This window comes from Amorphoplanes friuliensis DSM 7358, assembly GCF_000494755.1.
Taxonomy (GTDB): Bacteria; Actinomycetota; Actinomycetes; order Mycobacteriales; family Micromonosporaceae; genus Actinoplanes; species Actinoplanes friuliensis.
Genome location: NC_022657.1, coordinates 9,038,421 through 9,096,091, shown reverse-complemented (window position 1 = coordinate 9,096,091; position 57,671 = coordinate 9,038,421). Strand labels below are relative to the sequence as shown.

Sequence of the window (57,671 nt, the reverse complement as noted above, 5' to 3'; positions counted from 1 at the left end):
CCGGCGCGGCCTTCGCGGCGGTGCTCTTCGGTGCGGCTGGTTCGGCGGCGGCGGCTTCGCCCAGCGAGTCCGCTGCGCCGTCCCCGTTGACCGCCGCGGCGATCACGCCACCGACGCAGCAGAGCCCGAGAAGACCGCCGACGATGCCGATGATCAGCTTGCCTTTGCCCTTCTTTGCCGCGGCCACCGGCGGCTGCGCCGGATATCCGGGCGGCGGCGGCCCGTAGCCGGGTGCGGCGGGCGGCTGGTAAGGCTGCTGCGGCTGGTGCGGATCCTGGGGCGGGTACGACATTCGTGCTCCTGTGGACCGGCTCGGGGGTGGTTTGCGGCCGGTGCCCGGTCCCTGAACCCCGCCGCAAGGAGCACCCTCGACGCCGGACACGCCGGAACCGCGCAGGCGCGACGAGGACTCCGCCGAGCGCGGACCGGGTCGAACCGAACGTCGCCGGTTGGTCACTCAAACAGACGGCATGATCCGTCCCGCCCGCCAACCAAGATCATCCAACCGGCGGAAGGCGCGACGGAGACCCGGCGGATGGCGTGGCGGAGACCGGGCGGATGGCGTGGCGGAGACCGGGCGGATGGCGTGGCGGAGACCGGGCGGATGGCGTGGCGGAGACCCGGCGGAAGGCGCGGCAGAGACCAGGCGGAAGGCGCGGCAGAGACCAGGCGGATGGCGTTGCCGAGGACGCGGTGGAGACGCGGTGGAGACCCGGCGGAAGATGCTGCCGAAGACGCGGTGGAGACGCGGTGGAGACGCTGCCGAAGTCGCCGGGGGAAAGCGGTGGGCAGTAAAGCGGCGCGCCAGAAAGAGACGTGCAGGAAGCAGAAAAGCAGCGGACAGAAGAGCGGCGCGGCACCCACCCGGGTACCGCGCCGAAAAGCCTGAAGATCAGCGAACGCTGACCTCGGAAGCCGAGCGCGCCACCTCGTCGGCGGCGGTGGTGACCAGGCCACGTGTCTGGGCGGCCAGCGTGACCTGCTCACCCATGACGGCCGACGCCAGGCGCTGCGCGTCGGCGACCGAGCTGAGCCGGCTGGTCATGCCCGAGACCGCCGCGCCGACCGCGGCCGCACCGGTGGTGACCTCGTTGACCGTGGCTTCGATCCGGGCGGTAGCAGTGGCGGTCTGACCGGCGAGCTGCTTGACCTCGCCGGCGACGACCGCGAAGCCCTTGCCGACCTCGCCGGCGCGGGCCGCTTCGATGGTCGCGTTCAGGGCCAGGAGGTTGGTCTGGTCGGCGACGGCCTGGATCAGGTTGGCGATCGTGGCGATGTCGGCCACCGACGTGCGGAGTTCCTCGAGTGATTTCAGGGCCACGTCGGCGTCGGTCAGGGTGGTGCCGACCTGGTCGCTGGCGTGCTCGACGGTACGCGCGACGTCGGACAGGGCGGATTCGAAGCCGCTCAGCGCCTCGTCGGCGTCGGTGCGCAGGCGGGCGCCGGTGTCGCTGGTGCGCTGGAGGACGTGCTCGAGGCGTACGGCCATCTGCTCGGCGCGTTCGAGCTGGGAGGTGGCCTCGGCGCGGGCCGTTTCCTCGCGGCGCTCGGCCTCCATGGCCGCGGCGCGCAGCTGTCCGGCGCTCTCCTCGGCCTGGTCTGCCTGCCGGCGCTCGTTTTCGCGCCGGGCGGCCGCGTCGAAGTGCCAGTACGTGATCTGTGCGGCGGCCATCGCCAGCACGAAGAAGGTGTGCAGTACGGCGCGGCCCAGGATGCTGCCGGTGGTGTGCTGGGTGTGGGCGAAGACCAGCTCGGGTGCGAGGAGGCCGATGCCGAGGTGGTGGACGGCGACCAGGAACACGGCGAACGCGAAGGCGATCCATTCCTGGTAGAGGCCGATCAGTGCGATCACCACGAAGAAGTGGAAGTGCAGGTCGATCATGCCGCCGCCGGCGTGGACGACGGCGTCGGTCGCCAGCATGAAGCCCACGCTGGTGGCGATGGCTTGGCCGCGCTGGGTGCCCGCGGTTCCGGAGATGACACCGCAGATCAGGACCCCTCCGAGTACGCCGAGCAGCAGAGTCGCGTGATGCCCGGGGCTGAGCTCTCCGGTGAAGAAGCCGAGCACCAGGATCACGGGCACGTGCAGCCAGAGCAGCAGCCGCAACACGCGGTGGCGGGCGGCGAAGGCCTGCTCCGACAGGGTCACGTCGGGGACGAGGCGGCCGAGCTGGGTCATCTGTGCACCTTTCATGGCGGGGTCCTCGATCAGGATGGCCGTCCGCCGGTGCCGCCGCCGGTGTTCGGCGGTAGCGCCCTGGTTGCCGCGTGAGATTAATCCTTGAAGTTTCTTTACAGAAGCCGTTTTGTCGACTAGACATCTAGTTGAGTCGATATCACTCGCCTCATCCCCCTCGCGCCAGTGCGCATCCCCCGACGCACGAAAGGTGAGCCATGTCCAAAAAACGGCTCCTGTCGATCGTGGCCACAGTCAGCGTTGCGCTGGCCGGCGCCGCAGCGGCGCTGCTCCCCATGACGGCATCGAACGCGGCCGAGGCCTGCGTCGCCGCCTACAACAACTCCGCCGTCTACACCGGCACCCAGCGCGCCTCCTACAACGGCCACAACTGGACCGCCAAGTGGTGGACCCAGGGCGAGACCCCGAGCACCGGTGGCTCCGGAGTGTGGGCCGACAACGGCGCCTGCGGCGGTGGTGGCGGCGGCACGACACCGCCTCCCCCCGGCGGAAACTGCAACTACCCGAACTGGGCCGCGGGACAGTTCTACGCGGCCGGCTCGATCGTGAAGTACACGAACGGCAACTACTACCGGGCCAAGTACGAGAACCCCGGTTACGACCCGGTCATCAGCACCTGGTTCTGGGAGGTCTTCAACTGCAGCGGCGGTGGCAACCCCACCACTCCGCCGCCGGGCAACGGCTCGGGTAACTTCCCGGTCAGCGAGGCCCAGTTCAACCAGATGTTCCCGAACCGCATCGGCTTCTACTCTTACTCGGGCCTGATCGACGCGATCAAGAAGTTCCCGTCGTTCACCACCACGGGCAGCGACACGGTGAAGAAGCAGGAGGCCGCGGCCTTCCTGGCGAACATCAACCACGAGTCCGGCGGTCTGGTCTACGTCGAGGAGATCAACCAGGCGAACTGGCCGCTGTACTGCGACCGTTCGCAGTCCTACGGCTGCCCGGCCGGCCAGTCGGCGTACCACGGCCGTGGCCCGATCCAGCTGAGCTGGAACTTCAACTACAAGGCCGCGGGTGACGCGCTCGGCATCGACCTGCTGAACAACCCCGACCGCGTCAAGAACGAGTCGTCCGTGGCCTACCAGACCGCTGTCTGGTACTGGATGACCCAGCGCGGACCGGGCTCGATGACCCCGCACGACGCCATGGTCAACAGCCGCGGTTTCGGCGAGACGATCCGCAGCATCAACGGCTCGCTCGAGTGCAACGGTGGTAACCCCGCGCAGGTGCAGAGCCGCGTGGACGCGTACAACCGGTTCACGAGCATCCTGGGTGTCAGCCCCGGTGGCAACCTGTACTGCTGAAACAGCAAAAACGGGGGTACGGCCGTGTGGCCGTACCCCCGTTTTTTGTGCTTTAAAGAGCGAGTTGGGGACGGGCCGGGACCCCCACGACGGCCGGGCTGACCGACCGGGCGGGCAGTTGCTGGGGCACGGGGCTGGGCACCAGCATGGATTCGAGCGCGGGGGCGATGGGCCGGCGCTCGTTGATCTGGATCAGGCGGGCGGCGCGGGCCAGCGAACCGGTTTCGCCGTCGCGGAATCCCTCGCGATAGCCCTTTTCATAACGTTCGCCGCGGCCGAGGGCGCGACCGATGGCAAAACAGGACGAGCCGGCGAGGGCGAGTAAGAACAGCAGCGCGAAGGGTGTCACGACAAGCCTTTCAGCGGATTAATGTCCTATAGCCCGCAAAATAGCCGAAACGGGACAGCCTTAAAGCTACTGCAGTGATCAAGTACGCGTAAGGGTGATTTTGTCTCAGGCCAGCGGCGCGACCGGACCGCCCGCCAGAATCTTCGGCAGATCGGCCGGGTCCGAGGGCCGGCAGAGGTGATAACCCTGCCCGTACGAGCAGCCCAGCCGGCGTAGCGCCTCGAGTTGCGCCGCGTTCTCGATGCCCTCGGCGACCACCCGCAGCCCGAGGATGTGCCCGAGCTCGACGATCGTCCGGACCAGCGCCAGGTCCTCGCTGGTCAGCTCCGCCCGGGCGATGAACGCGCGGTCGATCTTCAGCTCGTCGACGGGGAGTTCCCGCAGGTAGGCCAGCGACGAATACCCGGTGCCGAAGTCGTCGATGGACAGCTGCACGCCGAGCTCCCGCAGGCTCGCCAGCGAGGCGACGGCCGCGTCCGGATCGCTCATCAGCACCGACTCGGTCAGCTCGAGCGTCACCGCGCTCGACGGCAGCCCGGCGACCGCCAGCGCCCGCGTCACGTTCGCGGCGAACCGCGGATGCACCAGCTGATGCCCCGAGACGTTGACGTTGAGGGTGAGATCCGGGCTGTTCCGGCGCCAGGCCGCCACCTGCGCGGCACTCGACTCCAGCACCCACTGGCCGATGTCCACGATCAGCCCCGACTCCTCGGCGATCGGGATGAAGTCGGCCGGCGAGACCAGGCCGCGCGTGGGGCTGTGCCAGCGGATCAGCGCCTCGACACCGGCGATGTCACCCGAGTCCAGGCGTACCAGGGGCTGGTACTGCAGGCGGAACTCGTTCTCGGCGAGCGCGCGTTGCAGGTCGCCGCGCAGGCTCAGGTAGTTGAGCGCCTCGGTGTGCATGTGCGGCTCGTAGACGACCACCTTGCCCGGGCCGTCCTTCTTGGCGCGGTACATCGCCACGTCGGCCTTGTTGAGCAGGCCGTTCGAGTCCGCCGTCGGTTCCCGGCTGATCGCCACGCCGACACTCGCGCCGATGAAGATGTCCCGCCCGGAGATCCGGAACGCCTCCTTGATCGCGGAGATGACCCGTTCACCGACCGCGGTCGCGGCCTCGACCGGCGAGTTGTGCAGCAGGACGGCAAACTCGTCGCCGCCCAGCCGGGCCGTGGTGTCACTTGCCCGGACACAGCCGCGGATCCGGCCGGCCACCGCGGCCAGCAGCTGGTCACCGGCCTCGTGACCCAGGCTGTCGTTGACCGCCTTGAACCGGTCGAGGTCGATGAACAGCACGCTGGTCGGCTCGGTCGCCGCCGCGCGCGACGCCAGCACGCGGTTGAAGATCTTCAGGAACAGACCGCGGTTGGGCAGGCCGGTCACCGCGTCGTGGTGCGCCTCGCGGACCGCTTCCACCGTACGGGCGTCGGTCAGCGCCAGACTCACCTGCTGCGCGAACGCGGCCAGTTGATCACGCTGCTCCGCGTACCGGTCGGCGGCACCCGGAAGCTGGGCGACCAGGCTGCCGGCCATCTCACCGGTGACGCGTACGGGCGCGGCGATGACCGTGCCCCACTCCGGGTCCTCGGGATCCGCCGGCTGCATGATCACCGCGCCGGTCGCCATCGCCTCACGGGCCTCGGTGTGCGAACCCTCCGGGTCGGCGAAGTCGTACCCGCCGGCACCCGACGTCGACGCGATGCTCAGCCGCCGCGCCCGTCCGGCCTCGGCCAGAATCAGAGCCACCGGGGCTCCGCCCAACAGTGCGGCGGTGCCGCTGGTGACGGCGTCCAGGATCTCCGGCAGCGGCTTGCGGTTGGAGATCTCGCGCTGGATGGTCAGCAGCGTCTCGACCAGCAGCCGCCGGGTCTGCGCCTGCTCGAGCAGCACGAGCCGCTCGGCGGCCTCCCGCTCCCGCTCGGCGCGCAGGGTCCGCTCGGCGCGCAGCACCCGGATGCTGCGCAGGGCCAGACCGAGCACCTGGGCCATGCCCTGGAGCATCTGGCGTTCCTCGGGAGTGAACGGGTCGTCCAGCCGAGCCACGATCAGCGCGCCGCGCAGGTGGGAGCCGAGGGCGCTCGGGACCGCGTACAGGTCGCCGACGCCCGGCACCGGGATCGTGCCCGGCGTCTGAACGGTGGCGAGCAGGCCCTTGACCGGCACCTCGGGCCCGAAGCCCCAAGCGCTGTGGATCTCTTCGTCGAGCACCACGGCACCGGCCTCGGCCTCGACCATTTCGGCGGCTCGTTCCACCGCGACGGCGGTGGCCGCGTTCTCGTCGGCGGAGGCGGTGACGGCCGTGAAGAACTCGGTGAGCTGATGAGTCGACCAGGTGAACATGATCAGGCCACAGCCAGCGTGACGAGGGTCAGGGCGTGGGTGCCGAGCGAGCCGCGTACGCGGGCGATCTCGCCCATCGTGTAGAAGCCGCCGAACGGTACGTCCCCGAGCACGGCCCGCATGCCGGCGACCTCCTCCTGGACGCCGTCGTCACCGAGCGCACCCCACCGGCCCGCGCAGTTGAAGGTGAAAACTCCGAGCGGCTCGGCGTCTCCCAGCATCTCGACCGCCTCGGCGCAGGACCGCTCGGCCCCCTCGATCAGCGACTGACGTTCGCTGTCCATCAGCCAGCACAGCGCACCCTGCGGCACGGTCGCGCCGCTGACCACGGACCGGTCCTTCTCGTCGTATCCGTGCACGACCCGGATGTCCACACCGCTGCGCCGCGACAACCCCAGCGACTGCAGGTCGGTGGGGCCCAGGTTGATGCTGTCCAGCCCTCGCTTGCGCAGCAGCACGTCGAGGGCGGGCTCGCCGTCCAGCTCGTAGATGCGGCCGCCGTCACTGCGGGTCACGACCATCGGCGGCTCGACGCGGTGCCACCCGTGCGCGATCCCGACACCCAGCGGCGCGTCCGAACCGATCGCGACCCCGACCACCGTGCCGGTCAGCGCCCGGTCCTGATGGAACTGGAAGCTGCGCCGGGTGCCCCGGTCGTCACCCGCAAAACCGCCGACCAGCGGCACACCCGCACCGACCACGGAGTAGGCGCCCCGGACGATCTCGTGCGGGTCGCCGGAAAAGCCGTCGCAGAGCAACATCAGCACGCTGTGCGGCCGGTCCATTCCGGCCATGGCGGCGGCTACGTCCGCACCCGCTTCCCGATGACCCGTCCCACCGATGTGCGCAACGCGCGTCCGGACCGTGAACCCGTCACCGCCGAGCGCCGTGACAGCCACCGAACCCCGTGCGGGCCCACCACCGGAGGACAGCTCGCCCAGCGTTGTGGCTCCGACCACCGCGGCGTCCGGCCCGGCCTCGGCCCGGACCCCGGCCAGCAGCGCGTCCAGGTCATGCCCGGCCGAGCAGAACACAAAAACAGCCTTCGGCGTACGCCCGGCCAGCGCCGCACCCGCAGCCTCAGCACCGGCCTTCCCGGAATCCGGAGCGGTGCTGTGTCCGGTGCCGAACCAGCGTCCCGTGGCACTCTGCATGATGATCACATCGGCAGGTCCGCCGAAGACCTGAGTGGGTCGCCTTCACGCGTCCCGCCCCGGCCTGACAGGCTGTTCCCTTGTGACTGACTCTGACCTTGCGCGGCAGGTCCGCGACGTGAGCCGACTGACCGGTGAGTTCGTTCTGCGCTCCGGCCGGACCGCCACCGAGTATTTCGACAAGTACCAGTTCGAGGCCGACCCTGTCCTCCTGGACCAGCTCGCCGAGCAGATGGCCGTCCTCATCCCCGAAGGCACCGAAGTCCTCGCCGGCCTCGAAATGGGCGGCATCGCCGTGGTGACCGCCCTCGGCCGCCACGCCAAACTCCCGTGCGCCTTCGTCCGCAAGGAAGCCAAGAAGTACGGCACCGCCCGCCTCTCCGAAGGCGCCGAGGTAGCCGGCCGCCGCGTGCTGGTGGTCGAGGATGTCGTCACCTCCGGCGGCCAGGTCGTCATCTCCACCGGCGAACTCCGCAAACTCGGCGCCCACGTCGACCACGCCCTCTGCGTCATCGACCGTCAGGAAGGCGGCGCCCAGGCCCTCGCCGACGCCGGCATCACCCTGCGGGCGCTGCTGACCCGCGCCGATCTGTCCTAGCCGGATCAGCCCGACCAGCGAGGCCCGCGTCCGAGGCGACGCGGGCTTTTGCTTCGAAAGCTTGAGAAGAAATCTTTGCATAGGTATCTTCTCATCATGACCGGATCACGCACGCTCGGGATCGACGCGCTCAAGGCCCTCGCCCACCCCCTGCGTCAGCAGCTCGTGACGTGGCTTCAGAGGCACGGATCCGCCACGTCGGCCGACCTGGCCGTGGAGTTCGACGCGGACCGTGGCGCGACCAGTTACCACCTGCGGCAGCTGGCCCGGTTCGGGTTCGTCGAGGAGGACACCGAGCGTTCCGCCGGCCGCCGGCGTTACTGGCGCGCGATCCCGCAGGACGTCCGTCTGCCGCGTGGCCCGGCCGACCCGGAACTCGCGCTGGTCGCCGACGAGCTCGGCCGGCAGTGGATGGAGCGCGCGGACCGGGACCTGACGGCCTATCTGTCCCACCGCGACGACTTCGGCGAGTTCGCTGTTGCCGCCCAGCACTCGTTCGGTGGCACGACACTCACAGCCGAGGAGCTGGCCCAGTTCAGCGAGGAGTACATCGCCTTCGCCAGCCGCTGGCACCGCGAACCGAGTCAGGCCGCCCCGGGCAGCCGGCACATCTCTGTCGTCTTCCACGCCTTCCCCACCCCGTGAGCCTCTGGCGCAACCGCGACTTCACCGCGCTGTGGGGCGGTCAGGTCGTCTCCAACCTGGGCGCCTCGATCAGCGGCACAGCGATGCCGCTGCTCGTCCTCACCACCACCGGCTCACCCGCCGACGCCGGACTCGTCGGGGCGGCGGGCACGCTGCCCTACCTCGTCGTCAACCTGCCGGCCGGCCCGCTCGTCGACCGATGGAACCGTCGCAGGATCCTCCTGGTCAGCGAAGTTGTCGCCGGCCTGGCCCTGCTCACGGTCCCGCTGGCGATGTGGTCGGGCGTTCTCACCATCACGCAGCTGGCCGTGGTCGCCTTCGTGCAGGGCGTGTGTTTTGTCTTCTTCGGCCTGACCGAACGCGCCGCCCTCCCGAAAATCGTCCCGGTCGCCCTGCTGCCCACGGCGATCGCCCAGAACGAGGCCAGGAGCCGCGGCGCCGCGCTGGCCGGCCCACCGCTGGGCGGCCTGCTCTTCGGCGCCGGCGCGGCCCTGCCCTTTCTGGTCAACGCCATCTCGTACGTCGCTGCCTCCGCGGCCCTGCTGCTCATCCGCGGCGACCTCCAGAACACCACAACCGCACCCGCCGAACCCCTCTGGCGGGCCACCACCACCGGCCTGCGCTGGATCTGGCGTCACCCCCTGATCCGCGCCGCGATCCTGCTGCTGGCGGCCAGCAACCTGATCTTCCAGGCCCTGGTCCTGGTCATCGTCGTCCTCGCCCAGCACCAGGGCGCCACCCCGGCAACCATCGGCCTGATGCTCGGCATCTACAGCGGCGGAGGACTGGCGGGCGCGCTGGCAGCAAGCAGACTCCACCGCCACGTCACCCCGCGAGCAGTGATCATCGGGATCAACTGGATCTGGGTCGCCCTCCTGCCCCTGCTCGCCCTCACCACCCACCCGATGCAGATCGCCGCCATCGGCGCGGCCTGCGCCTTCATCGGTCCCCTGTGGAACGTCGTGATCACCACCTACGCGAGCGTCCTGGTCCCCAACGAGCTGCTCGGCCGCGTCACCAGCGCCGCCATGACCCTCTCCTGGGGCGTCATGCCGCTCGCCTCCCTCGCCGCCGGCTTCCTGCTCACCACCCTCGGCCCGACCCCCTCCGTGTACGCCCTCAGCACCGCAATGCTCGCCGTAGCCGTGGTGTCCTCCCTGAGCCCGGCCGTCCGCCGCGCACCGGCCCTGACCTGACTCCTACGCTGTCGCCCATGATCGAACGACCCACAGTGAGCTGGCGGCAGTCCCTGGCCGAGGAAGAAACAGCACTCCACTTCGGGCCCCCGGCTTTCATCACCGCGGTGGATTCGGCGCTGGAGGCGTACGAAAAAAGGGTCGAGGGTTTTGAGAACCTCGACGACGAGGAGATCTGGACCGCGGTGGAGAAGGTCGTGCGCGCGCTGAATGCCGCGGACGAAAAGCACGGCGTCATCGAAACCACCATCCGCGAAGACCTCTGCGAATACATCGACGCCGTCCTCACCGACGCCGACATCAACGTCGAAGCCCTGACCACCCGCCGCGGCATCGACCCCTCAGCCCTGACCGACAAATGGCGCGACTGGTAGCAGCGCTGTCATCCGACAGAGTGATGGAGGTCGATCGGCAGGCGGGATACGCTGCGAGGGCTCCGCTCGGAGCACGGAACGAACGAAGCTCGACCTACACAGTCGGCGCGGGACTTACACAAGGACCAGCAGAATTGCCGGTCGGGTGGAGCCCTGTGCGCCTCTCGGCCGGCAGAGCCGAGAGGTAGGGCATGTTCGACCTGGAGTTCCTGAAAGCCAACCTGTGGGCCATCGCCATTCTGCTGGGCCTCTGCGCCCGGCCGGCCGCCGACGTAACCACCTTCTTCTGCGCCATGGTGTTCGTCGAGAAGTCCCAACGCCTGGAAGCCATCAAGGCAATCCGCGCCGGACAAGCGCCAAGAACCGACACACCCCCAACCCCCGAATCCCCGCCGTGGGCGTCAGCCTGACCTGCGCTTCGTGCTTGAACGCCATGGAGCTTCGGCCTCGTCACAACGAGCGGTACAAGGAGGCGAAACCATGGCGGCCATGAAGACCAATTCCGAGAACGCAGCCGAAGCTGACCCCAGGAGAAAGACTGGTACCGAGGCGACCCGTGATGGAGCGCTGCGCACCAAGAATTGCGTTCTCCTCAGTTCGGAGGCGGAGGCTGCGTTGCTCGCCGAGGCCGAAGCCGGCTACGACCCGGAAGGGCTTGTTCCGCGCAGGGCCACGGGTGGGCCGTCGCCCGAGCGAGCTGGCTCGTGAGGTTCTCCGCAAGCCCTGAGGGCTGCGCCGGATAGAGGCAAGAAACAGGTCAGGGCTGGTTCTCCGCGTGGAGAACCAGCCCTGAGCTGGTGTTTCTCTTGGTCGGGGTAGCCGGATTTGAACCGACGGCCTCTTCGTCCCGAACGAAGCGCGCTACCAAGCTGCGCCATACCCCGAGCGTGCTCAGCAATACTAGCCGACGCTGAGGCGGTCGCGAAATCGGTATCCCCTGGTGGTGTTTTGGCTGGTCAGCGGGGGATCAGGGTGAGGATCGTGGCTTCTGGGCGGCAGGCGAAGCGGATCGGGGCGGTCGGGTGGGTGCCCAGGCCGGCCGAGACGTGGAGCCAGGATTCGGAGGCCGGCCAGCGGTGGAGGCCTTTGGCCATGCTGTGGGGGAGGTCGCAGTTGGTGGTCAGGGCGCCGTAGCCCGGGACGCAGACCTGGCCGCCGTGGGTGTGGCCGGCGAGGAGGAGGGTGAAGCCGTCGGCTGCCATGGCGTCGAGGACGCGGGAGGCCGGGGTGTGGGTGACGCCGATGTGCAGGTCGGCGCCGGGGGTGATGGGGCCGGCCACTGACGGGTAGTCGTCCTGGTCGATGTGGGGGTCGTCGACGCCGGCCAGCTCGATGGAGCGGCCGCCGGCCTTCACCACGGTGCGGGCGTTGTTGAGGTCGGACCAGCCGGCGTCGACGAAGGCGGCGCGGAGGTCGTCGGCGGGGAGGTCGACGCCTTGGACGTATTCGCGGTCGGGGAGGAGGTACTGGAGGGGGTTCTTCCAGACCGGGCCGCGGTAGTCGTTGGAGCCGAAGACGAAGGCGCCGGGGACGCCGAGGAGGGGGTCCAACGCTCGGAGGACGCCGGGGACGGCGTTCGGGGAGGCCATGTTGTCGCCGGTGACCACGACCAGGTCGGGGTCGGTGCCGCCGAGGGCGGCGACCCAGGCCTGCTTGCGGCGCTGGTCCGGCATCATGTGGAGGTCGGAGATGTGCAGGATGCGCATCGGCTCGGCGTCGGGTTCCAGGACCGGTACGTCGAAGCGGCGCAGCGTGAACAGGTTGCGTTCGATCAGCGACGCGTAGGCGAAGGTGGCGCCGCCGAGGGCGGTCACGCCGGCGGTCAGGGAGATAAGGGAGCGCTTGCGCATGGCAGCCAGAGTAGTTTGACCGTCCATGGGAACGCTGAAAGACCGCCTGAACGATGACCTGCACTCCGCCATGAAGGGCCGCGACGAGTTGACCACGTCGACGCTGCGGATGGCGTTGACCGCCGTGCGTAACGCCGAGACGTCCGGGACGGCCGCGAAGGTCCTCACCGACGAGGAGGTGCTCGCCGTGCTGACCAAGGAGGCGAAGAAGCGGCGTGAGGCCGCGAACGCTTTTGCCGGGGCCGGTCGCACCGATCAGGCCGCCAAGGAGAACGCCGAGGGCGAGATCCTGGACCGGTACCTGCCCGCGCAGCTCAGCGACGCCGAGATCGACGGCCTGGTCGCGGACGCGCTGCAGGCGGGCGGCTTCACCAGCAAGTGCCAGATGGGCCCGGCCATGAAGGCGGCCCAGGCAGCGGTGGCCGGCCGGGCCGAGGGTGGCCGGGTGGCCGCCTCGGTACGCAAGCAGCTGAGCTGACAAAAAAGCGGGCGGGCCACCCGTGAAAGGTGACCCGCCCGCTCAGCTCATCGCCTGCCTGGTGGTTTCGGCTTGTTCGGATCGTCCGGGCCGGCGGGGTCCTTGCCGGGGCCCTTGCTGATCTCGATGCCGACGTAGCCGTTCTTGATGGTGCGTCCGCTCGGGTTGGTGCCGGCGGCCGTACCCTTCGGGCACTTCGACTCGACTTCCTGGCCGACCGAGGCGCTGAAGCCGGCGCCCTCGATGCGGGACTTGGCACCCGCGAGGGTGGCGCAGGTGACGTCGGGGATCGACCGCTGGTCACCGATCGAGATCTTGGAGCTGCCGGGCTTCTTGAACTGGACCCGGGGTTTGCCCTTGAGGAAGTCGTCCATCGTGTCCCAGACGGCGGGGTTGACGATGTCGTGCGACATCCGGTCCTTGTGGTCCTGGTAGTCCGGGTTGACGAGGTAGCCGGCGATCGTCAGAGAGCTGCTGCCGACGATCAGCGCGGCGGTCTTGTCGTTGTCGGTGGTGCCGGACTTGCCGTAGATCGGGTGCCGGATCGTCTGGTACGCCCGGGCCGCCGTCCGGCTGCTGCCACAGCTGCCGAGCTGGGCGTTGTCGCCGACGGGGCACCGGGCCGCGTCGAGCGCCGCGCGGGCCACGTCGGGTGAGGTCGCCCGGGTGCAGTGCGGCTTGCCGACGTCGATCTTCTCGCCGCTCTTGGACGTGATCTGCTGGACCGGAGTCGGTGCGCAGTACATGCCGTCACCGGCGAGGGTGGCGTACGCGTTGGCCATCTCGAGTGGTGTCGAGGACGAGACGCCCAGCGTGAACGCACCCCACTGGTGGGCCGAGGCCTTGTTGGACGCGAAGTCGGCGTCGTTCTTGGCCCGGAACTGCACACCGAAGCGCTGCGCCACGTCGACGACCTTCTCGGCGCCGACCCGTTCCTGCAGCGGTACGAAGAAGGTGTTGATCGATCGGCTGAAGCCCGTCCACATGTTCGTGATGCCGCCGGCCTTGCCACCGGAGTTGCTCGGGCAGTAGTAGATGCCGTTGCAGGTCGACCGGCCGGGGGCGATGCGGTATTTCGTGACGGCCTTGGCGGGGGCGTTGATGGAGTAGGCGAGGGGATAGCCGTTCTCCAGCGCCGCGACCATCGTGAACATCTTGAACACCGAACCGGCCTGGTAACCGGTGATGTCGCCACCACCGCTGAGCAGCGGGTTCGTCGTGTTCGGGTACGTGCCGCGGATCTTCTTCTTGGCCTTCTTGGGGTCCGAGGAGATCTTGTTCACCGGCTTGTCGGGGTTGTCCAGTTTGAACTTGCGGTTCGCGGCCAGGGCCCGGACGCGGCCGGTGCCCGGCTGGATGCCGGCGAGCAGCAGAGCGTTCTGGTTCTTCTCGGAGATGTGGTCGCCGATGTTCTCGCGGGCGGCCTGCTGCGCCTTGATGTCCATGGACGTCTGGATGCGGTAGCCGCCGCTCTTCAGGCGCCGCTCACGGTCGTACGTGGTCGCGCCGAAGGCGTCCTGGCTCAGCCACCAGCGGTAGAAGTAGTCGCAGAAGAAGCCCCAGTTGTTCTTGGCGACCGAAACGCAGCCGTTGCCGGGGCGCTTCACCGTGCGCTTGATCTTGGTCGCGACGGCCTTCTTGGCGTCGGCCTCGGTGACGAAGCCGAGCTCCTGCATGTCGCTGATGACGTAGTTGCGGCGGTCGAGCGCCTGCGGGTAGCCGCTGGCAGTCGTGGGGTTGAACGCGGTGGGCGCCTTCACCATGCTGGCCAGCAGGGCGGACTCGGCGACCGTCAGATCCTTGGGCTTCTTGCTGAAGTACACCTGGCTGGCGGCGTAGACGCCGTAGGCGCCGTTGCCGAAGGGTGCAGCGTTCAGGTAGCCCTCGAGGATCTTCTCCTTGCTCAGCTCCTTCTCGATCTGCATCGCGTACTTCATCTCGGTGATCTTGCGCTTGGGGGTGTCCTTGGTGGCGTCGACGACCTCCTGAGGACTGGTCGCCGAGTAGGCCAGGGTCATCCGGACCAGCTGCATCGTCAGCGTCGAGGCGCCCTGCTGGGACTTGCCGCTCTTGTTGCTGACGATGGCGCGGGCGACACCCTTCAGGTCGACGCCGTTGTGCTGGTAGAACTCGTGGTCCTCCGCCGAGATGATGGCGTTCTGCATGTTCTTGGAGATGTCCTTGAGCGGGACATCGCTGCGGAACTCGTCGTAGAAGACAGACAGCTGCGTCTTGTTGTCCGACGCGAAGGCTCGCGTGATCTGCGGCGCGGTGGCCCGCCGGAGCTCGCTGGGGAGGCTGGCGAACGTCTCTCCGCCGGCCTTGGCCGCGAGTCCGGACATGGCGACGGCGGGAAAGGCAGCCGCCGCGACGACAACGCCGGCGAGCAGGCCACAGATCAGCAGCGAGGTCGCGTTGGCGAAGATGTTGTGATCGCGTCTGCGCATCCAGGAGGTCACGTGAGCAGGGTACGCGAAAAACGCACGTGACCACGTGTCGAGAAGGTCACGGTTCGCCCAGAATGATTCTGCCTTTTCTGGGGGCTGAGCGTGGTGTTTTCCGCGAAATTCCTCGAACTTCTCACTGTCCGGTCAGCCCGGGATGCCCGGAACTACCGAGGTATACGTTTTTGAGGGACAACGTTGCGTAATCGCCTGACTACAGAGCATGATGATCCGGCGAGCTATCGCACGACGTCAGCGGGACTCGGGGGACATGAGTCCGCAGACGTCAGGGGAAGCAAGGGGGGACGTGAACAGATGGGAATGATCAGCGACTGGCCCAGCATGGCGGCGTGTCAGAGTGGCGACCCTGACGCATTGTTCGTGCAGGGCGCCGAGCAGAACGTGGCGAAGAGGATCTGCCGCAGCTGCCCGGTCCGCTACGAGTGCCTTGCCGATGCACTGGACAACCGGATCGAGTTCGGGGTCTGGGGAGGCATGACCGAGCGGGAGCGCCGCGCACTGCTGCGCCGGCACCCGCACGTGGCGAGCTGGCGGAAGATGTTCGAAGCCGCGCTGCGGGAGAAGGGCGCCGACAAGGTGCTCGTCTCCACCCGCTGATCCTTTGTCAGGAGAGCGCTGCACCGATTGTCCGCAGCCCGTCGACGTCGTGAACGTCGGCGGGCTGCGCTGTCACCGCGACCGTGGGAACCTGCGGGAACGCGTCCGTGAACTGGGCGGCCACCCGCACCTCCCGCTCGATCTGCCGCAGCAGCGCGCTGTGGATCCGCAACGCGTCCGCGGTCGTCTGCTGATCACCCTCGGCATCCAGCGCGATCGCCGCGGCCTCGGCCTCCTCCCGCGGGAGGGTGTCGATCGCTGTCTGATGCGTGCGGTTGAGGACCAGGCCCGCGAGCGGCATGCGCTCCGCGACCAGCCGCTCCGCAAAATACGCGGCCTCGCGGACGGCGTCGCGCTCCGGCGCGGCGACCAGCAGGAAAGCGGTCTGCGGATCCTGGAGGATCCTGTACGTCTCGTCGGCGCGCTGCCGGAACCCGCCGAACATCGAGTCCAGGGCGGACACGAAGCCCGACAGGTCGGTCAGCAGCTGGGCGCCCAGAATCTTCTGCACGGCCCGCGAGAAGATCCCGAACGAGGCCGTGACCAGGCTGAACATGCTGCGACCGCCGCGTGCCGGCGCCATCAGCATGCGCAGCATCCGGCCGTCGAGGAAGCGTGAGAGGCGGGCCGGGGCGTCGAGGAAGTCCAGCGCCGACCGCGACGGCGGGGTGTCGACGACGATCAGGTCCCACTCGTCACCCGAGCGCAGCTGACCCAGCTTCTCCATGGCCATGTATTCCTGCGTGCCCGAGAACGTCGAGCTCATGGCCTGGTAGAACGGGTTCGCGAAGATCTCCGCGGCGCGCTGCGGCGAGGTGTGCTCCTGCACGACCTCGTCGAACGTCCGTTTCATGTCGAGCATCATGGCGTGCAGCTCGCCGCCGGTGGCCTCGGTGTCGATGCCCTTGACCTGACGCGGGGTGTTGTCCAGCTCGGTCAGGCCCATCGACTGGGCGAGCCGGCGGGCCGGGTCGATGGTCAGCACCACCGTGCGGCGTCCGTGCTGCTCGGCGGCCCGCAGGCCGAGGGCCGCGGCGGTGGTCGTCTTGCCCACCCCGCCGGCCCCGCAGCAGACCACGATTTTGGTGGACGGGTCGGCCAGCAGAGCGTCGACGTCCAGGCGAGGGGTGGTCTGTTCAGCTGCCACGTTTCGAGCGTACTGACTAGTGGCCCCTGACGTGGTGCAGAGCGCTGCCGTGTGTGGCCGGTCAGACACTCATGAGGAGACCGGCCAGCTCGTGCAAGCCGTCGCGGTCGACACCACCGGCGAGCAGCGGCAGCTCGATCATCGGCCGGCCCAGCTCGACGAGCTCGCTGCGCAGCGACTCCTCCAGCTCCCGCCGGGTGAGGTGGGCCTTGGCCTCGGCGTGCAGGCCGTTGACCGTGGCCGCGTCCGTGGGCAGCCCGGCGGCGGCCAGACCCCGCTTGAGCTCGACCTTCGTGACCTTGCCGGAGGCGAGCAGCGCCGGGCGGGCGGCGTTCACGATGATCCGGCCGACCGGGATGTTCAGCGCGGTCAGCTCGGCGATGGCGTCCAGGCTCTCCTGGACCGGCATCTCCTCCAGCAGCGTCACCACGTGCACCGAGGTCATGGGTGAGCGCAGCAGGGAGGCGACCCCGTCGCTCTGCGTCTTGATCGGGCCCATCTTCGCCAGGCGCGCGGTCTCGGCGGTGACGTTGAGGAAGCGCCCGATGCGGCCGGTCGGCGGCGCGTCCAGCACCACGGCGTCGTAGGCGCGCTTGCCGTCGGACGACCGGGTGGTGGCCTCCTTCACCTTGCCCGTGAGCAGGACGTCGCGCAGGCCGGGGGCGATCGTGGTGGCGAAGTCGATCGCACCGATCTTGCGCAGGGCCCGCCCGGCCGCGCCGAGCTTGTAGAACATGTCGAGATATTCGAGCAGGGCTTCCTCGGGATCCACGGCCAGCGCGCGGACCTCACCGTCACCCCGGGCCGGCGTCGCGATGCGCTTCTCGGCGTACGGGAGGGGGTCGATGCCGAAGAGCTGGGCGATGCCCTGACGGCCCTCGACCTCGACGAGCAGCGTGCGGTGCCCGCCCGCGGCCAGGCCGAGCGCCAGCGCCGCGGCCACCGTGGTCTTGCCTGTCCCGCCCTTGCCGGTCACGACGTGCAGGCGTGCCGGCCACTCGTTGCTAGCCACGTCTTCGAGCGTACGGCCTGCGGTCAGCTGCTCACGTCGCACACGAGCCAGCCGGTCTTGTGCACCACCGTGAACGTGAGCTGCTGCTGCGCCGTCTTCTCGTCGTCGGTGGTCATCGTGAGCTGCACGGCGACCGTGGCACGCTCCTCCGTCTGCGCCGAGACGGCCGGGTCGTTCCAGCGAAAGGAGGGCGCGTCGTACTCGTTCGCGTACCCCTTGATCTGGTTGATGCGGTCCTCGAGCTTGTCCTCGTCGCGCGCCTCGCGGCAGACGGTGTCACCGGCGGAGGCCGGGTCCTGCTGGGTGTAGACCGCGGTCATGAAGCGGTTGACCGCGCCGGCCGGGTCGGGTGCGCCCTTGCCGCTGTCGGCGTCGCGCAGCAGCATGATCGCCGACAGCGTGCCGCCACCGAAGATCAACAAAGTCAGGACCAGGGCCAGCGACACCCACAAGCCGGTACGCCGTTGCCGCGCCGGCGCCTCGAGCACGGTCGTCTCGGTCGAATGCGGATCGAACGGGACCTGCCACGGCTGCGGCAGCATGCCGAGCGGGATCGCCTCGGTCTGCAGATCGTGCTGCGGGCCCGGCTCGACCTCGGCAGGCGGCGAGTGCTCCCACGCGAGGTGCTCGGGCGGCTCGGTGCGCCACTCGCCCGGTTTTTCGTGGCGGGCGTGGAACGGCTCGGTCGGCGGCGGCTGGTGCCAGACCAGATCACCCTCGAGGACCTGCTCCTCGGTGACCGTCGGCGTGAAGGGCGCATGACCGGGTTCGCCCGGGTAGGCACCGACGGGCGGCCATTCGGGCAGTTCAGCAGGCGGGGGCGCGTCGAAGAAGTCCGGCTCGGGTCCGTCCGCGGCGGCGATCGAGGACGTACGCGGAGCCTCGCCCTGCGGTTGCGTCATCGTGCCCCCTCGGCCGGCGGAGTCGGGGCCGCGTCGCCCCGTGCTCAGCGTAACGAAATCCGGACAGCCGCGAGGCAGCTCCGGCCGCCTGGCTAGGCTGTCGCCGAAGTCGACGGGCGCGGGCCCGGGGCCGAGTGACAGGGAGCTGGACGAGCAATGCAGAAGTGGGAGTACGTGACCGTGCCGCTGCTGGTCCACGCGACCAAGCAGATCCTCGACAACTGGGGCGAGGACGGGTGGGAACTGGTGCAGGTCGTGCCCGGCCCCAACACCGACCAGCTGGTGGCGTACATGAAGCGGGCCAAGGCGTGACCGCCCCGACCCCGGTGAGCGGCGAGGGTGGTGTGGACATCTACGCGCGCCTGGCCGAGCTGGGGTTGACGCTGCCGTCGGTCGTGCCGCCGCTGGCGTCCTACGTGCCGGCCGTGCAGTCCGGCAACCATGTCTACGTCTCCGGTCAGCTGCCCATGGTCGACGGCAAGCTGCCGTACGTCGGCAAGGTCGGCGCCGAGGTCACGCCCGAGCAGGGCACCGAGCTGGCCCGGTACTGCGCGCTGAACGCCCTCGCGGCGATCGACGCGCTGGTCGGCCTCGGGCGCGTCGTCAAGATCGTGAAGCTGACCGGCTTCGTCGCCTCGGCGGAGGGCTTCACCGGCCAGCCCGCCGTGGTCAACGGTGCCTCCAACCTCTTCGGCGACGTGCTCGGCGAGCAGGGCCGGCACGCCCGCAGCGCCGTCGGCGTGTCCGAGCTGCCGCTGGGTGCCCCCGTCGAGGTGGAAGTCATCGCGGAGATCGCCTGACCCGCGCCGGTACGTGTGGATTTTCCGTTGTGACGTGACCGCCGGTGACCGGATCGCACATCCGGTCCCCGGTCGGTCAGCGCAGAGCGACGTACGATTCCCTGCATGGGGGCCGCCGAGGTCGAGGAGTTACCGGGCTGGGTGACGCTGCTGCGCGCCCCGAATCCGGGTCCGATGACGCTCGACGGCACCAACACCTGGGTGCTGCGCGCGCCGGGGGCCGAACACGCGGTGGTCATCGACCCCGGCCCGCTGGACGAGGACCATCTCGCGCGGATCGCCGGCCACGGACCGTACCTCTTCATTCTGGTCACCCACGGTCACCACGATCACGTCGAGGGCGCCGCCCGGCTCTCCGAGATCCTGGGCGGTGTCCACGTGCTCACCGCGGACCCGCAGCACAGTGTCGGTGCCGGGGTGCTGGCCCGCGACGAGTCGTTCGGCGGTGACGGTCTCGAGATCCGTGTGCTGGACACGCCCGGTCACACCGCCGACTCCGTCTGCTTCCTGGTCGAGTGCGGCGACGAGCGTGTCGTGTTCACGGGCGACACCATCCTGGGCCGCGGTACGACCGTGGTGGCCTGGCCCGACGGCGACCTGGGCGACTACCTGACCAGCCTCGAGGCTCTCACGGCGTACGAGAAGGTGGTGATGTTGCCCGGCCACGGCCCGGCGCTGGACGACTGCGGCGCGGTTGCCCGTGCCTATCTGGCCCACCGCCGTGACCGGCTCGCACAGGTGAGGGCCGCGGTCGCCGCTGGTGCCGACTCCCCGGAGACCGTGGTCGACGTCGTGTACCCCGATATCGCACCCGGAGTCCGATTCGCGGCCGAGTGGTCCGCGCGTGCCCAACTCGAATACCTGAGGCGGGAATCACAGCGGACCCCCGAACAGTTGGACCCGCTGTGACCTGTCCCGTGTGTGGAACCGTCGCCGTTCCCGGTGCCCGTTTCTGCCACAACTGTGGTGCCGCCCTGCCGGCTGCCGCCACTCTGCCCGCGGCGGAGCGGCGGATCGTCACCGTGCTCTTCGGCGACCTCTCCGACTTCACGTCGTGGTCCGAGGATCTCGACCCCGAACGGGTCGGCGCGGTGACCGACCGGGTGCTCGCCGCGCTGGCCGGGGCGGTCAAGACCTTCGGCGGTCACGTCGACAAGCTCACTGGTGACGGCATCATGGCTGTCTTCGGTGCGCCCGTCGCGCACGAGGACGACGCCGAACGTGCCGTCCGGGCCGCTCTCAGCATGCAGCGCGCCGTGCGCCGGGTGCTCGACGACGAGCGTGGTGGCGGTGCGCCGCTGGGCCTGCGGGTCGGGCTGAACACCGGCGAGGTCGTCGCGGGCATCCAGGCCTCGATCGAATACACGGTCATCGGCGACACCGTGAACACCGCGGCCCGGCTGGCCGACGCGGCCGCCGTCGGTGCGGTCTACGCGGGGTCGCGCACCTCGGCCGGCACCCGGCACGTCGCCTCCTGGCGGCAGCTGCGGGCGTTGCGGCTCAAGGGGAAGCGGGAGCCCGTCCCGGCTTACGAGCTGCTGGGACTGCACGACGCACCCGGCACCCGATCGGGCCTGGGCGACGAGGCGCCGTTTGTCGGTCGTGAGACCGAGCTGGGCCGGGTCTCCGGCCGGCTCGCCGAGGTCATCGACTCCGGCACACCGCGCGTGATGGTGATGACCGCCGAGGCCGGCATCGGCAAGACGCGCTTCGCGGGTGAGGTCAAGCGCTTCGCGGCCGGGTACGACGTCGGTGCCGGGCGGTTCGCCACCCACACCGGCGCGCGGGTGCTGCGGGCGCGGTGCCGGGCGTTCGGTGAGCGCCGGCGGTTCGCTCCGCTGGCCGACCTGGTCCGCAAGTCCGTCGGCCTGCCCAAGGACGTCGCCGCCACGATCACCCGGCCGGTCGTCGAGGAGCGCCTGCGCAAGCTCGTGACCCGGCTGACCCGCGACGGTGAGGCGCCCGAGGTCGACATCGACCGGCTGCTCGCCCTGCTCGGTTACGGCGACGCGCCCGCCAACCCGGTCGGTCCGGCGGCGGTCGCGGAATATCAGCCGACCGGTGGCACCCGTGCGGAGACCGAGACCATCCCGGTGGCCGTGGCGGGGCTGCTCAGTGCCCTGGCCCGCGAGACGCCGCTGGTGGTCATCGTCGACGACCTGCACGACGCGACCGCCGAGACGATCGACGCGCTGGGTGCGGTGCTCTCCCGCCTGGACGGCCCGGTGGTCCTGCTGCTGCTCGGCCGGCCAGAGCTCGTCCGGACCGCGGGCGCCCTGACCCGCCTCGCCGACGCCGAGATCCACACGCTGCCGCCGCTGCGGGGTGCGGACGCCTCCCGGCTGCTCACGTCCTATCTCAACGGCGGCAAGCTGCCGCAGGCCGACGCCGACCGGCTGCTCGCCACCGCGCAGGGCAACCCGTTCTACCTGGCCGAGCTGGTGACGCTGCTGATGGAACGCGGCGCGCTGATGCCGGCCGTCGGCGCCAACGCCGCCGGCAAGTGGCAGCTCGCGGCCGGATCGATGGGCAGCCAACTGCTCTCCCGCGACCTCGCCGCTGTGCTCGCCGCCCGCATCGACGCCCTGCCGACCGAGCCCCGCTCGGTGCTGCGGGACGCCGCGGTCGTCGGCGACACCGTGCCGACCGGAGTCATCGAGGCCCTCCGCGAACGCCGGGCGCCCAGTGACGCCCGGCCGGGGGCGGTCGCCGCCGTCGAGCTCGAACGGGCCGTCGACGAGCTGCTCCAGCGCCGCATGCTGCACCGGGTCCGCGGCGGTTACGCGTTCAGCACGCCGCTGATGCGTGAGGCCGCGTACGCCGGGCTGGGCAAGGCCGACCTGGCCGACCGGCACGCGTACCTCGCCCGCTGGGCCGCGCCGGAGACGGTCGCGGCGCTGGGCTACGACAGCGCGAGCCGCCTCAGCCTGGGTGAGAACGAGCGTGACGCGTTCGTGGCGACCCACGCCGAGTGTGCGGTCGAGCTGGCCGACGCCGTCCGGTTGCGACCCGACGCCACCGCCCGCGAGGTGACCCCGCTCGGTGTTTCGGCGCTCGGCCGGATGGCCCGCCGGGCGCTGGCCAACATCGAACCGGCGGCCTCCATCCAGTACGCCGAACGCGCCGCCGGCATCGCCAAGGACAGCCTGCCGCTCTCCGACCAGCTCGTGCACGCCCGTGCGCTGCTGCGCCTGGGCCGGGCGTCGGAGGCCCTCACCTACGGCGAGAAGATCGCCGAGAGCGCCAACGAGGAGCCGGTGTGCCGCGCCGAGGCCCTGCTGGTCGTCGGCCGGGCCCAGGAAGCTCTCGGAGACAGCCAGCGTGCCGTTGCGGCCTGGCAGCAGGCGCTGGAGGTCGCCACCGAGGCCGAGCTGGCCCCGGAACGCGCCAACGCCATGCGGCGGCTCGGCATGGCCGACTTCCTCTCGGGCAAGCTCAGTCAGGCGAGCAGTCGTTTTGCCGCGGCGTACCAGGTGACGCTCTCCGCGGGTGACCGGCACGGTCAGGCCTGGGCCCTGCAAAACCTGGCCTGGGTGACGACCACCCGGGGCGACTTCGCCGGTACGGACGCAGTGCTCGGCCGCGCGGCCCGCCTCTTCGCCGAGCTGGGCGATCCCGTCGGACGCTCGTGGCTGCGCGGCACGACAGCGTTCGCGCGCCTGCTGGCCGGACGGCTGCACGAGTCGCGGCGGCTGGCCCGGATCTTCCTGCCGTTCGGGGACCGGGTCGGCGAGGGCTGGGCGGTCGGCACGCTGCGGGCCGTCGAGGCGTACGCCGCAGCCGAGCTGGGTGACCTGGCCGAGGCGGACGGCGAGGCGCGCCGGGCGTACCGGGAGTTTGCGGCCGTGTCCGACGACTGGGGCCGCGGGCTGGCGCTGGTCGTCCGCGGCGCGATCGCCCGTGGCCTGAACGAGCCCGAGCACGCCGAGGACCTGCTGACCGACGCCCTGGGTTATGCCGACCGCACCGGGCACCCGCTGCTGCTCGGCATGGCCGGCACGCTGCGCGGCTTCGTGGCGTTGCAGCGCGGCGACGTCGAGGCGGCCGAGGCCGACGCCCGCCGGGTGATGACGGCCGTGGAGCCGCACAATCCGCTGGCTCCCGCACAGGTCGGACCCCGGGTGCTGCTGGCCGAGGCGCGCCTTCGTGCGGGTGACGCCGCCACGGCGGTCGGGCTGCTCGCGCCGATAGCCAGTGACACCGGCGGTTCGCTCATCTTCTCGCGGCGGCACGCGCTGGCGTCGTACGCGTCGGCCCTGCTCGCCGACGGTCGCGTCGACACGGCAGCGGCCTGGGTGCGACGCGCCCGGGAAGTTCCCGCCGAAGATGTTCGCAGTGGTGTCGTGACCGCCATGGTCCTCGCCCGGGTGAATGCCGCGGCCGGCGCGATGGACGAAGCCCGGGACGCCGCGGAGGAGGCTGTGCTGCTCGCATACTCGACCGAGCAGGCGAGTGAGCGGCTCTCCGCGGAGGAACTCCGGGACGCTCTGACCCACTCCACGGTGGAACCGCCCGAATCTGTCGCGTACGCGTCTGACGTGCCGGGATGAAGCTGACCACCGGTCGCGTATTTTCTAAGCCGTGACCGACACCCCGCCTGGCCGTCTGCCCGTGCCCTACGTGCCTGGCATGTCCGGCTTGTCGGTCATGGCCAGGGGTGGGTATGCCACCGTCTACCGCGCCACCCAGGATTCCGTCGGCCGTGACGTCGCCATCAAGGTCGAGAACAGGACCCTGGACAACGCCCGTGACCAGGCGCGATTCCTGCGGGAGGCCAAGGCCGCGGGCCGCATGTCGTCGCACCCGCACGTTGTCGACCTCTTCGACGTCGGTGTGACCGTCGACCAGCACCCGTACCTGATCATGGAGTTGTGTGACGGGTCCTACCTCGACCGGATGCGGATCTCGCCGCTCTCCGCCGCCGAGGCCCGCGATCTCGGCGTCAAGATCGCCGACGCGCTCGTGCACTCGCACGCCGCCGGAGTGCTGCATCGCGACGTCAAGCCCGCGAACATCCTGTATTCGCACTTCAACCCGGCCGTGCTCGCCGACTTCGGGCTGGCCGTGCTGGGCGAGATGCGTGATTCCTCGGTGACGCTCGAGGTGCTGACCCCCGCGTACGCGCCGCCGGAGATGTTCTCGCACGCCGAGCCGTCCGGTGCGGTCGACGTCTACGCCCTCAGTGCGACTCTCTACGCCGTCATGCGCGGGCGGCCGCCGCGCTGGGAGTCCGACCGCAGTCCCAGCCTGATCACCCTGATGGACCTCTTCAACCACCCGATCCCGGAGCTGCCCGGCGTCCCGCGCGCGCTCATCGAGATCCTCCGGTACGGCATGGCGAACGACCCCCGCGCCCGGCCGACGGCTGAGCAGCTGCGCGAGATGCTCGCCGGACTGCACCTCGGCCCGGGCGGCCAGCAGCCCCCGCCGACCGTCTACCGCTCGTCGACGTTCCAGCCGCCGGAACCCCGCCCGATGCCGCCGGACCCGCGGCCGCGCCCGCCGGTCTCGCCGACGCGTGAGGTGCACCCCGACGAGACGCCGACCGTCCACACGGAAGGCCGCAAGCGCAACAAGCGGAAGTGGCTCTTCGGCGGCTTCGGCGTGTTCCTGCTGCTGGCGGCCTCGGTCGGCGGAGCGATGCTCGCGTCGTCGCAGGGCCCGAAGGTGCGCTCGCTGGCCAACCGGTTCGTCGCGCCCGCCACCTCGACCGTGCCGGTGGCCCTCTCACGGCTGCCCGGCTGCACGTCCGGCAAGGCGTACTGCCCCGACCAGCTCGAGTGCTACACGCGGCGTGCGGACAGCGGTCACCTGGCGCGCAAGGTCTCGTGCGCGCGGCCGCACAGCTGGGAGGTGTTCGCGGTCGGCGAGCTGCCGTCCGGTGTGGAGCCGCACGACCGGGACGCCGTCACCACCGACCCGATCGTGCGCGCGGTGTGCAGCACCAAGACTTTCCGCCGGACGACCACCCGCACCGACAGCCGCGAATGGGCGCTGTCGGTGCTGCCGCCGACCACCGCGGACCGGGTGTTCCGGTGCCTGGCGGGTCAGGGTGTCAACCAGCTCCGCGGGCCGGTGCTGGCCCGCGGCTGATCACTCCGGGTCCAACACAGCCAGGAGTTCGCCCGTGTCGACTTCCGCGCCCGGGTGCACCGGCAGCGACGCGACAACGCCGGCGGACGGCGCGTGGACGGGGTGCTCGAGCTTCATCGCCTCGAGTGTGAGCAGCAGTTCTCCGGCGCGTACCCGCTGACCCGGCACCACCAGCACCCGGCGTACGGCCCCGGGGAGCGGGGCGATCAGCGAGCCCTCGGTGGCCTCCGGCGCCGGCAGCGGGAAGCGGGACAGCTCACGCAAAGTGACCGAGCCCTCGGGGCTGTCCACGTAGGAGATGTCGCCGACGCGGTGCACCTTGAGGCTGAGCCGGATGCCGTTCACGTCCAGGTCGACCCGGCCGCCGTCGGCGTGCACGACCACCGTGGGCGGGTGGTCGTCCAGCGTCGGAGCCTGCCCGAGACCGGCCAGGTCCAGCTCCTCGGGATCCACGGACCGGACCCACCAGCCGGCGAGCTCGCCGTGGCGGTTCATCCGGTAGCCGACCTCGACCGGGCCGGCCGGGCCGTCGTAGACCGCGGTCTGCGAGCCGGACGGGACGTTGCGCCAGCCCGAGGGCAGCGACGCGAGCACGGGTGCGGTCGCCCGCCGGGCGGCGGCACCGGCCAGGGCCGCGGCCAGGCACGAGATGCGGACCGCGTCGACGGACGACAGCAGCGGCGCGAAGACCTCGGGATGCCGGTCCAGGAAGCCGGTGTCCACATCGCCCGCCCGGAACGCCTGGTGGCGCAGCACGCGGACGAGCAGGTCACGGTTGGCCACCACACCGTGCAGCTGGGCCCGGGTCAGCGCCGAGGCGAGCATCCGGGCCGCCTCCTGCCGGGTCGGCGCCCAGGCCACCAGCTTGGCCAGCATCGAGTCGCCCTGCAGACCCACGACCGAGCCGTCCACCACACCGGCGTCGAGGCGCAGACCCGGCTGGGGCAGGGGCCGGAACGAACCCGCCACATCCGGTACGGCGAAGCGGTGCAGGGTGCCGGACGCGGGCAGCCACGCGTACGCGGGGTCCTCGGCGCAGATCCGCACCTCGATGGCGTGACCGCGGATCGGCGGCGGCCCCGGCATCGGCAGGTGGCCACCCTCCGAGACCAGCAGCTGCAGCCGCACCAGGTCGTACCCGGAGACGCACTCGGTGACCGCGTGCTCGACCTGCAGACTCGGGGTGAGCTCGAGGAACCAGAAGTCGCCCTGCTCGTCGAGAAGGAACTCGACGGCGCCGGCACCGACGTACCCGATGGCGCGGACGGCGATGATCGCGGCCCGGCACAGCTCCTCCCGCAGTGCGGGGTCGACGGCCGGTGACGGCGTCTCTTCGATGATCTTCTGGTAGCGGCGCTGGACCGAGCACTCGCGCTCACCGAACGGCACCACGGCGCCGTGCGCGTCCGCGATGATCGGCACCTCGATGTGCCGCACGTTCTCCACGTACGGCTCACAGAAGACCTGGTCGCCGGTCTCCTGCCGCGTCGACGCCATCGCCTCGGCGAGGGTGACGGGATCCCGCACGACCCGCATGCCCTGGCCGCCCTGCCCACCCGACGGCTTGATCAGCACCGGGAAGTCGGTGATGGTCTCCGGGTCGGTCATCGTCGGCAGGACCGGGACACCGGCCTCCGCGACGACGGCCTTCGTCTCGATCTTGCTGTGCAGCAGGCCGAGGGTCTTCGCCGGCGGGCCGACCCAGATCATCCCGGCGTCCGCGACCTCGGCGGCAAAATCGGGGTCCTCGGCGAGCAGCCCGTCACCGGGATGGATCGCGTTCACACCGGCCCGCTTGGCCGCGGCGATGATCAGGTCACCGCGCAGATAGGTCGAGGCCGCCGTGCCCCCGGAGAGGTGCACGGCGTAGTCCGCCTCCGTGACGTGCGGCGCATCGGAATCGGCATCGGAGTAGACGGCGACCGTCTCGATGCCGACCAGGCGGCAGGTGGCGAACACCCGGCGGGCGATCTCGCCGCGGTTGGCCACCAGAAGACGTCGGATCACTGGTCTACCTTTCAGGGACTTCAGGGTCGGAAGACGCCGACGTGCTCGGCACCCTCGACAGCCGCGCTGTGCACGGCGGACAGGCAGAGACCGAGGACCGTACGGGTGTCGCGGGGATCGATGACGCCGTCGTCCGGCAGCTTGCCGCGGGGGCTCGAACCCTCCGCGGGTCGCTCCACCGGCCAGCTGAACAGGAACCGCGGCTCGTAGGCGCGGCCGTAGATGCCACCCGCCTCCTCGGCAGGAGTGCCGCCGATCATGAGGGTCAGGTGCGGCACGGTCGACTTCGCGACGGCGTGCACCAGCGGGGCGCCGTGCCGGACGTCCGCGGCCTCGTGGGCCTCGGCCGCCGCCGCGCCCGTGTACTGCACGAACAGCAGTGAGGTCGCTGTTGCGTTGGCGAGCTGGATGAAGTGGACGGCCTTCTGGGTCTCCGCCGGTGAGAACGCGCCGCCGAGGTTCGCGAGCACGCCGATCGGGTAGCCGTGCAGCTCACCCCAGCCGGTCACGAGCGCGGTGCCCTGCGACGGCTTGAACTCGTCGAAGTCGCTGCCGTCGAGAATCCGGGCCAGCACCTCGTGCGGCTCGAACACCGTCGACGGGTCGGCGCCGGCCAGCGTGAGCAGATCCTCGGCGTCGTACTTCGGGGGGATCGGCGGCCAGGCCCGGGGCGCGGGACCGCGTTTGCGCCAGTTGAACCGGCGTACGCATTGGCGGGCCAGGCGCAGGCCGTCACGCTCGTCCTCGGCCAGCTGATCGGCCGGGCCGGTCACCCCGGCGGGGACGGTCGGCGCACTGCGTACCTCGGGGGCGGGCCGGCCGTTCGCGCCGGCCGCGCGGACCGGCTGCGGGTGGATCGTCAGCATCTTCGCGTGCCCACGGACCATGATCGTGTAATCCGAGAGCGCCGGCAGGTAGGCCGCGTCGCCGGTCGTCGCGCCGAAGACCACGCAGACGGTCGGCACCCGGTCGGCCGTCAGCTGACTCAGGTCACGGGCGATGGCACCGCCCGGCGGCGGCCCCGACGGCGCCGCCGCGCCGGTCGACTCGACCAGATTCACCAGCGGCAACCGGTTCATCGAGGCGATCCGCGCAGCCCTACGGATCTTCTCCACCGTGTACGGGTTGACGGCCCCACCGTCCACCGTCGGATCGTTGGCGATGACCACACACTCGACGCCCTCGACAACGCCGATGCCGGTCACCACACTCGCCCCGACGGGAAAGTCCGAGCCCCACGCCGCGACCGGTGACAGCTCGAGGAACGGGCTGTCCTGGTCCAGCAGCATCTCGACGCGTTCCCGGGGCAGCAGCTTGCCCCGGGCGTGGTGCCTGGTCACCCACTTCTCGCCGCCACCCGCGCGCGCCGCCTCCAGCGCTGCCTCGAGCTCGGCCAGCCGCTCCAGCATCGCGCTGCGGCTCTCCAGATAGGCCGGGGTACGCGGGTCGATAGAGGTGTCGAGCACGGTCACGTCGTCACCCCGCTGCGCTCCACGCCCGCCACCATGTTCAAAGCCGCGCCCTCTCACCCGTGTAGTGCCTCTCGACCACCTCCGTAACGAGCGGCTGACCGGGTGCGACACGGATCATGAGGCGGCGGCTTTGTCCCCTGATCAGGTGGGCGCGCACGCGTTGTAGGGGCCGCCCCGGAGGACGGCCCCTATCGTGTTACGGCGGATCGGCTGGGTCAGACCCGCGCGCGGCGGGCCAGCCTCTCCGGGTCGAGGATGATGACGCTCTTGCCGTCGAGTCGCAGCCAGGCGCGGGACGCGAAGTCCGCGAGCGCCTTGTTGACCGTCTCCCGGGAAGCGCCGACGAGCTGCGCCAGCTCCTCCTGGGTCAGGTCGTGCGTGACCCGCAGGACGCCACCGTCCCGGGTGCCGAAGCGGCCTGCCATCTGCAGCAGGTTCTTGGCCACCCGGCCGGGCACGTCCGTGAAGATCAGGTCCGCGAGGGCATCGTTCGTCCGGCGCAGCCTGCGGGCCAGGACCCGCAACAGCTGCTCGGCGATCTCCGGCCGGTTGTTCAACCACGGGCGCAGCGACGACTTCTTCAGTCGCGCCAGGCGCGTGTCGGTCACCGCGGTGGCCGTGGCCGTCCGCGGACCGGGGTCGAACAGGGACAGCTCACCGAGCATGTCCGAAGGACCCATGATCGAGACGAGGTTCTGCCGACCGTCAGCTGCCCGGCGACCAAGCTTGATCTTTCCGGAGAGAACGATGTAAAGGCTGTCACCCGCCTCGCCCTCATTGAAGACGATGTCCCCCTTGCGGAACTCGATCGTCTCCATCTCCTTGGCGAGTGCCTCGGCAGCCTCCGGGTCAACGCCCTGGAAGATCCCGCTGCGAGCCAGTACCTCATCCATCGCTGTACCTCCGACTACGCGCTTCGCCGCGCACGATCAGTCTAGGCGCACGCGGGCCGTAAACGGGCGGGCACCCCTCGATCCAGATCTCGCAGCGTAACCGCTCGTGCCGCGAAGGTCGGAAGAATCGTCGCTCTCGGTGAGCAATGACCGGCCGTTCGACGGTCGCCACCGCCTGTCGGCCGACGGTATCGTCCTCGTCGATGAATGCCCACCCCCCACAGCGTCATCGCGGTCTGTTCGGCCGCCCGGTCCTCACCGCCACCATCGCGATCGCCGTGCTCGCAGGCGCGGGGCTCGGTGGTGTGGCGCTCGCGGATCGGGGATCCGACACTCCCCCCGCACCCGTCTGGAAGCTCCCGCAGGCCGCCCCGGCCACCGCACCCGAACTCGAATCGGCCCCCGTGGGCGAGACGATCACGTTCTCGGCCACCGGGGACATCATCATGGGCAGCGCGCCCGGCAAACTCCCGGCGAACGACGGCCAGGGCTTCTTCGACTCCGTCAAAGAGGGCCTGAAGTCCGACCTGGTGATGGGCAACCTCGAACAGCCGCTCACCGGCGACACCGGCACCTCCAAGTGCGGAACCCCGCCCCGGGCCAACTGCTTCGCCTTCCGCTCCCCGCCCTCGTACGCCGGGCACCTCGCCGACGCGGGCTTCGAGCTGCTCAACACGGCGAACAACCACTCCAAGGACTACGGCTCCCAGGGCTACCGGAACACCGTCGACGCCCTCGAAGGCGCCGGCCTGAAGCACACCGGGGCCCAGGACCAGATCACCGTCGTCGAGGTCAAGGGTGTCAAGGTCGCGGTCGTGGGCTTCTCCCCGTACGCGGGAGCGAACAACCTGAACGACCTGAGTGCGGCGCGTGCCGTCATCAAGAAGGCAGCAGGCCGCGCGGACCTGGTCGTGGTGCAGGTGCACATGGGCGCCGAGGGCTCCGGCATGGGCCACGTGAAGCCCGGCACCGAGACCTTCTTCGGCGAGAACAGGGGCGACCCGATCAAGTTCTCCAAGGCGGTCATCGACGCCGGAGCGGACGTGGTCGTCGGGCACGGACCCCACGTGCTGCGCGGCATGCAGTTCTACCAGGGCAAACTCATCGCGTACAGCCTGGGGAACTTCGCGGGCGGCGGCAACACCCTCAGCAGCGGCGGCGTCCTGAAATACGGCGGCATCCTCCACGTCTCGCTTCACCAGGACGGCTCGTACGCCGGCGGCAAGTTCCTCTCGACCTACCTGAACTCGACCGGAAAACCGACCCGGGACAGCAAGAACGAGCGTGGACTGGCCCGCGTCCGCGAGCTCTCGACCGCCGACTTCGGTGACACCGCGGCGACCATCGGTGAGGACGGATCCATCGCACCACCGGCGTGACGGGTACGTGACCGAAAGCCGTCGGGGGTTCGACGTACTCTTGCTCGCGTGAGTCGTCCCGTCGCCGCCGCGCCCGCAGGCCCGGCCCTGCTCGCCCGGTCGGCCAAACGCTTCGCCGGCGAGACCCCGATCGGACGAAAGCGCCGGGCGCGCAAGATGGCCAAGGTGCTGACGGAGACCCACCCCGACGCGCACTGCGAGCTGGACTTCAAGACCCCGCTGCAGCTCGCGGTGGCGACGATCCTGTCCGCGCAGTGCACGGACAGGAAGGTCAACGAGGTCACCCCGACGGTCTTCGCGAAATACGTGGCCGCGGCCGACTACGCCGCCGCGGACCGCAGCGAGATGGAAGCCATCCTCCGGCCGACCGGCTTCTTCCGCGCCAAGACCGACTCGCTGATCAAGCTCGGTCAGGCGCTCCTGGACCGCCACCAGGGTGAACTCCCCGGCCGGCTGGACCAGCTGGTCGCGCTCCCGGGCATCGGCCGCAAAACCGCCAACGTCATCCTCGGCAACGCCTTCGACGTCCCCGGCATCACGGTCGACACCCACTTCCGCCGCCTGGTCAACCGCTTCGGCTGGGTCAAGGAAGAAGACCCCGTCAAGATCGAATTCCTGGTCGCCGACCTCATCGAAAAACGCGACTGGACGATGCTGTCGCACCGCATCATCTTCCACGGCCGCCGCGTCTGCCACGCCCGCAAACCCGCCTGCGGCGCGTGCACCCTGGCCACCATGTGCCCGTCCTACGGCACCGGCCCGACCGAGGCCGCACCGGCCGCCAAACTGCTCAAAGGCCCCCGCGCCCGCGAACTCGCCGTCCAGGCCGGCGTCGACCCCGACCTGGTCCCAGCCGCCGCGATCGTGACACCGGACGTGCCGTGAGCCGAGCCCGGGGCGGTCCGCCGGCACTGGCGCGGTGGCTGACGCCACCCCTGGTGCTGCTCCTTGCCGCCTGCACGGCCTCCAAAACCCCACCCCAGTCAGCCACCGACAACACCGCGTCACCGTTCGCCGACTGCGCAGCGCTCACCTCCACCCCGTCGGCCGCAGCCCGCGCAGGCTCGGCGACGCCCGGCTCCTCGGCCGGGACCGGCTCGCCGGCCGGGACCGGCTCGCCGGCCGGGACCGGCTCGCCGGGCGCGCCCGGCCTCCCGGGCTCAGCCTCTGACTCGGCCGGGCCTGCGGTGTCGGGCTCGGCTGTGGCCGGTTCCTCTTCCTCAGCCGGGGCGGCGGATCTGCCGGCGGTGGCGCTGCCGTGTTTTACCGGTGGGGAGAGTTTTGAGCTGACCGGGTTGCGGGGGCCGGCCGTGGTCAACCTGTGGGCCTCCTCCTGTGCGCCGTGCCGGGAGGAACTGCCGCTGCTGCAGGAGCTCGCCGACCGCACCGCTGGGCAGTTGCACGTCGTCGGCGTCGACACGTTCGATACCCGGGCCGCCGGGGCTTCGTTCGCCGCGGACAAGGGCGTGTCGTTCCCGACGTTGTTCGACCCGGACAAGAAGCTGCTCACCGGTCTCGGCAAGGTCAACCTGCCCGTCACCGTGTTTGTCGGTGCGGACGGCGGACGCCACGTCTACACCGGTAAGGCGCTCGACAAACCGACGCTCGGCGGGCTCGTGCGCACCCACACCGGCGTGACGGTGACCGAATGAGCGAGCGCCCGGACGGGCTCCCCGGCTGGTGGGAGCCTTTGCTGACCCGGGCCCGCTCCGCGCGTACCGAGGACTTCACGACGCTGAGGGCACCGGCGAGCGGGGGGCGGGCTGCGTCCGTACTGGTGCTGCTGGGTGAGGATCGGCCCGGTGAGCCGGACCTGCTGGTCCTGCAACGAGCCGCGACCATGCGCAACCATGCAGGTCAGCCTGCCTTTCCGGGCGGCGCGGCCGACCCGGAGGACCGGGACGCGGCGGCCACCGCCCTGCGCGAGGCCAACGAGGAGGTCGGCCTCGACCCGGCGAGCGCAACCGTGCTCACGACGCTGCCCGAGCTCTACATCCCGGTCAGCCGGTTCGTGGTGACACCGGTGCTGGCCTGGTGGCACGCGCCCCACCCGGTGCATTCCCGGGAGCCCGCCGAGGTCGCGCACGTCGCCCGGCTGCCGGTCGCCGAGCTGGTCGACCCGGCGAACCGCATCCGGGTACGCCACCCGAGCGGCTGGGTCAGCCCAGCTTTCCAGGTGCGCGGAATGCTCGTCTGGGGCTTCACGGCGGGCGTCATCTCGGCGCTGCTGGACATGGCGCGCTGGGCCCGCCCGTGGGAGCCCGGCCCGCTGGTCAACCTGCCCGATGCCCCGGTCACGGTGCCGGACACCTCCGACGAGGTGGTCTCGTGACTCCCACTCCTACCCTGAGCGAGTGCTTGTGGTCGATGGAATCCTGATCCTGCTCATGCTGGTCTTCGCGATCAGCGGATACCGGCAGGGTTTTGTCATCGGGGCGCTGTCCTTCGGCGGGTTCTTCAGCGGTGTGCTGATCGGCCTCCAGGTCGGCCCGCTGATCGCGAACCAGTTCGCCGACGGGACCATCCGGCTGGTCGTCTCCCTGGTCGCGATCTTCGCGCTCGCCGTCCTCGGCCAGACCCTCGCGGGCTGGCTCGGCACCAAACTCCGCCGCTCGATCTCCAGCCAGCCCCTGCAACGCCTGGACGACGCGGGCGGCGCGGTGGTCTCGCTGGTCGCGGTGCTGCTCGTCGCCTGGTTGATCGCTGTCCCGCTGGGGTCGACACCGTTCCCGGGCATCAACAAGCAGGTCCGCAGCAGCGCCGTCCTGAACGGCATCAACTCCCTGATGCCGGAGCAGGCCCAGGCACTCTCGGCCGGTCTCCGCGAATCGCTCAACACCAACGGCTTCCCGGACGTCTTCGGCGGCTTGGCCCGCACCAACGCCCGCGAGGTCGCAGCACCGGACCCGAAACTGGCGAAGTCCCCGGTGGTCGTCAACTCGCGGCGTTCGGTCATCAAGGTCCTCGGCACGGCCCCGAGCTGCTCCCGGCGCATCGAAGGTTCCGGCTTCGTCTACTCCGACGAGCGCATCATGACCAACGCGCACGTGGTCGCCGGCACCCGCAACGTCCAGGTCGAAACCAACGACGGCCGCCTCGACGGCAAGGTGGTCGTCTACGACCCGGACCGCGACCTGGCCGTCATCTACGTCCCCGGCCTCCGCGCCCCGGTCATGCCCTTCGTGGAGCGCCCGGCCGCCACCGGCGCCAACGCCATCGTCCTCGGCTACCCCCTGGACGGCCCCTACGACGCCCAGTCAGCCCGCGTCCGCGAAGTCAGCAAGATCACCGGCCCCGACATCTACGACTCCGGCGACGTCACCCGCGAGATCTACACAATCTTCGCCAAAGTCCGCAGCGGCAACTCCGGCGGCCCCCTCGTAGCCCCCAACGGCGACGTCCTCGGCGTGATCTTCGCCGCGGCGGCCGACGACCAGACAACGGGCTTCGCCCTGACAGCGGCCGAAGCCTCCGGCACCGCCCGCCTGGGCATCGAACGCACCCGAGGCGTCAAAACCGGCGACTGCGCCTGACCCCCGCCACGCGGCGACTCCGGTGGCCCGACCCACGCCGGAGCTGTCGCCCGCGGATGAGGTGGGAAGTGCTGCTCAGCGCGGCGGCGGTCTGCATCGCTGCTCACCTCAGCGCGGCGGCAGCGTGCATCGCTGCGCGCCTCAGCGCGGCGGTCTGCATCGCCGCCCGCCTCAGCGCCGGAATCTGCTCCGCGCGATGACATCGGTTGATGGGCCGGCCGATGCTTCCGGCCTCACCTGCGGCTTGGCCTTCCCCCGCTGCTTGGTCCTTCCTCACCTGCTTGGCGTTCCCTCACCTGCGGCTTGGCCTTAGCCCGCCTGCTTGACCTTCCCTCACCTGCTTGGCCTTCCTCACCTGTGGCTTGGCCTTCCTCACCTGCTTGGCCTTCCCTCACCGTGCGGGCGAGCGGTGGAGGCGGCGTTTGCCGTCGGTGCGGTGGCGGGGCGAAGCAGTTGTGGACCATCGACCCAACTTCCCTGATGTTGGGCCTTCGGCGAGCCCGGGTAGGCCCGACTCCAGGGAAGTTGTGTTGACCATGCGGCCGATCGGCGGAGCCACTGCGACCGGTGGCCCTCGTGGCCGTTCGCTTGCGGTCGGTTCGGTCTGCGGCCGGAGTGCCGAAGTCAGGCGAGCGGCAGAGTCTGGCGCGGCTTGCTGCGCGGATCTGCCGCTTGAGGGCCAGGCCAAGATCGAGGACCGCCCAGCGTCGACCGGGGCCTGTCGTCCACGCCTGGTGACAACCGCCGAATGCTGCGATGCGGATGGCCCACTGACCACCGGCTCGCCGAGCGGTGAGCTGTGCGGGCCGGGCAAGCTGGGCTGGGCTGGGCCGCGCTGGGCTGGGCTGGGCGGCGCTGGGCTGGGCCGCGCCGGGCTGGGGTGGCTGCGGGGTGGGTTAGGCGATGGTGGCGAAGCGGCGGACCGTGAAGATCGCTGCCACGACGGACAGCAGGAAGAGCAGGCCCGCCGCCCACCAGCCGTGGTTCGATCCGGTCGCGGCGGGGTCGCCGGCGCGGGCGGCGGTTCCGGCGTTGAGGCCGGGGAGGCGGGTGCCGACCGTGCCCGCTGCGGCGCTGTCCGGGGCGGATTGGGCCTGGCCGGAGATCGGGGCGTTGCCGAAGCGGGCGATGCCCGGCGACGCCGTCGTGTCGAGGGGGTTGCGGAGGACGGTCGGGAGTTCGGCGGTCAGGGCGCCGGTCGGGTCGACCATGCCGTAGCCGTACTGGGGGTCGCGGCCGGTGGCGCCGCGGTCCTTGGCTGTTTTGATGATTCGGTTGATCACTTCGCCGGCGGACATCGTGGGCCAGCGGGAGCGGATCAGGGCGGCGGTGCCGGAGACCATCGGGGCCGCGAAGCTGGTGCCCTGCACTCGCCAGTAGCCGTCGGGGCGGGCGCCGACCAGTTGGGTGGCGGGGGCGGTGACGACGGTTTCTTTGCCGGTGATCGAGCCGGACCAGAGGATGTCGCCGTCTTTTTCCATGCCGGCGACGGCGAGGATGCCGGGTTCGCGGGCGGGATACCAGACGCCGGAGGACGAGGAGGTGCTGGCGTTGCCGGTGCAGGCGACGACGACCACGTCCTTGGCGAAGGCGTAGTCGAGGGCGGCGGCCAGGGCGGGGCTGCTGCCGTTGCCGCCGAGGGAGAGGTTGATGACGCGGGCGCCGTGGTCGACGGCCCAGCGGACGCCCTTGGCCACGATCATGGCGTCGTCGTAGCGGTTCTCGCGGTCGAGGACGCGTACCGGGAGGATCTTGGCTTTGGGGGCGATGCCGACGACGCCGGCGTCGTCGTCGCTGCGGCCGGCGATGATCGCCGAGACCGTGGTGCCGTGGCCTACGAGGTCGGTGTCGCCGTCGCCGTCCGGGTCGACTAGGTCGAGGCCGGGGAGGACCTGGCCCTGGAGGTCCTTGTGGTCGGAGTCCACGCCGGAGTCGATCACGGCGACCGTGACGCCCGCGCCCATCGAGTAGGTCCAGGCGCCGGCGACGTTCAGGGTTTTCAGGTGCCACTGCTCGGCGCGGACCGAGTCGCCGACCCAGGGTTCGGGGCTGGCGAGGGGACTGGCGAACGGGCTGGCGAGCGGAACGGCCTGGGGCGGCTGGCCGCCCGTCTCGGCGAGGACCGGCGTGCCGCTCAGGCCGACGCACAGTCCGGCGGCGGCGGTGGTCGCGGCCAGCCGGACGGGCAGGCTCCGGACGTTCACCAACGGGCACCGTCGCAGGCCGGACGGCGTGCGGGGACGTCACGCCGGACTCGGCGGGACGCGCTCGGTGCTTCGCTCACAGCGCTCACGGGCGGCATGACCATTCTGATGATGGACGGTCGATGGTGGGAGATTACTCCGAATCCGCGCTTTGTCGCTGGGGTCTGTCGATGCGGATCGCACCGGATGTGTGCCCGAAAGACCCTGCCCGTCAGTACGGCGGCAGGTGCGACAACTGGATCAGCCGCATGCCCTCACGCCGTGTCATCAATCGACCACGGCCAGGTGGCATCAGGGTGGGACGAATCGGTCCGATGAGGGCACCTTCGTCACTCGGTCCCGACATCACGAGGCCCGGCGACGACAGTTCCCGCAGCCGCTGGATGACCGGGTCGTACATCGCCCGGCTGGCGCCACCGGCCCGTCGCGTGACGATCAGGTGCAGGCCGACGTCGCGGGCCTGGGGCAGGTATTCCAGGATCGGTGTGAGCGGGTTGGTCGGCCCCGACGCGACGAGGTCGTAGTCGTCGACGAGCACGAACAGCTCCGGGCCGTTCCACCAGGACCGTTCGCGCAGCTGCTGCGCGGTCACGTCCGGGCCGGGCAGGCGGCGTTCCATGTACCCCGCGACGGACTCCATCAGCTCGAGTGTCTTGGCGGCCTGGATGCCGTACCCGATGCGGTGGTCGGATTCGGGGAGGTCCATGAGGCTGCGCCGGTAGTCGACCAGGATGAGGCGGGCTTCCTCCGGGGCGAACCGCCGCGTGACCGAGGTCGCGAGCGCCCGCAGGAACGACGACTTGCCGCACTCGGCGTCGCCGAAGAGCAGGAAGTGCGGGTCGCCGGAGAAGTCGATCTCGACGGGCTGCAGGTCGGACTCGGCGATGCCGATCGGCAGGCGCAGACCGGTGGACCTGTCCAGATCAATGTCGGCGTACGGCAAGGACGGCGGCAACAAACGCACACGCGGCGCCGGCGCCCCGCTCCAGTTCGTCGCGATCATCTTCACCAGCGCGGCCGTTTCGCCCGCACCGCTCAGCTCGGGCCGCACGGTCAGCAGGTGCAGGCTCTTGTTCTTGTCGGTCGGGTGCTCGACGAGGCCACGACCGGCCTTCTCCGGCACGTTGATCGCCGCGCGCCGGTTGACGATCGAGTCGGTGGGGTCGCCGAGGCGCAGCTCGACGCGGGAGCCGAAGAGGTCGCGGATCGCCGGTCGGTAGTCCATCCAGCGCGGGGCACTGGTCACCACGTGGATGCCGTACGACAGACCACGCGTGGCGATGTCGGTGATCACGGACTCGAGCTCGTCGTAGTCCTTGCGCAGCGTGGACCAGCCGTCGACCACCAGGAACACGTCACCGAACGGGTCGGCGTCGGCGCCGGTGTTGAGCCCGGCCTGGGCCGCGCGCCGCCGCCGGTACGACGACATGGAGTCGACGCCGAGCTCGCCGAAGCGCCGTTCGCGGTCGTTGAGCAGGGTCGAGACCTCGCCGACCGTACGCCGGACGCCCACCGAGTCGAGCCGCCCGTAGACGCCGCCGACGTGCGGCAGGTCCTTGAGTGTGCCGAGCGAGCCGCCACCGAAGTCGAGGCAGTAGACCTGCACCTCGGCGGGGGTGTGGGTGAGCGCGAGACCGCAGATCAGTGATCGCAGCGCCGTCGACTTGCCGGACTGGGCACCACCGACGACCGCGACGTGGCCGGCGCTGCCGCCGAGCTGGAGCCACATCACGTCGCGCAGCTGCTCGCGCGGCTTGTCGATCAGGGCGATCGGCACCTGGAGGGCGCCGTGCAGCTCGGGGTTGGCGAACGCCAGGCCGCGGACGGGGTCCACGGTGACCGGGCCGAGCAGCTCGTCGAGGGCGGCCGACTGGTTCAGCGGCGGGAGCCACACCTGGTGTGCCGGCGGTCCCTGGCCGTTGAGCCGGTCGACCATGACGTCCAGCAGGCTCTCGCCCTCGGCGAGCTCCTCGGGCTTGGGCGCGGCGGGCTTCACCGGCTTGGGCGCCGGCAGGTAGTGCGTGGAGTAGGACAGCACCTGCGGCGCCGACCCGTCGCGGGCGGTGCCGAGACCGCGGCTGCCGGCCTTCCGGAACGCTCCCGACACGTACGCCGCCTTGAAGCGGATCAGCGGCTCGGTGCCGAACTTGAGGTATCCGTGGCCGGGCGAGCGCGGCAGCTCGTAGGCGTCCGGCACACCCAGCACGGCCCGTGACTCCAGGGCCGAGAAGGTCCGGAGACCGATCCTGTACGACAGGTGCGTGTCGAGCCCCCGCAGCCGGCCCTCCTCGAGGCGCTGGCTGGCGAGCAGCAGGTGCACACCGAGCGAGCGGCCCAGCCGTCCGATCTGGACGAAGAGGTCGATGAAGTCCGGTTTGGCCGACAACAGCTCGGAGAACTCGTCACAGATGACCAGCAGCGACGGCAGTGGGGGCAGCGCGGCACCACCGGCCCGCGCCTTCTCGTAGTCGCGCAGGCTGCCGTAGTTGCCGGCCTTGCGGAGCAGCTCCTGACGCCGGATCAGCTCGCCGTCGATCGCGTCGACCATGCGGTCGACCAGGGGAAGCTCGTCGGCGAGGTTGGTGATGACGGCGGCGGTGTGCGGCAGCCGGTCGAGGGAGGAGAAGGTCGCGCCGCCCTTGAAGTCAACGAGCACGAAGTTCAGCGTCTCGGACGAGTGGGTTGCGGCGAGCGCGAGCACCATCGTGCGCAGCAGCTCGGATTTACCCGAGCCGGTCGCGCCGATGAGCAGGCCGTGCGGGCCCATGCCGTCCTGCGCCGACTCCTTGAGGTCGAGCTCGATCGCGCCACCGTCGGCGCCGAGGCCGATCGGCACGCGCAGCTTGTCGCGGTTGGGCCGGGGCAGCCAGGCCTGCGCGACGCTGAAGGTGTCGGGGTCGCCCAGGTTGAGCAGCTCGGGCAGGCCCATCTCGGTGGCCATCGGGGTGTCGGAGTTCTTCGACATCGCGGCCAGCCGCAGCGGCGCGAGCCGCCTCGCCACCGCCTCGGCCTCTTCCTCACTGAGCCGGTCCGGCATGCCGACGTCCGCCGCGTGATCCATCGCGTACGTGTGCAGCTCCCGCCGTCCGGCGTTGCCCGGCTTCACCTCCAGGACCAGGAGCGACCGGTCGAGCAGGCGTGGTGGCACGTCGTCGAGGTCGAGCACCGTCACGCCGTCGATGCCGTCGTCGAGCTGTGTGGCGCCCTTGAGGTCGGCGCCGTCGAGCACGATCACGACGTGCGGGCCGTTGGTGCTGACACCGGCGGGGTTGAACCGCGGCCGGTTGCCGATGACGTCCTCGAGCAGTTTTTCCAGGTCGGGACCGGCGCTGGCGACCAGCCGGACCTGGCCGAGCCGGTCGGTCCGCGACGGGTGCAGGTTGTGCGGCAGCCACTTGACCCATTCCCACATCGCGCGGCGCTCGGGTCCGGCGCAGACGGCGATGATGAGGTCCTCGGGCGCGTGGAAGACGGCCAGCTGGGCCAGCACGGCCCTGGTCAGGGCACGGGCGTCGCCCTCACCGGCCGGGCCCTGACCACGCATGAACACCCGCGCGAAGCCGCGCAGGGACACCGCGACCGGCAGGTCGGGGACCACCGAGTAGGCGTCGAGGAAGCGGCGCAGCGCACCGGCGGTCATCGGCTCGAGGTCCTCGAGCGGCCGGGTGACCGGCGGGATCAGCGGCGTGGCCAGCGTCTGCGGCCCGACGGCGAGCCGCACGACACCGAAGTCGGGGTCGGCCGGGCGGCGTTCCCACACCCGGTGGCTGTCGGCGGTCGACCAGAGCTGTCCCGGGTCGGGGTGGCGGTAGAAGAGACCGATCTTCTGCTTGCTGGCGGTGTCGCGGACCCGGCGGCGCAGCGCGGAGAGGTGCCGCAGATATTCGCGGCGGGCGGCCATCATCTCGGCCTTCTTGGGCGCACCACCGCCGCCGAACGAGGTGGCCAGCATGGCCAGCGAGGAGACGCCGAACAGCCCACCGACCACATAGGAGAAAGCACCGCCACCGCCGCGGCCCATCATCATGGCCATCGCGACGGAACCGCCGAGCATCGGCAGCACCATCATCGCCTGCGTCCAGCGCCCGCCGACCGCCTGCGGGATCTCCGGTGGTGGATCGACGGCGAGTTCGCCGGCCGGGATCTCCGGTGCGGGGCGCCGTGCGGCCCGCTTGATCACCACCGTGCTCATTCGGAAACTGTCCCTTTCGTCCGCTACCAACAGCCTTTGCGTAAATAATCCACTTAGGCGGGTGGTGGCTTGCCCCGTCCGCGCGACCGGCGACCGGTCACCGCGCAGGGCTCAGGATAGGTAAAGTCCCCCTCGTTCCGCAGCCTCGTCACCATCGATGGGAATAACGGCATGGGAAAGGTCGGCACATCGTGAGCGTTGGATTGGCTCGCGTCACGATCAGTGCTCCGCAGCGCCGGGTCGATGTGGCGCTGCCCGAGCACGTGCCGCTCGCGGAGTTGCTGCCCGAGGTGCTGCGGCACGCGGGTGAGGGACTGGCGGACGACGGTGAGAAGCACGGAGGCTGGCTGCTGCGCCGCACCGACGGCGTCGCGCTGGCGACCGCGCAAGGGCTCTTCCCGCAGGGTGTGCGCGACGGTGAGGTGCTGCACCTCGTCCCGGCCCGCGACAACTGGCCCGAGCTCGAGTACGACGACGTCGTCGAGGCCATCGCCGAGGGCGCACGCCGCCGCGGCACGGTCTGGACACCCACCTCCACCAGGACCGCGACGCTGGTCGGCTGTGCGGTGCTGCTCTCACTCGGCCTGCTCGCCGTGCTCGCCGCCGGCGCTTCCTGGGGCGGCGCGGCCTTCTTCGGGCTCGGTGTCGGCCTGCTGCTCGCGCTGGCCGGCATCACGGCCTCCCGGGCGTACGGCGACGCGCGTGCCGGGGCTGTCCTGGGTGGCTGTGCCCTCCCGTACGCCTTCGCGGGTGGCGCGGCGCTGGTCGCGTCCGGCGACGGTGACCGGGCCGGCGTCTTCGGCCTGCTGCCGTGGATCGGCGGCCCCGAACTGCTGGCCGGGTCGGTGGCGTTGCTGCTGGTCGCCGCGCTGGGCGGGGTCGGTGTGGCCGCGTCCTTCCGGGTCTTCGCCGCGGGAGTGATGGTCGGCCTCTTCGGGGCGCTGACCGCTCTGACGGGGTTCCTCACCTCGGCCGCCGGTGCGGCTTCCGTGCTGCTGTCGCTGCTGGTCTGCGGCATCGGCGCGCTTCCGCTGCTGGCCATCCGGTTCGGCAAGATGCCCACGCCGCCCGTGACCCTGCCGACCGGCAGCGAGGCCGAGCAGGGCTTCACCGGTGCTCCGGCGCGCGATGCGGCCCTGGACGCCGCTCGCGAGCGTCCCGACCGGGCCCGGGTCTTCGCCGCGGTCAGTCGCACCGAGGAGCTGCTCACGGGCATGCTGATCGGCCACGCGCTGCTCTGCATGGGTGCGTTCGTGGTGCTGGCCTCGTCCGGCGGGCTGTCCGCGCAGATCCTGATGGGTCTCGCCGTGGCGGCGCTGCTGCTGCGTTCGCGGCTGTTCGTCACGCAGCGGCAGCGGCTGCCGCTGATCTCCGCCGGGCTGTTCGGGCTCTTCGCCCTGGGGGTCGATCTGCTCTGGACCGCCGGCGAGGCGATGCTCCTCGGTGTTGCCGTGACGGCGTTGCTGGTCGCCCTGGGGACAGTGGCCGCCGGAGCGACGTGGACCCGCCGGCCGCCGTCGCCCTACCTGGGCCGCTTCGCCGACGTGCTCGACACCCTTGCCGTGGTGGCGGTCATCCCCGTTGCCTGCGCTGTTCTCGGCCTCTACGGGATGGCCAGCAACATCAACATCTGACGACGCAAAAACGCGGCGGTCGAGCAAAATGCCCGGCCGCCGCGTTTTGTGTCAGATCAGTGACCCTCGTCGTGGTGCTCGGCGGCCTCCGCGCGCTTGAACGACGCCCGGATCTCCTCCTCGGCCTCGACACGACCGGTCCAGGTCGCACCCTCGACCGACTTGCCCGGCTCGAGGTCCTTGTAGACCGTGAAGAAGTGCTGGATCTCCATCCGGTCGAACTCGCCCAGGTGGTGGATGTCGCGCAGGTGCTCCTGACGCGGGTCCTCGTAAGGCACGCAGAGGACCTTGTCGTCGCGGCCCTTCTCGTCGGTCATGCGGTACATGCCGATGGCCCGCGCCCGCACGAGGCAGCCGGGGAACGTCGGCTCCTGGATGAGCACCAGGGCGTCGAGCGGGTCGCCGTCCTGCCCCAGGGTGCCCTCGATGAACCCGTAGTCGGCCGGGTACTGGGTCGCGGTGAAGAGCGTCCGGTCCAGACGGATCCGGCCGGTCTTGTGGTCGACCTCGTACTTGTTCCGCTGACCCTTGGGGATCTCAACCAAAACGTCGAAATCCATCGTTCGCTCCCTTGTTAGCCCCGCAGTCGGACCCGGCAGGGCGTGGCGACGGAGCGGGAGCGTGAAGAGGCCCCCCGAGGATCCGCGCGCACCGGTGTGCCGGATGTTTGTAGTCTCCCCTAAGTCTGACGCCACGTACGGAGGAGGGGCTCGTGGGGAGGCAAGATTCACAGAACACTCCTGAGTACGACGGCGTGTCGGGGTCGAAAAGTGGTCATTCGCCGGTAGGGCGGGCCAGTGTGCCGTCACCGGCAGCACCAGAGGCACCGGTGACACCAGCAGCACCGGCGGCACCACGACCCGCAAGCACCACGTCCCGCAAGCACCACGTACGGCCGTGCTGCGGTCCCGGTCAACACCGGTGCTCCGCAGCCACCGCCGCCACAAGAGTTTCCGCAGCCCCAGGCGCCTGTGGCCGGACCGGCGGATCAGCCCGGAGGCGGATCCCCGGGCCCGGTGGATCCCGCAGCCGCCCCGGCGTCAGCGGCGCAGCCGGGTACGTCTTCGTCGCGGCGTACCGTCGTTCTGTCGGTTCTTGCAGTTGTTGTGTTTGTCGTCATTGCGGCAGCCGGGGTGCTGGTCGTGCGGCCGGGACCGGTCGAGGGCTGGCTGGCGGCCGAACCGACCACGGCGCCCACGGTGGCCCCGACACCCGACCCGACGCCGACTCCGGTGCTGGCCGCGGTGGACACCACGGGCACCGCGCCGACCCCCGAAGGGGTGAAGGACGCGATCGGGCCGCTCGTCAAGGCGCCCGCGCTCGGCAATCAGGTGAACGTGTCGGTGGTCGACACCGCGACCAGCGAGTCGCTCTTCGAGCAGAACGCCGACACGATGACCACACCCGCCTCCACGACCAAGCTGCTGACCGCGGCGACCGTGCTGGCCGCCCGTGGACCGGCCTACCGGCTGAGCACCCGTGTCGTCGCCGGTCCGAACCCCGGTGAGGTCGTGCTGATCGGCGGCGGCGACCCGACGCTGTCCGTGAACGCCAAGGGGCAGTTCCCGGGCGCGGCCCGGCTCGACAAGCTTGCCGACCAGGTCTCCAAGGCGCTTGCCGGGCAGAAGCCGACCAAGGTCATCATCGACACCTCGCTCTACACCGGCCCCCTGACCGCGAAGGGCTGGGACAGCGACGTCATCTCCGGTGGCCAGGTGTCGCGGATCCAGTCGCTGATGACCAACGCCGGGCGGATCAAGCCGGTGCACAACGACTTCGGCGGCGATCCGCGCTTCAACGACCCGGCGATGGCCGCGGGCCGGGCCTTCGCCAAGGAGCTCGGACTGCCGTCCGGTGCCGTGGCCAAGGGCAAGGCGCCGGCGGCCGCCGAGACGCCCGCCTCCACCGGGCCTTCGACGGCGCCCGGGACCGAGCTGGGCAAGGTCGACTCACCTCCGCTGGTGCACGTCGTCGACTGGATGCTCGAGCAGAGCGACAACGTGATCGCCGAGGCCATGGCCCGGCAGGTCGCCCTGGCCGCCGGTCAGGAGGCCTCGTTCGAGGGCGCCGCCGCCGCGATGGTGGCCAAACTCGGCGAGCTGGAACTGCCCGGCGACGAGGCCAACCTCTACGACGCCAGCGGTCTGTCCCGGCACAACGGCATCAGCCCGAAGCTGCTCACCGACGTGCTCACGCTGGCCGCGAGCGGGAAGCACCCCGAGCTGAGCGCCATGTTCGGCGGCCTCCCGGTCGCCGGCTGGTCGGGGACGCTGCGCACGCGGTTCGCCACACCGTCGCCCAACAAGGTCGGCCAGGGGCTGGTCCGGGCCAAGACCGGCTCGCTGACCGGGGTCAACACGATCTCCGGCCAGGTGGTCACCAAGGACGGCCGGCTGCTGGTCTTCGCGATCATGGCGGATGCCACCGGTGAGTCCGGCGCGGCCCGTCAGGCGCTGGACAAGATCGCGGCGAAGCTCGTGACCTGCGGGTGCACCTAGGGGTTTTCTCAGGGACGCCCGCTGGATCGGCGCGGGTACGGTGGTCTGCATGGCGCAGTTCGTTGATTGGGACCTGGCCGCCGCCACCGCGGGCGCGCTGTCGAAGTCCGGGCCCGCGGTGTCCTACGAAGAAGCCACGCAGGTGGTGGCTCAACTGCGCGACCTGACCGACGAGGCAGCAGGCCACGTCGCGGCCTACACGGGGCTGACGTCCCAGGCCGACCCCCCGCCCGTGCGGGTCGTCGACCGCAAGGACTGGGCGGCGGTCAACATCGCCGGCCTCAAAGAGGTGATCATTCCGCTGGTCACGCGCCTTTCCGGCGACAAGCAGCCGGGCGCGGTGGCCGACGCGATCGGCTCCCGGGTCACCGGGGTGCAGGCCGGCACCGTGCTGGCCTACCTCTCCGGCCGCGTGCTGGGGCAGTTCGAGGTGTTCTCCTCCGAGCAGGGCCAGCTGCTGCTCAACGCCCCGAACATCGTCGAGGTCGAGCGCAAGATCGGTGCCGATCCCCGCGACTTCCGGCTCTGGGTGTGCCTGCACGAGGTGACCCACCGCACGCAGTTCACGGCCGTGCCGTGGATGCGGGGCTACTTCCTCGGCGAGGTCCAGGCCTTCGTCGACGCCTCACAGAACGGTGAGCACATCCTCGAGCGCATGCGCCGTGGAGTCGCCACCCTGTCCGACACGCTGCGCGACCCCGACAGCCGCTCGTCGGTGATCGACATCGTGCAGACGCCCGCGCAGAAGGCCGTCCTCGACCGCCTGACCGCGCTGATGACGCTGCTCGAGGGGCACGCCGAGTTCGTCATGGACGGCGTCGGGCCCGAGGTCATCCCGTCGGTCGAGGCGATCCGCTCGAAGTTCAACCAGCGCCGCGAGAGCGGCAACCCCCTGGAAAAGGCGATCCGCCGGCTGCTCGGCATCGAGGTCAAGATGCGGCAGTACGCCGAGGGTCACAAGTTCGTCCACGGGGTGGTCGAGCGTGTCGGCATGGAGGGCTTCAACAAGATCTTCAGCTCGCCGCTGACGCTGCCGCGCACCGAGGAGCTGAGCGACCCGGACGCCTGGGTGGCGCGGGTGCACGGTCCGGTCGGCCTGGCGACGTAGCGTGACCGGATGGCCAGGATCCCGCCTCCGGTAGCGACCATCCGCACTGCCGTGCGGCGGGCTCTCGGCCCGTCCGGGTCCGTCCTCGTCGCCTGCTCGGGCGGGGCGGACTCGCTGGCCCTGGCCGCCGCGACGGCTTTCGTCGCCCCGCGTCTGGGCATCCGGGCCGGACTGGTCACGGTCGATCACGGCCTGCAGGACGGCTCGGCCGCCCGTGCCGCAGCAGTGGCGGAGTGGGGACGGTCCGTCGGCCTGGACCCGGTCGAGGTCGCGACCGTCGACGTGGGCGGCCGACCCGGCGGGCCGGAGGCGGCCGCGCGGGACGCCCGCTACGAGGCGCTTTCCTCCGCGGCCGAGCGAAACACCGCCGGCACGGTCCTGCTGGGGCACACCCGCGACGACCAGGCCGAGACCGTGCTGCTGGCCCTCGCCCGCGGCGGCGGCCCGCGGGGACTGTCCGGGATGCCGTTCCGCAAGGGTGTGTTCGTGCGTCCGCTGCTCGACGTGACCCGCGCCGACACCCGCAAAGCCTGCGCCGCCCTCGGGCTCGCTGCCTGGGACGACCCGCACAATGCCGACCCGGCCTACACCCGGGCCCGGGTGCGGGCCGATGCTCTGCCGGCGCTGATCGCGGCCCTCGGCCCGGCCGTGGTCGCCAACCTCGCCCGGACGGCCGCGCTGGTCGCCGCGGACGTCGACTACCTGGACGCGGCCGCTGCCGAGGCCCTGGCCGCCGTGCGGACCCCGGCCGGCCTGCCGGTCCCGGCGCTGGCCGCGCTGCCGGCCGCGATCCGGAGCCGTGTGCTCCACGCCTGGGCCAAGGAGCTGGGCGCGCCCGGTTCGGCCTTGGCCCATCGGCACGTCGTCGCCCTCGACGCCCTGGTCACGGCGTGGCACGGGCAAGGGCCGACCTCGTTGCCCGACGGGATCGTCGTCGGGCGCCGGGAGGGTCACCTCGTCCGGGTTGCCCTGTGACAGTTGTCACGGTCTGTGGTGCTACCGCCGACTTCTTGGGGGGATTCACCCCATAACCTGCGCTTGTCCGGGCACGGACCGCAGCCCCCGGCCACGCGAGGCCATCTTCATACGGCACGCTAGGCGCATGGCAGACGGCTCCTGGTACGACGCCGACATCGACCGCGTGATCATCTCCGAGGAGCAGATCCGCGAGAAGACCGAAGAGCTCGCCAAGCAGGTCGCCGCGGACTACGCGGACGCCGAGGGCGGCATCCTGCTGGTCTGCGTGCTCAAGGGCGCGGTCATGTTCATGGCGGATTTTGCGCGTGCGCTGGGCCGGCAGGGCCCTTCTTCCGAGATGGAGTTCATGGCCGTCTCGTCGTACGGCTCGGGGACCACGTCCTCCGGGGTGGTGCGCATCCTCAAGGACCTGGACCGCGACATCACCGGCCGGCACGTCGTGATCGTCGAGGACATCGTCGACTCCGGTCTCACCCTGTCCTGGCTGATGAAGTACCTGCAGTCGCGTCAGCCGGAGAGTGTCGAGGTCGTGGCGCTGTTCCGCAAGCCCGACGCGATCAAGGTGCCGGTGCCGACCAAGTACGTCGGCTTCGACATCCCCAGCGAGTTCGTGGTCGGCTACGGACTCGACTTCTCCGAGCGCTACCGCGAGGTTCCGTACGTCGGAGTGCTCAAACCCGAGGTGTACGCCCGTAGCTGAACGTACTCCCAGCCGACTCTCAGAAATCGGGTGTTCGGTCAGACGGTGCGCTGTATTGTCCGCCTTTGTAGGTATTTGGCGGCGCCGTCGGGATGAACGGGCGGTGATCGTGAGGGTTCCGCAGCCCGGGCTGACGCAGTCGCGAGCGGCACCCACGGTGTACGGTCGAGTGACCGATGGCGCAGTGTCACGAGCGCCGGAGGGGTCGGATCGGTAGCGGTCGCGACGGTGTGGTTTGCCGGAGCGGCCTCAGGCTATTGAAACGGCAGCGTCTCCGCGATCCGGATGCCTGCGACGGCGCCCGGTGACGGGGACTCGTCAACCCAGGTGACCAGGACGCCGATCAGGAGGGTCCGGGCGCATCAGGCGCCCGACAACAGTATGGAACGTACGCGTTTCTTCCGCCGCCCGGTGGTCTGGATCATTCTGGTGATCATCGGTGCGATTGCGCTGAGCTCATTCTTCACCAGTGGTCCGAGCTACCAGCGAGTTGATACTTCGGTCGTCCTCGAGCGACTCAACCAGCCCGGCATCAAGAAGGTCATCCAGGAGGACAAGGAGCAGACGCTCCAGCTCGAACTGGCGACACCGGAACGGTTCGACGGCAAGTCCACGGACAAGATCGAGACCCAGTATCCGTACGAACTGACGGATGAGGTCTGGAACGACGTCCAGGAGGCCAAGACCGCGGGCCGGATCACCGGCACGATCGACGCCAAGGTGTCCGGGGACAGCATTCTGCTGAGCCTCCTGGTCAACCTGCTGCCGATCGCCATTCTGGTCATCCTGCTGCTGCTGTTCATGTCGCAGATGCAGGGTGGCGGCTCCCGGGTCCTCAATTTCGGCAAGTCCAAGGCCAAGATGCTGACCAAGGACATGCCGAAGACGACCTTCGCCGACGTGGCGGGTGCCGACGAGGCCGTCGAGGAACTCCACGAGATCAAGGACTTCCTCCAGAACCCCGCCAAGTACCAGGCACTCGGCGCCAAGATCCCCAAGGGCGTGCTGCTCTTCGGCCAGCCCGGTACGGGTAAGACCCTGCTGGCGCGAGCCGTCGCGGGTGAGGCCGGCGTGCCGTTCTACTCGATCTCCGGTTCGGACTTCGTCGAGATGTTCGTCGGTGTCGGTGCGAGCCGGGTCCGCGACCTCTTCGAGCAGGCCAAGGCCAACGCCCCGGCCATCGTCTTCGTCGACGAGATCGACGCTGTCGGCCGCCACCGCGGTGCCGGCATGGGCGGCGGTCACGACGAGCGCGAGCAGACGCTCAACCAGCTGCTCGTCGAGATGGACGGCTTCGACACCAAGGGTGGCGTCATCCTCATCGCCGCCACCAACCGGCCGGACATCCTCGACCCGGCGCTGCTGCGCCCGGGCCGGTTCGACCGGCAGATCCCGGTGGACAACCCCGACATGGAAGGCCGCAAGGCCATCCTGCGGGTGCACGCCAAGGGCAAGCCGTTCACGCCCGACGTCGACCTCGACTCGGTCGCCCGGCGGACCCCCGGATTCTCGGGTGCCGACCTGGCCAACGTGATCAACGAGGCCGCGCTGCTGACCGCCCGCAACGACAAGCGGGCCATCTCGAACTACTTCCTCGAGGAGTCGATCGACCGGGTCATCGCCGGCCCGGAGCGGCGCACCCGTGCCATGAGCGACAACGAGAAGAAGATCACCGCCTACCACGAGGGCGGGCACGCGCTGGTGGCGTACGCGCTGCCGCACTCGGCCCCCGTGCACAAGGTGACGATCCTTCCCCGTGGCCGCTCGCTCGGGCACACCCTGGTCCTGCCGACCGAGGACAAGTACACCCAGACCCGTGCCGAGATGATCGACACCCTGGCGTACGCCCTCGGTGGCCGGGCCGCGGAGGAGCTCGTCTTCCACGAGCCCACCACCGGTGCCGGCAACGACATCGAGAAGGCGTCCGGCCTGGCCCGTGCCATGGTCACCCAGTACGGCATGAGTTCGAAGCTCGGTGCGGTCAAGTACGGCACCAGCGGCGACGAGCCGTTCATGGGCCGCAACATGGGCCACGAGAAGGACTACTCCGACTCGGTCGCCGCGGACATCGACTCCGAGGTCCGGGCGCTGATCGAGCTGGCCCACGACGAGGCCTGGGAGATCCTGGTCGAGTACCGCGACGTCCTCGACAACATGGTGCTCGAGCTGATCGAGAAGGAGACCATCACCCAGGAGGACATGAACCGCATCTGCGCCCGCGTGCAGAAGCGTCCTCCGATGGCACCCTTCAACGGCTTCGGCAAGCGCCTCCCGTCCGAGGCACCGCCGGTCCTCACCCCCGCCGAGCGCGACAAGCTCAAGGCGCAGGCTGAGGCCGACGGTCAGGTCGCCGTCGGCGGCGGCAGCCCGAGCACGGGTTCGACGCCGAACGGCTCGGTGGAAGGCAACCTCTGATCACCGACGGCAGCGCGACGGAGCCCAGCGACTCCGACGAGCCTGACTACCTCGCCGCGCGTCTGGTCGACGGCAAGCTCACCGGTACGCCGGTCGAGCAGGCCGTCGACCTGGCCCGCATCGAGAAAGCGGTCCGGGAGATCCTCATCGCCATCGGTGAGGACCCGGACCGCGACGGTCTGATCCGTACGCCGGCCCGGGTCGCCCGGGCTTATGCGGAGTTGTTCGCCGGCCTGCGGGTCGACCCCGCGAAGGTGCTCACCACGACGTTCGAGGCGAACCACGAGGAGCTCGTGCTCGTCCGCGACATCGAGCTGATGAGTCTCTGCGAGCACCACCTGCTGCCGTTCAAGGGTGTTGCCCACGTCGGTTACATCCCGGGTGTCGACGGCCGCATCACGGGCCTGTCGAAACTCGCCCGGCTCGTCGAGGTCTTCGCCCGGCGGCCCCAGGTGCAGGAGCGGCTCACCTCGCAGATCGCCGACCTGTTGATGGAAAAGCTCAGCCCGCGCGGCGTGATCGTCGTCCTCGAGTGCGAGCACCTCTGCATGGAGATGCGGGGCATCCGCAAGGTCGGCGCCCGCACGGTCACCTCGGCGGTGCGAGGTGCGTTCCAGCGCGACGGCAAGGTCCGCGCCGAGGCGATGGCGCTGATAAACGCGCGCTGATCTGCGCCCGTTTCGCCATACTGGCCCGATGCTTTCGAAGTTCAATCCCTCCACCGTGCACGAGCCGTCGGGCTACAGCCACGTGACGATCACGTCGGCCGGCCGCCTCGCCCATCTCGCCGGGCAGTGCCCGCTCGACCTCTCCGGCCAGGTTGTCGGCAGTCCGGGCGACTACGAAGCGCAGACCGACCAGGTCATCACCAACTGCCTCGCCGTGCTCGCCGCGGCCGCCGCCCAGCCGTCCGACGTGGCCCGCTCGATCGTCTACGTCGTCAGCACCGACAGTTCGGTCCTCGCCGGCGTCTGGGACCGGCTGCTCGCCTCCGAGCTGGCCCCCGCGTTCACCACGGCCAGCACGCTGCTCGGGGTGGCCGCGCTCGGCTACAAGGGCCAGCTGATCGAGGTCGACCTCACCGCGGCTCTGCCGGACCCGGCCTAGACGATCATGCGGTAGGCGTCGGCGCTGTCCATCGCGGACCGAGCCAGCGTCTGCGCCTCGTCGAGGCGGTTGCGGGCCTGCTCCAGCTGCGCGATCGCCATGGCGATCGACGGGTGGAACGAGCCGATCGCCGTCATCCGCAGACGGGTCAGGGCCTCGTCGAGCTGGTCCGACACCTGCAGAATGCTCGCCACGGCCCGCTGGGTGCCGTCCACCGACGCGGCCACGTTCGCCTTGACCTCTTCGACGCTGGCCATCTCAGCTCCCCACCTCTACCGGATAAATGCGAGCAGTCCCACGCCCATGCAGGTCAGCAGCACCGGCGTCAGGCACGCGATCGCGCCGACGAGCGGCGTACGGTCGACCTTCGCCTGGCCGCCACCGTAGACAAAACCGATCGTGAGCCAGCCCAGCCCGAACGCGAGCAGCGGCATGCTCAGCCCGCACAGCAACGCGTAGGTGGGCAGCGAGCCGGACGGTGCGACCAGGTACAGCACGATCTGGACGATCAGCACGGCCGCCGCGAACGGGCCGTAGACGAGAAGGTTGCGCGCCCACGGCCGCCACGGGGTCGCCGCGCCTGACTGCAGCATCGCCGCGTCGGCCGCGTCCGCGGTGCCACGGGCCTGCCGCAACACCGCCAGGATGGCCTCCGGGCCCGCGGCGACACTCTGGGCCGCCAGCGCCTGCTCGGCCGGTTGGGGTGTCAGCGTGGCAGCCGGCACACCGAGGTCCTGCATCAGGCGGGCGTGCTGCGGTGCCAGACGTGCGCGTACCGAAGCGAGCTCCTGCTGGGCGGCCTGGACCGTCGCGACCTGCTCGCTCGCCGCGGTGGTCGCGGCCCGCCGCACGGCGTCGAGACGCTGCGCGGCCGCCACATAGTCGGCCCAGGGGCCTTGCTCGTCAGTCACGCGGCGTCACTCTCGGGCTCGACAAACGGCACGACCGTCGAGGTCCGGTCGGTGTGCCGGTCGTGCAGCAGCGCGCGATTTTCCCGCGGTTGCCAGTCCAGCGACTTGCCCAGCATCAGACACACGTCCTGCCCCGGAATGTTCAGGAAGACCAGACCGGCGACGTCCTCCCGGCCCGCGCTGCCACCCGTCTCCTCGCTGAACCGGCGCAGCCCACGCCACCACGACAACAGGTGCACGCCGCGGCTCGGACCCTCCCGCAGCACCTGTCGCAGCCTCGGCAGGGTGCCCGGGCTGATCGCGTCCATGCCGAACACGATCCGGTAGCCGGGCCGTTCCAGGTCCATCTCCGCGGCCAGCCCGGCCGCGTCGACCACGACGACCTCCTGGCGGTGCCCGATCTCGACCGCCAGATCCTTCGCGATCTCGTCACCCTCAGCGACCAAGGACGAGATCACAAACCTTGCCGTACGCGGTGAGTGGAACGCGGCAACGCTGCGTGCGGCGGCCTCGAGCACCTGAGCACCGTCCGGCCGCGACCCGAAGATGGCCAGGTGCCGCCCCGGCGACGCGTCGAGCGGGAACGTGGCGGTCGACAGGTTGACGTCGATGACCCGGCCGACCAGCGCGGCGGGACGCCCGGCCCGGCCCGCGAGCGCGGCCCGGTAGGTCGGGTCGTCGGCCAGATGCTGATGGGCGTAACCGGCGAAGATGCGCGGCGCGGCGGACTCGGGATCGCGGGCACCCCAGAGCTTGTGCCGCAGGTCGCTGAGCACGGCGCGGTCGGCATGCGGATCGGGGAACCGCACGATGCGTTCGTGGCCGCGCGTGGCACCCCGCGGCCCGCCCAGCCCGCCGGCGGTGTTGATGACCGCGGTGCCCAGCGGCAGCCCGGCCGCTGAGTCGTTCGTGGGCTCCAGCACGTCCCCGCCGCCGGGCAGCGCGATCCGCACCGGGAACTGCCCGAAGATCGAGTCACGTTTGGCGTACAGGGCCTCGACGCCGAGGACCGTCTGGCTGGCCAGGATCAGGTGGATGCCGTACGACCGGCCCTTGCGCGCCAGCGACTCCAGCAACTGCACCGCCTCACCGGCCATCGGGTCGTTCCCGGCCAGCAGCACCTGGAACTCGTCGATGACACAGAGAATCCGCGGCATCGGCCGGCCACGGCCCTCCTCGGCGGCGACCGCGCGCAGGTCCGCGAAGCGTGTCACCCCGGCCCGCTTGTACGCCACCGAGCGCCGCGTCATCTCCGCGTCGAGCTCGCGCAGGACGGCCAGGCCGTACTCCCGGTCGGACTCGACACCGACCGCACGCGCGTGCGGCAGCCAGGTGCGGTCCCGCTGCGTCGGCACGAACTCCGCGAAGGAGACACCCTCCTTGAAGTCGAGCAGGTACAACCCCAGCTCATCGGGGCTGTAGCGGGTGCCCAGGCCGTACAGGACATTGATCAGGAAGGCGGTCTTGCCGGCGCCGGACCGCCCGCCGACCATCCAGTGTGGAGTCAAGTCGTTGAAGCGCAGCACCACCGGCGTGTCACCGTCGTGCCCCACGGTCGTCCCGAGCCCGTCGGCGGCATCACCGCTCCAGATCTCCTCGGACGGCTCCGGCAACAGATCGGCCAGCGTCACCTGCGAGGCCGCCGCCGAATGTGCGGCCAGCTCCCGGCAGACGGTGTCGACCAGATGTGGCGGCGGATCGTCGTCGAGGAAGACCGGCGCGTTCAACCAGACCGCCTCCGGGATCGACCCGAACGTCACCCCCGGCGGATTACCGATCACGGCGTACGGGTTACGCAGCGACACCTGCGTCGTCCGCGGCAACGGCGCCTGCGTCGTCTCGGCGGTCAACGGCGGCGGCGGCCAACCGGCCACGATCAGGTGCAGGCCGGACTCGGGCCCCTGCTGCGCCAGCGCCGCGATCCGTACCAGGTCGGCACCCTCGGTGAGCTCAGGCAGGCTCGCGATGACCAGCAGCATCATGCGGTCGCGCCGCCCCCGGCGCACCGCACTGCCCCGCACGGGCCGCAGCCACTTCTCGGCCTCGGTCAGTACATCGCGGAGCTTGTCGCGGTCCGTGGCCGTCGGCGACAACAGGCCGGCATCCGCCAACGCCGCAAAAGGGGAGAACACGGTGCCGCCCCCCATGCAGTCGACGGCCCGGACAAGCAACGACCCGGCGGGCGCGGCAGCCAGCAGCCGCAGCAGCAAACTCCGCAACAGCCCCGCCACCCGCGGATCCCGCGCGTCGGCGTCAACAGTCAGATGCCCGGTCCCGAGCAACGGCACCACGGCAGGAAAACGCGCGTCGTCCAGCGGCTGCGCCACCCCGAGCCGCACGAACTGCGGCGGATAATTCCCCCCGAGCGGGGTATTCGCCGACTGCGCATCCAGCGGCGCCCCGAGCCAGCCAGGAGCCAGCTCACCGGCCGCCACCCGCAACTCCTCGACCAGCCGATGCTGCTCGAGCGAATCGGCGGCGGCAGGCGCCTGCGACTCCAAAGCCGCCGCGGCAGCTTCGACAGCAGCCTCCGCCTGGCGGTGCAGGGCAGCGGCCTGATCGGTACGCCCCGTCGACTCCACCGCCCCACCTCCGTCTGTGCGCTCAAACCGTACCTTGCACGGCCCGCCGCCCAATCTTCCCAGTACGGGCGCCGCTTTCCACCCGGCGGGCCGGTCCCTCCGGAGCGATCCACCCGTACGCACCGGTCCACAGCGGAACTTGCGCCCCGAACGCACTAATCTGGGTGCTGTGAAGCACACCAACCCGCCCCCGCAGCCCGCGGTCCCGCAGCCGGGGCAGGTACCCCCACCCCCCAAACCCCGAAACCGCCGGCTGCGCCTCTTCCTGGCCATGGCCGCGGGAATCCTCGCGCTCCTGTGCCTGGGCGGGGTGGGAGTATTTATTTCGTTCTATGACGAAGCCACCAAAATCGAGCGAACCGCACCGGACGCGGTGGTCGACAGCTTCCTGCGCGCCTACCTGGTCAACCGCAACGATGAGGAAGCGGCTCTGTTCACCTGCAAGTCAGGCGCGGACCTGACGCAGATCGATGCCTTCAGAACCGACATCCAGAGTCGGGAGCAGCGTTTTTCCATCGGGATCCGGGTGGATTGGACCAGCCTCACTGTGCGCGAAGAGGGAGGCAAGACCACCGTTTCCACCGACGTTCGCCGGATCATTGCTGATGGCAGCGAACGAACGACCGATTCGTGGCAGTTCGCAATGGTCGACCAGGACGGATGGCGAGTTTGCGGAGCGACCCCGATCCCCTGACCGATCATTCGATCCAGAGCAGGTGAACCGGTACTTCGAGTGTGCGTGGCGCCTGCCCGCTCCAACCCCACCGGTACCAGTCGAGTTCGGTGGCGACCCGGGCGCAGATGTCGCCCTCGGCGCTGGTGTGCAACTCCGTGACGGCTCGAAGTTCGCGTCGTTCGCCACCGTCTTCAAGAAGCTGCACAACGCGGTGGCCGGTCAGTGCATCGGCGTCCAAGGCAGCAACGGGATTGCGACGCGGAGGCTCGTCCAGAGACACCAGTCGAGACATCACATCGCCGGGTTTGGCCGGCGTTCCCGCCATACCCAGTTCCTCCACCCAGACCCGTTCAACCGGAACGAGGGGGGCGAAGACCTCGGTCTGTTCGGCTTCGGCGCGGTACCACTCCGCCTCGGGCATGACCGGGACATAGGTCCGGCTGCCCTGCACGACCTTCTCGTCGGCGCGGAGGTCGGCTCGCCAGCCATGACCGGGCAACCCGATGAGGACTCGCCGACCGCGCAACTGGCCACCCATGGTCGCCGGAGTGGGCACAACGGGACGTGGGGGTTCCTGCGTCCACTCGGATCCGGCGAATGGATCAGGAATTGATTCGCCGGTCATCCCGCCCCGCCCAGCGGCGACCCGTGCTGGGCCATGAACTGCACCGGATCCACCGCGCTCTTACTGGACCGGTCATTGTTGAGGTGTACCTCGAAGTGCAGGTGAGGCCCCGACGAGTTACCACTCGTGCCGCTGAGACCCACAACCTGACCGGCGGCAACCTCCTGGCCGGCCTGCAGATCCGGCCGTTCGACGAGGTGACAGTAACGAGTCATGATGTTGCCAGCATGCCGGATCTCCAGCATCCAGCCACAGCCACCCTTGCCGGGATAGCCCGCGACGTCGCAGTCCTTCTTCCCGCTGAAGGTCTCGTCGCACTTGATCCGGGAAACGACACCGCTCGCCACCGATCGGACCGGCGTACCGGTGCCCACGATCAGGTCGACGCCCTGGTGGGAGGGCCGGCTCGCCGTGCGGAACCCCGATCCGACCACCGACTTGTGTTTCCCCTTGCCGTTCTTGGCGAGAGGGTTGGTCCAACCGGAGGCGGAGACCTGATCGGCCGAGGCGCAGACCATCGAAAGTGAATCGCCGACAGCGTTCGCTGCGCCGTCCGCGAGCGCATTCACGATCTGGGTCGCGATCGGCTCGTGTTTTGCGTAGGCGCTGGGATAGGCGCTGATCTGGACGCGCTGCGCGGCGCGGGTCAACGGGAGGTCGTCCCAGTTCTTGACCTTCTTGAGCTTTTCGTAGAACTTCGTCGCGGCGTATTCCGGGTCGGTGACCTCGTCAGGCGTTCCCCAGCCGCTGCTCGGCCGCTGCTGGAACAGACCCAAGGAGTCATGGTCGTTGCGCTCGCCGAGATGGCCCAGGTTGGTGAGCCGCGACTCCTGCATCGCCGTCGCCACCGCGATGACCCAAGCCCGGGGCGGCAGTTTCATCTTGGCGCCCACATTGATGATGATCGCGGCATTCTTGATCTGGTTGGGCCCGTAGGGCCGGATGCGCGGCAGCTTGGACTCCGGGTCGACCGGGCCGGCGGCACCGCAGCCCGCTGACGTCAGCTTGAGATCCTCGCTGTCGTCTCCGAACCCGCCGAGGAGCAGCGCACTCACGCTGCCGCCGCAGCAGAGCAACGCGAGGGTGGCCACCAGGGCGACCAGCAGCGCCACCTTGCGTGGCCTAGGGACGTTCATGAACGGTTCCAGTCGACGCCGTCCACCAGCCAACGCCCGTCGGGTGCGACCATCTGCAGGGTGAGCTTGCCGGAGTCGACGGTGATCACTGCATTGACCAGGCCGTCACCGAGCGGA

The 57,671-nt window shown here is 70.2% G+C and carries 50 protein-coding genes and 1 tRNA gene (2 of these 51 cut by a window edge); 28 read left to right on the top strand and 23 right to left on the bottom strand.

Annotated features, from left to right (window positions below; all coding sequences use genetic code 11):
* Together AFR_RS41945 and AFR_RS41940 are read right to left on the bottom strand one after the other, a co-directional pair.
* Window positions 1-292, bottom strand: partial view of a DUF4352 domain-containing protein gene (locus tag AFR_RS41945; RefSeq protein ID WP_023562932.1) — the 5' end (the start) only. Its footprint begins 446 nt before the window's first position; 292 of the gene's 738 nt are visible here — the first part of the coding sequence; the start codon lies at window positions 290-292; its stop codon lies beyond the left edge, outside the window.
* A gap of 600 nt (window positions 293-892) precedes the next feature.
* Window positions 893-2,179: a methyl-accepting chemotaxis protein gene (locus AFR_RS41940; protein ID WP_041841572.1), complete on the bottom strand. Its 1,287-nt coding sequence runs from the start codon at window positions 2,177-2,179 to the stop codon at window positions 893-895.
* 215 nt (window positions 2,180-2,394) lie between these two features.
* On the opposite strand from AFR_RS41940, the gene AFR_RS41935 reads away from it, so the two are divergent.
* Window positions 2,395-3,504: a glycoside hydrolase family 19 protein gene (locus tag AFR_RS41935; RefSeq protein WP_023562930.1), complete on the top strand. Its 1,110-nt coding sequence runs from the start codon at window positions 2,395-2,397 to the stop codon at window positions 3,502-3,504.
* 52 nt (window positions 3,505-3,556) lie between these two features.
* Here AFR_RS41935 and AFR_RS41930 read toward each other — a convergent pair whose 3' ends face one another.
* From AFR_RS41930 to AFR_RS41920, 3 genes are all read right to left on the bottom strand, one after another.
* The gene (locus AFR_RS41930) at window positions 3,557-3,853 is read right to left on the bottom strand and encodes a hypothetical protein (RefSeq protein WP_023562929.1); all 297 of its coding nucleotides are present in this window, start codon (window positions 3,851-3,853) and stop codon (window positions 3,557-3,559) included.
* A 105-nt stretch (window positions 3,854-3,958) separates the two neighbouring features.
* Window positions 3,959-6,193 carry a putative bifunctional diguanylate cyclase/phosphodiesterase gene (locus tag AFR_RS41925; RefSeq protein ID WP_023562928.1) on the bottom strand — a complete coding sequence of 745 codons (2,235 nt, stop codon included), beginning with the start codon at window positions 6,191-6,193 and terminating at the stop codon, window positions 3,959-3,961.
* Window positions 6,194-6,195: 2 nt separating this feature from the next.
* Window positions 6,196-7,347, bottom strand: a complete 1,152-nt coding sequence (locus AFR_RS41920) for an FIST signal transduction protein (RefSeq protein WP_041843410.1) — start codon at window positions 7,345-7,347, stop codon at window positions 6,196-6,198.
* Window positions 7,348-7,429: 82 nt separating this feature from the next.
* Here AFR_RS41920 and pyrE point away from each other — a divergent pair, with 82 nt between their 5' ends.
* The 6 genes from pyrE (at window position 7,430) to AFR_RS46570 (ending at window position 10,868) form a co-directional block, all read left to right on the top strand.
* Complete coding sequence (gene pyrE, locus AFR_RS41915; protein ID WP_041841571.1) at window positions 7,430-7,945, top strand: orotate phosphoribosyltransferase; 516 nt, start codon at window positions 7,430-7,432, stop codon at window positions 7,943-7,945.
* 96 nt (window positions 7,946-8,041) lie between these two features.
* On the top strand, window positions 8,042-8,590 hold the full coding sequence (locus AFR_RS41910; RefSeq protein ID WP_023562925.1) for an ArsR/SmtB family transcription factor: 549 nt from the start codon (window positions 8,042-8,044) through the stop codon (window positions 8,588-8,590).
* Window positions 8,587-9,786, top strand: a complete 1,200-nt coding sequence (locus AFR_RS41905; RefSeq protein WP_023562924.1) for an MFS transporter — start codon at window positions 8,587-8,589, stop codon at window positions 9,784-9,786. Before AFR_RS41910 ends, AFR_RS41905 begins: the two co-directional genes overlap by 4 nt.
* A gap of 17 nt (window positions 9,787-9,803) precedes the next feature.
* The gene (locus AFR_RS41900; RefSeq protein ID WP_041841570.1) at window positions 9,804-10,160 is read left to right on the top strand and encodes a hypothetical protein; all 357 of its coding nucleotides are present in this window, start codon (window positions 9,804-9,806) and stop codon (window positions 10,158-10,160) included.
* Between the two features lie 191 nt (window positions 10,161-10,351).
* Window positions 10,352-10,570, top strand: a complete 219-nt coding sequence (locus tag AFR_RS41895) for a hypothetical protein (protein ID WP_023562922.1) — start codon at window positions 10,352-10,354, stop codon at window positions 10,568-10,570.
* Between the two features lie 79 nt (window positions 10,571-10,649).
* Window positions 10,650-10,868 (top strand): hypothetical protein, encoded by a 219-nt coding sequence (locus AFR_RS46570; protein WP_148308226.1) that lies wholly within the window; start codon window positions 10,650-10,652, stop codon window positions 10,866-10,868.
* A 99-nt stretch (window positions 10,869-10,967) separates the two neighbouring features.
* Here AFR_RS46570 and AFR_RS41890 read toward each other — a convergent pair.
* Window positions 10,968-11,044 (bottom strand) — tRNA-Pro (locus tag AFR_RS41890).
* 72 nt (window positions 11,045-11,116) lie between these two features.
* The gene (locus tag AFR_RS41885) at window positions 11,117-12,010 is read right to left on the bottom strand and encodes a metallophosphoesterase (protein WP_023562921.1); all 894 of its coding nucleotides are present in this window, start codon (window positions 12,008-12,010) and stop codon (window positions 11,117-11,119) included.
* 25 nt (window positions 12,011-12,035) lie between these two features.
* On the opposite strand from AFR_RS41885, the gene AFR_RS41880 reads away from it, so the two are divergent.
* On the top strand, window positions 12,036-12,488 hold the full coding sequence (locus tag AFR_RS41880) for a GatB/YqeY domain-containing protein (protein ID WP_023562920.1): 453 nt from the start codon (window positions 12,036-12,038) through the stop codon (window positions 12,486-12,488).
* Between the two features lie 47 nt (window positions 12,489-12,535).
* Here the strand turns inward: AFR_RS41880 and AFR_RS41875 are convergent, their stop codons facing one another.
* A complete protein-coding gene (locus AFR_RS41875) occupies window positions 12,536-14,935 on the bottom strand; it encodes a transglycosylase domain-containing protein (protein WP_023562919.1) in 2,400 nt (799 codons plus the stop codon).
* A 312-nt stretch (window positions 14,936-15,247) separates the two neighbouring features.
* Between AFR_RS41875 and AFR_RS41870 the strand changes: the two genes are divergently transcribed.
* Window positions 15,248-15,550, top strand: a complete 303-nt coding sequence (locus AFR_RS41870; protein WP_041832981.1) for a WhiB family transcriptional regulator — start codon at window positions 15,248-15,250, stop codon at window positions 15,548-15,550.
* Between the two features lie 7 nt (window positions 15,551-15,557).
* On the opposite strand, the gene bagB is transcribed toward AFR_RS41870, so the two are convergent.
* From bagB to AFR_RS45690, 3 genes are all read right to left on the bottom strand, one after another.
* Window positions 15,558-16,697 carry an ArsA family ATPase gene (bagB, locus tag AFR_RS41865; RefSeq protein ID WP_023562918.1) on the bottom strand — a complete coding sequence of 380 codons (1,140 nt, stop codon included), beginning with the start codon at window positions 16,695-16,697 and terminating at the stop codon, window positions 15,558-15,560.
* Window positions 16,698-16,758: 61 nt separating this feature from the next.
* Window positions 16,759-17,709 (bottom strand): ATPase BagA, encoded by a 951-nt coding sequence (bagA, locus tag AFR_RS41860; protein WP_041841569.1) that lies wholly within the window; start codon window positions 17,707-17,709, stop codon window positions 16,759-16,761.
* Between the two features lie 23 nt (window positions 17,710-17,732).
* Window positions 17,733-18,611: an Rv0361 family membrane protein gene (locus AFR_RS45690; RefSeq protein ID WP_023562916.1), complete on the bottom strand. Its 879-nt coding sequence runs from the start codon at window positions 18,609-18,611 to the stop codon at window positions 17,733-17,735.
* A gap of 156 nt (window positions 18,612-18,767) precedes the next feature.
* Between AFR_RS45690 and sp36 the strand changes: the two genes are divergently transcribed.
* The 5 genes from sp36 (at window position 18,768) to AFR_RS41835 (ending at window position 25,504) form a co-directional block, all read left to right on the top strand.
* Window positions 18,768-18,923, top strand: coding sequence for a Sp36 family protein (sp36, locus tag AFR_RS46565; RefSeq protein ID WP_023562915.1), 156 nt, complete (start codon window positions 18,768-18,770; stop codon window positions 18,921-18,923).
* Window positions 18,920-19,411: a RidA family protein gene (locus tag AFR_RS41850; RefSeq protein ID WP_023562914.1), complete on the top strand. Its 492-nt coding sequence runs from the start codon at window positions 18,920-18,922 to the stop codon at window positions 19,409-19,411. Before sp36 ends, AFR_RS41850 begins: the two co-directional genes overlap by 4 nt.
* 105 nt (window positions 19,412-19,516) lie before the next feature.
* Window positions 19,517-20,320, top strand: coding sequence for an MBL fold metallo-hydrolase (locus AFR_RS41845; protein ID WP_023562913.1), 804 nt, complete (start codon window positions 19,517-19,519; stop codon window positions 20,318-20,320).
* Complete coding sequence (locus AFR_RS41840; protein WP_041841568.1) at window positions 20,317-23,961, top strand: adenylate/guanylate cyclase domain-containing protein; 3,645 nt, start codon at window positions 20,317-20,319, stop codon at window positions 23,959-23,961. The genes AFR_RS41845 and AFR_RS41840 overlap by 4 nt, the downstream gene beginning before the upstream one ends.
* Window positions 23,962-23,992: 31 nt before the next feature.
* Complete coding sequence (locus AFR_RS41835; RefSeq protein ID WP_041841567.1) at window positions 23,993-25,504, top strand: serine/threonine-protein kinase; 1,512 nt, start codon at window positions 23,993-23,995, stop codon at window positions 25,502-25,504.
* Here the strand turns inward: AFR_RS41835 and AFR_RS41830 are convergent, their stop codons facing one another.
* The 3 genes from AFR_RS41830 to AFR_RS41820 form a co-directional block, all read right to left on the bottom strand.
* Window positions 25,505-27,511 carry an ATP-binding protein gene (locus AFR_RS41830; protein WP_023562910.1) on the bottom strand — a complete coding sequence of 669 codons (2,007 nt, stop codon included), beginning with the start codon at window positions 27,509-27,511 and terminating at the stop codon, window positions 25,505-25,507.
* Between the two features lie 20 nt (window positions 27,512-27,531).
* A complete protein-coding gene (locus AFR_RS41825) occupies window positions 27,532-28,983 on the bottom strand; it encodes a carboxyl transferase domain-containing protein (protein ID WP_023562909.1) in 1,452 nt (483 codons plus the stop codon).
* Between the two features lie 215 nt (window positions 28,984-29,198).
* The gene (locus AFR_RS41820; RefSeq protein ID WP_023562908.1) at window positions 29,199-29,876 is read right to left on the bottom strand and encodes a Crp/Fnr family transcriptional regulator; all 678 of its coding nucleotides are present in this window, start codon (window positions 29,874-29,876) and stop codon (window positions 29,199-29,201) included.
* Window positions 29,877-30,079: 203 nt separating this feature from the next.
* On the opposite strand from AFR_RS41820, the gene AFR_RS41815 reads away from it, so the two are divergent.
* From AFR_RS41815 to AFR_RS41795, 5 genes are all read left to right on the top strand, one after another.
* On the top strand, window positions 30,080-31,255 hold the full coding sequence (locus AFR_RS41815; protein WP_041843407.1) for a CapA family protein: 1,176 nt from the start codon (window positions 30,080-30,082) through the stop codon (window positions 31,253-31,255).
* An 87-nt stretch (window positions 31,256-31,342) separates the two neighbouring features.
* Window positions 31,343-32,140, top strand: a complete 798-nt coding sequence (gene nth / locus AFR_RS41810) for an endonuclease III (protein WP_041843406.1) — start codon at window positions 31,343-31,345, stop codon at window positions 32,138-32,140.
* Window positions 32,137-32,907, top strand: coding sequence for a TlpA disulfide reductase family protein (locus AFR_RS45685; RefSeq protein WP_238547205.1), 771 nt, complete (start codon window positions 32,137-32,139; stop codon window positions 32,905-32,907). The genes nth and AFR_RS45685 overlap by 4 nt, the downstream gene beginning before the upstream one ends.
* Window positions 32,904-33,587, top strand: coding sequence for an NUDIX hydrolase (locus tag AFR_RS41800; RefSeq protein ID WP_023562904.1), 684 nt, complete (start codon window positions 32,904-32,906; stop codon window positions 33,585-33,587). Before AFR_RS45685 ends, AFR_RS41800 begins: the two co-directional genes overlap by 4 nt.
* 22 nt (window positions 33,588-33,609) lie before the next feature.
* Window positions 33,610-34,788, top strand: a complete 1,179-nt coding sequence (locus tag AFR_RS41795) for a MarP family serine protease (RefSeq protein WP_148308225.1) — start codon at window positions 33,610-33,612, stop codon at window positions 34,786-34,788.
* Between the two features lie 896 nt (window positions 34,789-35,684).
* Here AFR_RS41795 and mycP read toward each other — a convergent pair.
* Together mycP and AFR_RS41785 are read right to left on the bottom strand one after the other, a co-directional pair.
* Complete coding sequence (gene mycP, locus AFR_RS41790; RefSeq protein WP_023562902.1) at window positions 35,685-36,992, bottom strand: type VII secretion-associated serine protease mycosin; 1,308 nt, start codon at window positions 36,990-36,992, stop codon at window positions 35,685-35,687.
* Between the two features lie 211 nt (window positions 36,993-37,203).
* Window positions 37,204-41,184: a type VII secretion protein EccC gene (locus tag AFR_RS41785; protein ID WP_023562901.1), complete on the bottom strand. Its 3,981-nt coding sequence runs from the start codon at window positions 41,182-41,184 to the stop codon at window positions 37,204-37,206.
* Between the two features lie 191 nt (window positions 41,185-41,375).
* On the opposite strand from AFR_RS41785, the gene eccD reads away from it, so the two are divergent.
* Window positions 41,376-42,818 carry a type VII secretion integral membrane protein EccD gene (gene eccD / locus AFR_RS41780; RefSeq protein ID WP_041841566.1) on the top strand — a complete coding sequence of 481 codons (1,443 nt, stop codon included), beginning with the start codon at window positions 41,376-41,378 and terminating at the stop codon, window positions 42,816-42,818.
* 56 nt (window positions 42,819-42,874) lie between these two features.
* Here eccD and AFR_RS41775 read toward each other — a convergent pair whose 3' ends face one another.
* Entirely contained in the window at window positions 42,875-43,378 is a 504-nt protein-coding gene (locus AFR_RS41775) for an inorganic diphosphatase (protein WP_023562899.1), read from the bottom strand.
* Between the two features lie 546 nt (window positions 43,379-43,924).
* Here AFR_RS41775 and dacB point away from each other — a divergent pair.
* From dacB to AFR_RS41740, 7 genes are all read left to right on the top strand, one after another.
* Complete coding sequence (dacB, locus tag AFR_RS41770) at window positions 43,925-45,316, top strand: D-alanyl-D-alanine carboxypeptidase/D-alanyl-D-alanine endopeptidase (RefSeq protein ID WP_238547204.1); 1,392 nt, start codon at window positions 43,925-43,927, stop codon at window positions 45,314-45,316.
* A gap of 49 nt (window positions 45,317-45,365) precedes the next feature.
* Complete coding sequence (locus AFR_RS41765; RefSeq protein ID WP_023562897.1) at window positions 45,366-46,424, top strand: zinc-dependent metalloprotease; 1,059 nt, start codon at window positions 45,366-45,368, stop codon at window positions 46,422-46,424.
* A 9-nt stretch (window positions 46,425-46,433) separates the two neighbouring features.
* The gene (gene tilS / locus AFR_RS41760; protein WP_041841564.1) at window positions 46,434-47,399 is read left to right on the top strand and encodes a tRNA lysidine(34) synthetase TilS; all 966 of its coding nucleotides are present in this window, start codon (window positions 46,434-46,436) and stop codon (window positions 47,397-47,399) included.
* Between the two features lie 127 nt (window positions 47,400-47,526).
* Window positions 47,527-48,102 carry a hypoxanthine phosphoribosyltransferase gene (gene hpt, locus AFR_RS41755; RefSeq protein WP_023562895.1) on the top strand — a complete coding sequence of 192 codons (576 nt, stop codon included), beginning with the start codon at window positions 47,527-47,529 and terminating at the stop codon, window positions 48,100-48,102.
* Between the two features lie 381 nt (window positions 48,103-48,483).
* The gene (gene ftsH, locus AFR_RS41750; protein ID WP_023562894.1) at window positions 48,484-50,517 is read left to right on the top strand and encodes an ATP-dependent zinc metalloprotease FtsH; all 2,034 of its coding nucleotides are present in this window, start codon (window positions 48,484-48,486) and stop codon (window positions 50,515-50,517) included.
* On the top strand, window positions 50,514-51,185 hold the full coding sequence (folE, locus tag AFR_RS41745) for a GTP cyclohydrolase I FolE (RefSeq protein ID WP_438829965.1): 672 nt from the start codon (window positions 50,514-50,516) through the stop codon (window positions 51,183-51,185). Before ftsH ends, folE begins: the two co-directional genes overlap by 4 nt.
* A gap of 28 nt (window positions 51,186-51,213) precedes the next feature.
* Window positions 51,214-51,624: a RidA family protein gene (locus AFR_RS41740; protein ID WP_023562892.1), complete on the top strand. Its 411-nt coding sequence runs from the start codon at window positions 51,214-51,216 to the stop codon at window positions 51,622-51,624.
* Here AFR_RS41740 and AFR_RS41735 read toward each other — a convergent pair.
* From AFR_RS41735 to AFR_RS41725, 3 genes are read right to left on the bottom strand one after another with little or no spacing between them, the layout of a single operon-like run.
* The gene (locus tag AFR_RS41735; RefSeq protein ID WP_023562891.1) at window positions 51,621-51,881 is read right to left on the bottom strand and encodes a hypothetical protein; all 261 of its coding nucleotides are present in this window, start codon (window positions 51,879-51,881) and stop codon (window positions 51,621-51,623) included. The genes AFR_RS41740 and AFR_RS41735 overlap by 4 nt on opposite strands.
* A 15-nt stretch (window positions 51,882-51,896) precedes the next feature.
* Entirely contained in the window at window positions 51,897-52,535 is a 639-nt protein-coding gene (locus tag AFR_RS41730; protein ID WP_023562890.1) for a hypothetical protein, read from the bottom strand.
* Window positions 52,532-55,117: an FtsK/SpoIIIE domain-containing protein gene (locus tag AFR_RS41725; protein ID WP_023562889.1), complete on the bottom strand. Its 2,586-nt coding sequence runs from the start codon at window positions 55,115-55,117 to the stop codon at window positions 52,532-52,534. The genes AFR_RS41730 and AFR_RS41725 overlap by 4 nt, the downstream gene beginning before the upstream one ends.
* 169 nt (window positions 55,118-55,286) lie before the next feature.
* Here AFR_RS41725 and AFR_RS41720 point away from each other — a divergent pair, with 169 nt between their 5' ends.
* Entirely contained in the window at window positions 55,287-55,811 is a 525-nt protein-coding gene (locus AFR_RS41720) for a hypothetical protein (RefSeq protein WP_238547203.1), read from the top strand.
* Window positions 55,812-55,815: 4 nt separating this feature from the next.
* Here AFR_RS41720 and AFR_RS41715 read toward each other — a convergent pair whose 3' ends face one another.
* The 3 genes in view from AFR_RS41715 to AFR_RS41705 are tightly spaced (each overlapping or abutting the next) and all read right to left on the bottom strand, a layout consistent with a single transcriptional unit that may run on beyond the window.
* Window positions 55,816-56,418, bottom strand: a complete 603-nt coding sequence (locus AFR_RS41715; RefSeq protein ID WP_041841562.1) for a hypothetical protein — start codon at window positions 56,416-56,418, stop codon at window positions 55,816-55,818.
* Window positions 56,415-57,554: a M23 family metallopeptidase gene (locus AFR_RS41710; RefSeq protein WP_041841561.1), complete on the bottom strand. Its 1,140-nt coding sequence runs from the start codon at window positions 57,552-57,554 to the stop codon at window positions 56,415-56,417. Before AFR_RS41710 ends, AFR_RS41715 begins: the two co-directional genes overlap by 4 nt.
* Window positions 57,551-57,671: the 3' end of a hypothetical protein gene (locus AFR_RS41705; RefSeq protein ID WP_238547202.1), read on the bottom strand. The gene runs 371 nt beyond the window's last position; only the last 121 of its 492 coding nucleotides appear in the window; its start codon lies off the right edge, out of view; the stop codon is at window positions 57,551-57,553. The genes AFR_RS41710 and AFR_RS41705 overlap by 4 nt, the downstream gene beginning before the upstream one ends.

Bases quoted from the DNA above. Each gene is read 5' to 3' on its own strand.
- AFR_RS41940 (WP_041841572.1), bottom strand. From the start codon at position 2,179: ATGACCCAGCTCGGCCGCCTCGTCCCCGACGTGACCCTGTCGGAGCAG.
- AFR_RS41935 (WP_023562930.1), top strand. From the start codon at position 2,395: ATGTCCAAAAAACGGCTCCTGTCGATCGTGGCCACAGTCAGCGTTGCG.
- AFR_RS41925 (WP_023562928.1), bottom strand. From the start codon at position 6,193: ATGTTCACCTGGTCGACTCATCAGCTCACCGAGTTCTTCACGGCCGTC.
- AFR_RS41920 (WP_041843410.1), bottom strand. From the start codon at position 7,347: ATGCAGAGTGCCACGGGACGCTGGTTCGGCACCGGACACAGCACCGCT.
- AFR_RS41910 (WP_023562925.1), top strand. From the start codon at position 8,042: ATGACCGGATCACGCACGCTCGGGATCGACGCGCTCAAGGCCCTCGCC.
- AFR_RS41900 (WP_041841570.1), top strand. From the start codon at position 9,804: ATGATCGAACGACCCACAGTGAGCTGGCGGCAGTCCCTGGCCGAGGAA.
- AFR_RS41895 (WP_023562922.1), top strand. From the start codon at position 10,352: ATGTTCGACCTGGAGTTCCTGAAAGCCAACCTGTGGGCCATCGCCATT.
- AFR_RS46570 (WP_148308226.1), top strand. From the start codon at position 10,650: ATGAAGACCAATTCCGAGAACGCAGCCGAAGCTGACCCCAGGAGAAAG.
- AFR_RS41885 (WP_023562921.1), bottom strand. From the start codon at position 12,010: ATGCGCAAGCGCTCCCTTATCTCCCTGACCGCCGGCGTGACCGCCCTC.
- AFR_RS41880 (WP_023562920.1), top strand. From the start codon at position 12,036: ATGGGAACGCTGAAAGACCGCCTGAACGATGACCTGCACTCCGCCATG.
- AFR_RS41875 (WP_023562919.1), bottom strand. From the start codon at position 14,935: ATGCGCAGACGCGATCACAACATCTTCGCCAACGCGACCTCGCTGCTG.
- AFR_RS41870 (WP_041832981.1), top strand. From the start codon at position 15,248: ATGGGAATGATCAGCGACTGGCCCAGCATGGCGGCGTGTCAGAGTGGC.
- AFR_RS45690 (WP_023562916.1), bottom strand. From the start codon at position 18,611: ATGACGCAACCGCAGGGCGAGGCTCCGCGTACGTCCTCGATCGCCGCC.
- sp36 (WP_023562915.1), top strand. From the start codon at position 18,768: ATGCAGAAGTGGGAGTACGTGACCGTGCCGCTGCTGGTCCACGCGACC.
- AFR_RS41845 (WP_023562913.1), top strand. From the start codon at position 19,517: ATGGGGGCCGCCGAGGTCGAGGAGTTACCGGGCTGGGTGACGCTGCTG.
- AFR_RS41820 (WP_023562908.1), bottom strand. From the start codon at position 29,876: ATGGATGAGGTACTGGCTCGCAGCGGGATCTTCCAGGGCGTTGACCCG.
- AFR_RS41815 (WP_041843407.1), top strand. From the start codon at position 30,080: ATGAATGCCCACCCCCCACAGCGTCATCGCGGTCTGTTCGGCCGCCCG.
- AFR_RS41800 (WP_023562904.1), top strand. From the start codon at position 32,904: ATGAGCGAGCGCCCGGACGGGCTCCCCGGCTGGTGGGAGCCTTTGCTG.
- AFR_RS41785 (WP_023562901.1), bottom strand. From the start codon at position 41,184: ATGAGCACGGTGGTGATCAAGCGGGCCGCACGGCGCCCCGCACCGGAG.
- AFR_RS41775 (WP_023562899.1), bottom strand. From the start codon at position 43,378: ATGGATTTCGACGTTTTGGTTGAGATCCCCAAGGGTCAGCGGAACAAG.
- AFR_RS41765 (WP_023562897.1), top strand. From the start codon at position 45,366: ATGGCGCAGTTCGTTGATTGGGACCTGGCCGCCGCCACCGCGGGCGCG.
- tilS (WP_041841564.1), top strand. From the start codon at position 46,434: ATGGCCAGGATCCCGCCTCCGGTAGCGACCATCCGCACTGCCGTGCGG.
- hpt (WP_023562895.1), top strand. From the start codon at position 47,527: ATGGCAGACGGCTCCTGGTACGACGCCGACATCGACCGCGTGATCATC.
- ftsH (WP_023562894.1), top strand. From the start codon at position 48,484: ATGGAACGTACGCGTTTCTTCCGCCGCCCGGTGGTCTGGATCATTCTG.
- AFR_RS41740 (WP_023562892.1), top strand. From the start codon at position 51,214: ATGCTTTCGAAGTTCAATCCCTCCACCGTGCACGAGCCGTCGGGCTAC.
- AFR_RS41735 (WP_023562891.1), bottom strand. From the start codon at position 51,881: ATGGCCAGCGTCGAAGAGGTCAAGGCGAACGTGGCCGCGTCGGTGGAC.
- AFR_RS41715 (WP_041841562.1), bottom strand. From the start codon at position 56,418: ATGACCGGCGAATCAATTCCTGATCCATTCGCCGGATCCGAGTGGACG.
- AFR_RS41710 (WP_041841561.1), bottom strand. From the start codon at position 57,554: ATGAACGTCCCTAGGCCACGCAAGGTGGCGCTGCTGGTCGCCCTGGTG.